Below are 56739 nucleotides of genomic sequence, written 5' to 3' on the forward strand. Positions count from 1 at the left end.
CACGGGTGCCACCGGGGGAAGCACCGTCGTGGGCGCCGGCACGCACCTTGATCGTTGGCGCGGTGCCAGCCGAACACAGGATCGACAACGCCCCGCCGGTACCGGTGCCGCCGAGCAGCTGGGCGTCGGCATTGGTAAACAGGCTGTTGGTGGTGCCGAAGTTCAAGCTACCGAAATTCAACCCGGTGGCCGCCCCGGAGCCGTTGACCTGGCAACTGGCGATCAAGGTCAGGCTGGAACTGATCTGCCCGGTCACCGTGGTCGCCGCGTTCAGGCTGGACGCCAGCCCCAGGCCCAGGGCACAGAGGCCGATTCGCGATACAAGTACATGCATGATATCCATCCTCATGGTTTACCAATCCAGAGTCACCGTCAGGGTGTCTGTGTAGAGGCCGGCCGGTAGGGCCCTGGTATTCGCCACCACGGAACCGAATACCGGGATCGGTACCTGGGTGCCCTGGGTCACGACGAAATTGCGTTGCTGGCCGATCCTGTAGGCACTGCGCCCCTGGGGGTCAGCCGACAGTCGATAGGGAATGGTCTGGCGGCCATTGCTCAGGCGCCGCGTGGTCCCGTCGCCGTTAGCCCCCCCATCGATGGTCACCGTGAAACTGCTGACCACCGAAGGATTGCAGGACACCGACAGCGGCGCCTTGTCGCCATCGGAGATCGCCGCGTCCAAGGTCTCGTTCCACGTCGGCCCCTGGCTGCCAAAGTCCAACAGCGCGGTGCCGCCTTCGGGTGTGACCGGCGCGGTTTCCACGCCCTTGCTCACTTCGCAACTGGCGGTGATTACCAACCGCGCATGGACCTGGCCGTTGACCACCGCCGCCTGCGCGTCATCCGCCAGCAACAGCAGGCCACCCAGGGCCGTCACGGCCAGGTAGCGGCTTACCATGTGACCGTGACCTTGAGCAGGTCGGAATAACGGCCGACGGCGGGGATGTCCTCGAGCGGTTCGATGCGCCCATACAGCGGCAGGTCGACAGAGCCAGTGTCCGGCACGCGGCCACTGATCGGCACGTCCACCGGCAAGGGGATCAGCCGCGCGGCGTCAGCATAGATTCGATAGGGAATGGGCCGGCTGGAGGGCGCCGGATTGGCGAGATAACGCACTTCGCCGGCGCCGCCATGCAGGCCGCCGTCAACGCGCATTTGGTAAGGCGTGTCGGGGTTACATTCCAGGCGCGGCTGGCGCTGGCTGATCAGGGCCGCACTCAGGGGGCCGGCCGGGTCATCCAGACGCGGGCCGCTGCCGAAATCCAATACGCCAAGTTGCTCGATGCCCGCATTGCGGGTGGTGCCCACCAACTGGCAACCCCGCTGCACGTCGATGCGCACCTGCACCTGGAGTTGCGCAGCAAACACCGTGTTGCAGAGCATCGTGCCCATGACAGCCAATACCGCCGGTCCCTTCACAGCCCCAATTCCTTATACAGGGGTGACAACTGTGTATGAGGTTAGCCAGTTAACGCGAAAGTGCCAGTTTGCAAGGCTTGGGGCCCTTCACCATTGGTCAAATGGCATCGGGCGTCCTACAGTGAGCGACCACCGTAATACAGAGTATTTATTCTTGGCCGTGCTTGCCCTGCTCCAGCGCCTGCTGGGTAAAAAAACCGACGCCTCGGACGCCTCGCCTATCCCGGCGTATTTTCAAAAAAAGGCCGAACAACAGGGCTATACCCTCAGTGATGGGCAAATCCGGGCGATTACCGCCCTGAATCGCGAAGCTCAACACCTGCTCAACGGCCAGGCCACGCGCAGCCTGTACCTGCATGGCCCGGTGGGGCGTGGCAAAAGCTGGCTGCTGGATGGATTTTTCCAGGCACTGCCCATCGCCGAGAAGCAACGTGTGCATTTCCACACTTTCTTCGCCCGGCTGCACCAAGGCATGTTCCTGCACCGCGGACATGATGATGCTCTGGGCGTCACGCTGGACGAGCTGCTGGCCGGCTGCCGAGTGCTGTGTTTCGACGAATTCCATGTGCACGATATCGGCGATGCGATGCTCATCAGCCGTTTGTTCAAGGCCCTGTTCCAGCGCGGTGTGCTGGTGTTGGTGACCTCCAACTACCCACCCGAAGGCTTGCTGCCCAATCCGCTGTATCACGAGCGTTTCAAACCGGTGATCGAGCTGATCGCCGCGCGCATGGAGGTGCTGGAAGTCAGTGCGCCTCAGGACTTTCGCAGCCTGGCCCAGGCCCACGCGCAACAGCGCTTCACGGGCGGCCAGTACGTCTGGCCAGGTACCGCTGGACAGCGTGAAAGCCTGGGCCTGCCTGCCACAGATTGCCCGGCGCAAACCATGAAGGTCGGCACTCGGCAGTTAACGTGCCGAGGCCATCAGGCACGAACCATCGCGTTCACCTTCAATGACCTGTGCGAACAACTCACGGCGGTCATGGATTACCTGTTGTTGTGCCAGGACTTCGACCACTGGATCATCGACGGCCTGCCGCAGTTGGCCGAATGCCCCATCGCCGTGCAACAGCGCTTTATCAATCTGGTAGACGTGCTCTACGACCAGGACAAGCAACTGACGCTGATCGGCCATCAGCCCTTGGATAAATGCCTGGAAGGCCAAGCCATCGACCTCGCCCGCACCGCCAGTCGCCTGCGCCAATTGCAGACGCTGTGCCCGCAAACCGCGTCCGAGCCGCTATCATGAGCGCCTTTTACGCCCTCTTCCGAGCACCGCGCCCTGCATGAATACCCTCGCCCAACTCAAGGCTGGCCAATTGGCTGGCGTTACGCGCCTGGACCTGGCCTGCGGGCTGACCGAGTTTCCCCGGGAAATCTTCGAACTGGCCGACTCGCTGGAAATCCTCAACCTCACCGGCAACGCCCTGAGCAGCCTGCCCGACGACCTGCACCGCCTGACGCACCTGCGTGTGCTGTTCTGTTCGGACAACGCCTTTACCGAACTGCCGCAATGCCTGGGCCAGTGCGCCAAGCTGAGCATGATCGGCTTCAAGGCCAACCAAATCAGCCAGGTAGCCGCCGCTGCCCTGCCGCCACAATTGCGCTGGCTGATCCTCACCGACAACTGCATCCGCCAATTGCCCGATGAACTGGGTCAGCGCCCGTTACTGCAAAAGTTGATGTTGGCCGGTAACCAGTTGACCGACCTGCCGCCAAGCCTGGCCCAGTGCCAAAACCTGGAGTTGATCCGTATCGCCTCCAACCGCCTCACCCAACTACCGCAGTGGCTGCTGACCCTGCCGAGCCTGACTTGGCTGGCCTACGCCGGCAACCCGGTGGAAATGGCCGTGCAGGTGAGCAGTGATGAGGCGACGCCGAACATCGCCTGGCAGGAACTGGACATGGGCGAAGTCCTTGGCGAAGGCGCTTCGGGGATTATTCGCAAGGCGCTGTGGAAACCCCGGGCGTTGCCGGTCGCGGTCAAACTGTACAAGGGCACCATCACCAGCGACGGTTCACCGCTGCATGAAATGCAAGCCTGCATCGCTGCCGGTCTGCATCCCAACCTGATCAAGGTTGAAGGGCGCGTCGTCGGCCATCCCGATAACCAGGCCGCCCTGGTGATGGAGCTGATCGACCCCAGTTACCGCAACCTCGCAGCCCTGCCGAGCCTGGCGTCGTGCACGCGGGATGTCTACGCACCCACCACCCGTTTCAGCCTGGACGTGGCACTGCGCATGGCGCGGGGCATTGCTTCGGTGGCGGCGCACCTGCATCGGCACGGCATTACCCATGGTGACCTGTATGGTCACAATATTTTGTGGAACGCAGAAGGTGATTGCTTGCTGGGAGACTTTGGCGCGGCCTCCTTCCATGCCACGGCGGACACGTTGGAAACCCGTGCGCTGCAGCGTATTGAAGTGCGCGCGTTCGGAGTGTTGCTGGGGGAATTGTTGGAGCGGGTTGAGGCCAGTGACGAAGGCTTGCAGGCACTGCAACAACGCTGCTGCCAGCCGGATGTGCTGGCGCGGCCGGGCTTTGAAGAAATTGAGGTCTTGCTCGAATCTATGCAACACCACTAAACCAATGTGGGAGCGGGCTTGCTCGCGAATGCGGTGGAACAGCCAATACATCTGTTGACTGTCACACCGCATTCGCGAGCAAGCCCGCTTGTATGCTAGGACTTGAAGGGAGGAGAAGGGACAAAGCCCGATTCTGACTGTTGACGCAGTACAGACCGTGGGAGATTTCGCCCCTCCTCCTTTCACCCAAGCGCCGATAAAGAATGCATCTGGCTATGACCGACGATAGGAACAAGCCTGCGCCTCTGGGTGAGCCCTTCAAGTGCTCAAAACCTTAGCCCGGAGGAAGCCCCATGGCAATGCCAGTTTCTGTCTCAAAGCCAATCGTAGGCGTCGATGTCGCTAAGAATGAACTGGTGATTTATCACGCTGAAGTCGATTTGTTAGAAACAATCCCAAACACCAAAGCCGCTATCAAAAAATGGCTGAAGGCCTTGTCCTGCAAAGTGGCCATCGCAATTGAAGCCACCAATATCTACCACTTGGAGTTTGCTGATCTAGCTCATGAAGCAGGTTGCGTGGTTTACATGGTTGGAGGTTATGAGCTCAAGCATTACCGCGAAAGCGTGAAGATCCGGGCCAAGACCGATGCTTTGGATGCCAAGTTGCTCGTCCGCTATTTGAGAAAGGAGGCAGACGAACTGCGTCCCTGGACACCTCCATCACCGCTGTATCGCCATCTTCTAAGCCTGTTTCGTCGGCGCGCAGCCTTGGTTCAGGCGCGCGTCAGCCTGACGCAAAGCTGGGCGAACGAGCCGCTTCTTAAGGCCTCGTTTGCCGAGCAGGTGAAGTCGATGCAGAGACTGGAAGGGTTAATCGAAAAAATGATCAGTGACTGCCTGAAAGAAGCAGGTTTACTGGGTCAGTTGAAGCGTTGCTTGAAAGTCGAAGGCATCGGTTTTTTGACTGGCGCGCGTTTGATTGCCACCTTCCAACGGGGAGAGTTCAGGAATTCGGACGCGTTTATCGCCTTTCTTGGTATGGATTTGCGCGTCAACAAGTCAGGACAGAAGGATGGTCGTCGTAGTTTAAGTAAGCGCGGCGACTCAGAAGCTCGGCGCCTGCTGCATAACGCAGCGATGGCGGCTAGCCGAACAGAGACATGGAAAGCGTTTTATCAAGCACAGAGGGCGCGAGGCTATAGCACCACACAGGCGCTGGTAATACTGGCCCGCAAGCTTGCTAGGGTGGTGTTCGCTCTGCTGAAAGGGCAAAGCGAATATCAGCCAAAAGTTGGTTGAGGGTTGCCCCTCAACCATAGAATCTCCCACAGTTGGATTGTGGGGTGTCAGGCAGAGAAGTGTCGGCTGATAGGTCGTCATCGCAGGCAAGCCAGCTCCCACAGTTGGATCGGGGGTGTCAGGTAGAGAGGTGTCGGCTGGTAGGTCGTCATCGCAGGCAAGCCAGCTCCCACAGTTGGATCGGGGGGTGTCAGGTAGAGAGGTGTCGGCTGGTAGGCCGTCATCGCAGGCAAGCCAGCTCCCACAGTTGGATCGGGGGTGTCAGGTAGAGAGGTGTCGGCTGGTAGGCCGTCATCGCAGGCAAGCCAGCTCCCACAGTTGGATCGGGGGGTGTCAGGTAGAGAGGTGTCGCCACCGTCGCCCCCATGCCAACCAGCTTGGCCGCCTGGGCAAACGACAGGTTCGACGGATCACGCTGCTCCAACTGCACCAACCTGTCCGGCAACGGCGCAAGAATCGCACGCAGTTCATGCACCTCATCCCCCACCCGCACCGCACTTTGCTGGTAATGATCAACGCGCTTGACCAGTTCCAGAATGCGCCGGTCACGCACCGCATCGCGCTCGGCCTGTTGCAAGGCCAACTCCCGCTGCTGGCGCACATAGCGCAGCACAAACGCCAAGGTCCCGGCCCACAACAGGGCCAGGACAATCACCGCTGCCTCAAGGAACAATCAGATGCTCTCCAGTTCCGACCACTCTTCTTCGCTCATCATCTTGTCCAGCTCAACCAGAATCAGCAGTTCGCCGTTCTTGTTGCACACGCCCTGGATGAACTTGGCCGACTCTTCGTTACCGACGTTCGGTGCGGTTTCCACTTCCGATTGGCGCAGGTAAACCACCTCGGCCACGCTGTCGACCAGGATGCCGACCACTTGCTTGTCGGCCTCGATGATCACGATACGGGTGTTGTCGCTGACTTCAACCGTGTCCAGGCCGAACCGCTGGCGGGTGTCGATCACCGTCACCACGTTGCCACGCAGGTTGATGATGCCCAGCACGTAACTTGGCGCGCCTGGAACCGGGGCGATCTCGGTGTAGCGCAGCACTTCCTGCACGCGCATCACGTTAATGCCGTAGGTTTCGTTGTCCAGCTTGAAGGTCACCCATTGCAGGATCGGATCATCCAAACCTTGTGCGGACGCTGACTTGTTCATTCATCTGACCCCTTCAAATGCCGCTATCGACGGCGTGTGTGCACGTAGGCCGCGCAACCGCACGGCCCTTATTGTTCAATCAACTGCGTTTGTTCTGTGGCATTGCCTTCACCGCACCGCTGGCGATCAACTCGGCCAGTTCGGCGACATCCAGCAACGCGCACATGTGTTCAATCACCGTGCCCGCCAGCCACGGCCGCTGGCCGCGGTGGCTGCGCCATTTGATTTCATTGGGGTCCAGGCGCAACGAGCGGCTGACTTGATGCACCGCCAGCCCCCACTCGTAGCCCTGCACCGAGATCACGTATTGCAGGCCCTGGCGAAAATCATCGCGGTAGCGGTCGGGCATCACCCAGCGCGCCGTATCCAGCACCTTGAGGTTGCCGGCCTGGCTGGGCAGGATGCCGAGGAACCACTCCGGCTGCCCGAACAGCGGCGTCAGCTCCTGGCCTTCCAGGGAATAGATCGAGCCCAGGCACACCAGCGGCACCGCCAGGGTCAACCCGGCGACGTCGAACAGCAGGCACTCGAACGGCTCGGCAGCCCATGAGGGGCGACCGTCGCCCGTCACCGGTGGCGGCGTGATGCTGGGCGGCAGGTGCACGTCCACCAGCGGTTCGACCACCGGGGGCGCCACCACCGCGGGGGCGCTTGGCACCACCACGGGCACCTCCACCCCCTGCGCATCCCGTGCCTGCTCTTCCATCACCGCCTGCTGGAATTCATCCAGCGGGCTTTCGGGTTCGACAGCAGGCTCAAGTACCAGAATCGGTTCTGGCAGTTCCTCGGCCGTCGCATCCTGCAGCAAGGCATCCAGGTAGGATTCCAGTGCCAGTTGCGGGCGGGTCTTGAATTCGACAGGACGGTTCATCACGCCACCTGCGCCACAAGTTGTTGCGACAGCAGGTGCTTGAGCAACGCACGGTAGGCCAGCACGCCACGGCTCTTGCCGTCGAACTGCGACGGTGTGAGCCCGGCACGGCTGGCGTCACGCAGGCGCGTGTCCACCGGGATGTAACCGTTCCAGATAGTGTCCGGGTAGGCATCGCGCAATACGCGCAAGGTGCCGAGGGACGCCTGGGTGCGACGGTCGAACAAGGTCGGCACGATGCTGAACGGCAGCGCCTGCTTGCGCGAACGGTTGATCATCGCCAGGGTGCTGACCATACGCTCCAGGCCCTTGACCGCCAGGTGCTCGGTCTGCACCGGGATCACCAATTGCTGGCTGGCCGCCAACGCGTTGACCATCAGCACGCCGAGCAACGGCGGGCTGTCAATGATCGCGTAATCGAAGTCCTGCCACAGCTGCGCCAGGGTCTTGGCGATCACCAGGCCCAGGCCGCTCTGGCCTGGCGACTGGCGCTCCAGCGTGGCCAGGGCGGTGCTCGACGGCAGCAGGGAAATGCTTTCGTTGCTGGTGGGCAACAGCAGTTGCCCAGGCAGATCCGCCGGCACGCTGCCCTTGTGCAAAAACAGGTCATAGCAGCTATGTTCCAGCGCATCCGGGTCGTAGCCGAAATAGCTGGTCATGGAACCGTGGGGGTCCAGGTCGACCACGACCACACGCTTGCCCGCTTCGGCCAGCAAACCGGCCAAGGCGATGGAAGTGGTGGTCTTGCCGACTCCACCCTTTTGATTGGCAACTGCCCAGACTCTCATTCGGTTGGTTCCTCCCGGCGGGCACAGGCGCGACCGAGACATTGCATACGGTTATTGAGCCAGCGACGGAGAATTGACGTTACTCGGTCGGACCGGCGGTTTGACAACGGGCGGTGCAGTTTGTGTGCCAGCACGCTTCAACGCCGCATCCGGGGTGGCATTGGCGGTGCCGGTTCCGGTCAGGCTGCGACGCACATCCAGGTTGCGCGAGACCACCAGCACCACCCGGCGGTTACGGGCGCGGCCTTCGACCGTGGCGTTATTGGCCACCGGCTGGAATTCACCATAGCCCACCGACGCCAGGCGCTGGGGGTTCACACCCTGCATCGCCAACATGCGCACGATGCTCGACGCGCGAGCCGAGGACAGTTCCCAGTTGGTCGGGTACTGCGCAGTGCTGATGGGGAAATTGTCGGTGAAGCCTTCCACGTGGATCGGGTTTTCAAACGGTTTGAGGATCGCCGCGACCTTGTCGATGATGGTGAACGCCTGGTCACTGGGCAATGCATCGGCACTGGCGAACAACAGGCTGGAGTTCAGCTCGATCTCCACCCACAACTCATTGCCGCGCACGGTCATCTGGTTGGAGCTGATCAGGTCGCCAAAGGCGGCACTGATATCGTCGGCGATGCTCTTGAGCGGGTCGCTGGTGCCTTGGATGCCAGCAGCGGTTTCATCACTGTCATTGACCAGGGGCTTGGCCGGGGTCACGGTCTTGGGCCGCTCTTCGCCGATAGGGATCGGCTTGAGCGACCGCTCGGCATCGTTGAACACGCCCACCAGCGCCTGGGAAATGATCTTGTACTTGCCTTCGTTGATCGACGAGATCGAGTACATCACCACAAAAAACGCGAACAGCAAGGTGATGAAGTCCGCGTAGGACACCAACCAGCGTTCGTGGTTGACGTGTTCCTCGGGCTCGCGACGGCGACGGCTCACAGGCAGTTCCTCCCCATCAATCCATGAAGCCCTGAAGCTTCAATTCGATGGAGCGCGGGTTCTCGCCCTCGGCAATCGACAGGATGCCTTCGAGCAACATTTCGCGATAACGCGACTGGCGCATGGCAATCGACTTGAGCTTGCTGGCCACCGGCAGCAACACCAGGTTGGCACTGGCCACGCCGTAGATGGTCGCGACAAACGCCACGGCAATGCCGCTGCCCAGTTGCGAAGGGTCGGCCAGGTTGCCCATCACGTGGATCAGGCCCATCACCGCGCCGATGATGCCAATGGTCGGCGCGTAGCCGCCCATGCTTTCAAAGACTTTGGCCGCGTTGATGTCACGGCTTTCCTGAGTGTAGAAGTCCACTTCGAGGATGCTGCGGATCGCTTCCGGTTCGGCGCCATCGACCAACAGTTGCAGGCCTTTGCGCGCGTAGCTGTCAGGCTCGGCATCGGCCACGCCTTCCAGGCCCAGCAGGCCTTCCTTGCGGGCGGTGAGGCTCCAATTGACCACGCGGTCGATGCCGCCTGCCAGGTCGACCCGTGGCGGAAAAATGATCCACACCAGAATCTGCATGGCACGCTTGAATGAGCTCAGGGGCGACTGCAACAACGCCGCGCCCACGGTGCCACCGATCACGATCAGCGCTGCCGGGCCGTTGGCCAAGGCGCCGAGGTGGCCGCCTTCCAGGTAGTTGCCACCAATGATGGCGACAAACGCCATGGTGATGCCGATCAGGCTCAACACATCCATCAGAGGCAGGCCTCCACCAGGTGCTTGCCGATGTCGTCCAGGCTGTAGACCGCATCGGCCAGGTCAGCCTTGACGATGGCCATGGGCATGCCATAGATCACGCAACTGGCTTCATCCTGGGCCCAGATGGCGCTGCCGCCCTGCTTGAGCAGGCGCGCACCTTCACGGCCATCGGCGCCCATGCCGGTGAGCACCACCGCCAGAACTTTGTCGCCATAGGACTTGGCCGCCGAACCGAAGGTGATGTCCACACACGGCTTGTAGTTCAGGCGCTCATCGCCCGGCAGGATTTTGATCGCGCCACGCCCGTCCACCATCATCTGCTTGCCGCCCGGCGCCAGCAGTGCCAGGCCAGGACGCAGAATGTCGCCATCCTCGGCTTCCTTCACGGTGATACGGCACAGCTTGTCCAAGCGCTCGGCGAACGCCTTGGTGAATGCCGCCGGCATGTGCTGCACCAGCACAATCGGCGCAGGGAAGTTGGCCGGCAGTTGGGTCAATACCCGCTGCAAGGCCACCGGGCCGCCGGTGGAGGTGCCGATGGCGACCAGCTTGTAAGCCTTGCGCTTGGGTGCCGGCGAATGCGCACTCGGCGCTGCGGCGGCACGCACCGGCGCGACCGCAGGCCGGGCCACGGGCGCCGGGGCCGGGCGCGCAAACGACGAACTGGGCGCCGCTGCGGCGGGCGCAGGCGTAGGGGCTGGCGCAGGTGTGCTGAACAGGCTGCGACGGTTACTGCGGGAAATGCTGTGCACCTTCTCGCACAGCATCTGCTTGACCTTGTCGGGGTTGCGCGAGATGTCTTCGAAATTCTTCGGCAAAAAGTCCACCGCGCCGGCATCCAAAGCGTCGAGGGTCACCCGCGCGCCTTCGTGAGTCAGCGAGGAAAACATCAATACCGGTGTAGGGCAGCGTTGCATGATGTGGCGCACGGCCGTGATGCCATCCATCATCGGCATCTCGTAGTCCATGGTGATCACGTCCGGCTTCAAGGCAATGGCTTGATCGATCGCCTCTTTGCCGTTGGTGGCCGTGCCGACCACCTGGATCGTTGGATCAGCGGAAAGAATTTCCGAGACGCGGCGGCGGAAGAAACCCGAATCGTCCACCACCAGGACCTTGACTGCCATAAACACTCCGTTAGGCGGGGCGGGCATGACCGCCCTGCCCCACCAGAATCAAATACGCCGTGCGGCGTAACGCTTGAGCATGCTCGGAACATCGAGAATCAGTGCGATGCGACCGTCACCGGTAATGGTTGCGCCCGACATGCCTGGGGTTCCCTGCAGCATCTTGCCCAAAGGCTTGATCACCACTTCTTCCTGGCCCACCAGTTGGTCGACCACAAAGCCGATGCGCTGGGTACCCACGGACAGAATCACCACATGACCTTCGCGTTGTTCTTCATGGGCGGCCGAGGCCACCAGCCAACGCTTGAGGTAGAACAGCGGCAACGCCTTGTCACGCACGATCACCACTTCCTGGCCGTCCACCACGTTAGTGCGCGACAGGTCGAGGTGGAAGATCTCGTTGACGTTGACCAGCGGGAAGGCGAACGCCTGGTTGCCCAGCATCACCATCAGGGTCGGCATGATCGCCAGGGTCAACGGCACCTTGATGACGATCTTGGAGCCCTGGCCCTTGGTCGAGTAGATATTGATCGAGCCGTTGAGCTGGCTGATCTTGGTCTTCACCACGTCCATGCCCACGCCACGCCCGGACACGTCGGAGATCTCGGTTTTGGTCGAAAAGCCCGGGGCAAAGATCAGGTTGTAGCACTCGGTGTCGGTCAGGCGGTCGGCGGCGTCCTTGTCCATCACGCCGCGCTTGACCGCGATATTGCGCAAGATGGTCGGGTCCATGCCTTTGCCGTCATCGGTGATCGACAGCAGGATGTGGTCGCCCTCTTGCTCCGCCGCCAAAATCACTTTGCCGTTGCGGGACTTGCCCGCGGCTTCGCGTTCTTCCGGAGTTTCTACGCCGTGGTCGACCGCGTTGCGCACCAAGTGGACCAGCGGGTCAGCCAGAGCCTCGACGAGGTTTTTGTCGAGGTCGGTTTCTTCGCCCACCAGTTCCAGGTTGATTTCTTTCTTGAGCTGGCGCGCCAGGTCACGAACCAGGCGCGGGAAACGGCCGAAGACTTTCTTGATCGGCTGCATCCGCGTTTTCATCACCGCGGTTTGCAGGTCGGCGGTGACCACGTCGAGGTTCGACACGGCCTTCTGCATGGCTTCGTCGCCGCTGTTCAGGCCCAGGCGCACCAGGCGGTTACGCACCAGCACCAGTTCGCCCACCATGTTCATGATGTCGTCCAAGCGCGCGGTATCCACACGCACGGTGGTTTCGGCTTCGCTGGCAGGTTTTTCCGCTGCCGCTGGGGCCGCTGCACGCGCAGGGGCCGGGGCGGCGGCAGGTGCTGGCTTGGCTGCCGGCGCAGGTTTGGCAGCAACCGGTGCCGCAGTGGCTGGTGCTGCAACCTGCGCGGCCGCGGCCGGGGCCACTTCGCTGAACTTGCCTTTGCCGTGCAGCTCGTCGAGCAGGGCTTCGAATTCGTGATCGGAGATCAACCCGTCACCGGCCGGTGCGGTACTGGCCGCTGGCGCAGCGGCGGCGGCAGTCGCTGCAACCTCGGGCAGGGCTTCGGCCACAAAAGTGCCTTTGCCATGCAGTTGGTCGAGCAGTGCCTCGAACTCGTCGTCGGTGATGTCGGTGCTGGCGTTGGCAGCGGGTGCTTCTGGCGCAGCGGCAGGCGGGGCCACGGCATCTGCTGCGAACTGGCCTTTGCCGTGCAACTGGTCGAGCAACGACTCGAATTCGGCGTCGGTAATGTCTTCACTGCTCGGCGTCGCGGCAGGCTGCACCGGCGCTTCAGCCTCGGCCTTGACCGCGCTGAGGGAGTTGAGCAGTTGTTCGAACTCGCTGTCGGTCACGTCCGGCTCGGCTTGCGCCACCGGCTCCGGTGCGGTCTCGACCACCGGCGCAGCCGCGGTATCGGCAGGTTCGGCCAGGCGCGCCAGGGCGGCCAGCAGTTCCGGCGTGGCGGCAGTGATCGGTGCACGTTCACGCACTTGGCTGAACATGCCGTTGACCGCATCCAGTGCTTCGAGAATCACGTCCATCAGTTCCGAGTCGACGTGACGCTCACCCTTGCGCAGGATGTCGAAAACGTTCTCGGCGATGTGACAGCACTCCACCAGCTCATGGAGCTGGAGGAAGCCGGCGCCCCCTTTTACAGTGTGAAAACCGCGAAAAATTGCATTGAGCAGGTTCGCATCATCCGGTCGGCTTTCCAGCTCGACCAGTTGTTCGGACAGTTGCTCTAGAATTTCGCCGGCCTCTACAAGGAAATCCTGAAGGATTTCTTCATCGGCGCCGAAGCTCATGTGGGTGCTCCTTAGAAGCCTAAACTGGATAACAGGTCATCTACGTCATCCTGACCTGACACAACGTCTTCACGTTTATCGGCATGAATCTGCGGACCTTCACCCTTGGCGAGATGTTTTTGTGGATCTTTTTCCGAGAGGATCGCTTCACGGTCATGTTCGATGCCGGCAAAACGATCGACCTGGCCGGCCATCAGCACCAATTTGAGCAAGTTGCTTTCCACTTCGGTAACCAACTGGGTCACGCGCTTGATTACCTGGCCGGTGAGGTCCTGGTAATCCTGGGCCAGCAGGATGTCGTTGAGGTTGCTGGCCACCGTGCGGTTTTCCTGTTCGCTGCGCGACAGGAACCCGTCGACGCGACGCGCCAGTTCACGAAACTCTTCAGCGCCCACTTCGCGGCGCATGAAGCGGCCCCAGTCCTGGCTCAAGGCCTGGGCTTCGGTGGCCATGCCGTTGACCAGGGGCGTGGCGTTTTCCACCAGGTCCATGGTGCGGTTGGCCGCCGCCTCAGTCAGCCTGACCACATAGGACAGGCGCTCGGTGGCGTCGGTAATCTGAGAAATTTCTTCGGCCTGGGGCATGCGCGGGTCAATCTGGAAATTGACGATTGCGCTGTGCAGCTCGCGTGTGAGCTTGCCCACTTCCTGGTACAGGCCGCGGTCACGGGTCTGGTTAAGCTCATGGATCAACTGCACCGCATCGGCGAACTGGCCTTTTTCCAGGCTGTCGACCAACTGGTGAGCATGTTTTTTCAGGGTCGACTCAAAGTCGCCCTGTGACGTTTCGTTATGCTCCATAGCTCCCCCGCGATGGCATTAGCCGTGGATGCGTTCGAAGATTTTCTCGATCTTCTCTTTCAAGGCCAGTGCCGTGAATGGTTTGACCACATAACCGTTGACCCCGGCTTGGGCGGCTTCGATGATCTGTTCGCGCTTGGCTTCGGCGGTCACCATCAGCACAGGCAAGCTGCGCAGTTTTTCATCGGCGCGCACATGGCGCAGCAGGTCGATACCGGTCATGCCCGGCATGTTCCAGTCGGTTACCAGAAAGTCGATGCTCCCGCTGTTGAGGATCGGAATGGCCGTCAGGCCATCATCCGCCTCGACCGTGTTGGTGAACCCAAGGTCACGCAACAGGTTTTTAATGATCCGCCGCATCGTTGAGAAGTCATCAACGATGAGGATTTTCATGTTCTTGTCCAATTCGACCTCCAAGCAGTCTTAAACGCGCCCAGCACCTGGACGCGCCATTTCAATCAACAGGCGTTACACAAAAAGGACTGCCCAGGGCACCACGGCACGTAGCCGCGAAACCTTGCGATCTCACGGCAGCGTCTGCAGTGCCCCCACACTGCCTGTCAGCGCGCGCGCCACTCGGCCAATCGCCCCCGCAAGCGGGCTGCGCACTGGCTATGCAACTGGCTGACACGCGATTCGCTGACCCCCAGGACCTCACCGATTTCCTTGAGGTTCAGCTCTTCGTCGTAGTACAGCGCCAGCACCAGCCGCTCACGCTCCGGCAAGTTGGCGATTGCATCGGCCAACGCGCCCTGGAAACGTTCATCTTCCAGGTCGCGTGACGGCTCCGTATGCGCGCTCGCGCCGTCCTCGTGCAGCCCTTCGTGTTCGCCGTCCTGTAAAAGGTCGTCAAAACTGAACAGGCGGCTGCCCAAGGTATCGTTCAAAATCCCGTAATAATCGTCGAGACTCAATTGGAGTTCGGCCGCAACTTCATGATCTTTAGCGTCACGACCGGTTTTTGCTTCAATTGCTCGAATTGCATCACTGACCATGCGCGTATTGCGGTGTACCGAACGCGGCGCCCAATCGCCTTTACGCACCTCGTCGAGCATCGCGCCACGGATACGGATACCCGCATACGTTTCGAAACTGGCACCCTTGCTGGCGTCGTATTTGGTCGAGACTTCAAGCAGGCCGATCATGCCGGCCTGGATCAAGTCTTCAACCTGCACACTCGCGGGCAGGCGCGCCAACAGGTGATAGGCAATGCGCTTGACCAACGGCGCATAGCGCTCGATCAATTCGCCCTGGCTGTCACGTGCCGACTTTTTGTAAAGGTTGTAGCCGCTGGATGTCATAGCACCGGTCCTGCGCTCGTCTGATGCACCAAACGCTCGACGAAAAACTCCAGATGCCCCCGCGGGTTGGCGGGCAACGGCCAGGTATCGACCTTCTGGGCAATGGCCTTGAACGCCAGTGCGCATTTCGAACGAGGGAACGCTTCGTAGACCGCACGCTGCTTTTGCACGGCCTTGCGCACACACTCGTCATAGGGAACTGCGCCGACGTATTGTAAAGCCACATCGAGGAAGCGGTCCGTGACCTTGGTCAACTTGGCGAACAGGTTGCGCCCTTCCTGCGGGCTCTGGGCCATGTTGGCCAGCACGCGGAAGCGATTCATGCCGTAGTCACGGTTAAGCAGTTTGATCAGCGCGTAGGCATCGGTGATCGAGGTGGGCTCGTCGCACACCACCAACAGCACTTCCTGCGCTGCGCGCACAAAGCTGACCACCGACTCGCCGATCCCGGCGGCGGTGTCGATCACCAGCACGTCGAGGTTGTCGCCGATGTCGCTGAACGCCTGGATCAGCCCGGCATGCTGCGCGGGGCTCAGGTGCACCATGCTCTGGGTGCCCGAGGCCGCCGGCACGATGCGAATGCCACCAGGGCCCTGGAGCAGCACATCGCGCAGCTCGCAGCGGCCCTCGATCACATCGGCCAGGGTATGTTTGGGTGTCAGCCCCAGGAGAACGTCCACGTTCGCCAAGCCCAGGTCAGCATCCAGCAGCATGACGCGACGGCCAAGCTCTGCCAGGGCCAGGGACAAATTCACTGACACGTTAGTTTTCCCGACGCCACCTTTGCCGCCGGTCACCGCGATCACCTGTACGGGATGCATGCTGCCCATTTTATTTCTTTACCTTGTCTTGCTTAGACGCAGGCTACATGGCTTGGCCGCGTGAATCGCTTGCAGACCATCGATGTAGGTACATTTCACGGTGTTCATCCTGCCTCAACCCACCCGTTTAGCCGGGTGGTGGTAAAGGTCGGCGAACATATCGGCCATCGCTTCCTCGCTAGGCTCGTCTTGCATTTGCACACTCACGGCACGGCTGACCAACTGATGACGGCGCGGCAGATGCAGATCATCCGGGATCCGCGGCCCGTCGGTGAGGTAGGCAACCGGTAATTCATGGCTGATGGCCAGGCTCAATACCTCGCCCAGGCTCGCGGTTTCGTCGAGTTTGGTGAGGATGCAGCCGGCCAGGCCGCAACGCTTGTAGCTGTGATAGGCAGCGGTAAGAACCTGTTTCTGGCTGGTGGTTGCAAGCACCAGGTAATTTTTCGACTTGATGCCACGCCCGGCCAGGCTTTCGAGCTGCATGCGCAGCGCTGGATCACTGGCTTGCAGGCCGGCGGTATCGATCAGCACCACGCGCTTGCGCAGCAACGGCTCGAGGGCATTGGCCAGGGACTGGCCCGGGTCGACATGGGTCACCGGCACGTTGAGAATGCGGCCCAGGGTCTTGAGCTGCTCCTGGGCGCCGATGCGGTAGCTGTCCATGCTCACCAACGCGATATTCTGTACGCCGTACTTAAGCACATAACGGGCGGCCAGCTTGGCCAGGGTGGTGGTCTTGCCCATGCCGGCGGGGCCGACCATGGCGATCACACCGCCCTCTTCCAGGGGTTCGATTTCCGGCGTGGCGATCATGCGCGCCAGATGCGCCAGCAACATGCGCCAGGCCTGACGAGGTTCTTCGACTTCGGCGGTCAAGGCCAGCAGGTCGCGGGACAACGGGCCGGACAAGCCGATGCGTTGCAAGCGGCGCCACAGGTTGGCTTGCTGGGGCTTGCTGCCTTGCAACTGAGTCCAGGCCAACGAGCCCAGCTGCACTTCGAGCAATTCACGCAGGCCATTGAGTTCAAAGCGCATCGAGTCGATCACACGCTGGTCAACTGCGGCGGCCGGGGCAGGCGCTGCAGGACGCGGCGGTTCGACAAAGGTGGGCTCAACCAGCGGCTCGGCGGCGGTCAGCGGCAGGCCGGCGAATAATTGGCGATTGGTGCTGGCATCGCTGTCACCGCGCATGCTCAGTTCCGCCTGGGCCGACACAATGCGCGAGGCGGTCTTGCGCAGCTCGTCTTCGAGTTCCATGTTCGGCACGCGCGGGGCCAGCGCCTGGGGCGTGTAATCCAGGGCAGCCGTCAGCTCGACACCGCCGGCAATCCGACGGTTACCGATAATCGCGGCATCGGCGCCCAGCTCATCGCGGACCAACTTCATGGCCTGACGCATATCGGCGGCGAAAAAACGCTTAACTTGCATAACCCACTACCTCAGCCATTGGGCCCAACTGTCGCGACGATAGTCACTTGCTTATTGTCAGGAATTTCCTGGTAAGCCAACACGTGCAAATTCGGTACAGCCAGGCGTCCAAACCGCGACAACATCGCGCGAACCGGGCCGGCCACCAGCAGGATCACCGGGTTGCCCTGCATTTCCTGGCGCTGTGCGGCGTCGATCAACGAACGCTGCAGCTTTTCAGCCATGCTTGGCTCCAGTAAAACGCCCTCTTCCTGGCCTTGCCCTGCCTTCTGAATACTATTGAGCAATATTTGTTCCAACCTGGGTTCCAAGGTGATCACAGGCAGCTCGGACTCAGTCCCTACAATGCTTTGCACGATTGCGCGGGACACGCCGACACGCACCGCCGCCACCAGAGCGGCAGTATCTTGACTCTTGGCGGCATTGTTGGCGATGGCCTCGGCAATGCTGCGAATGTCGCGCACAGGCACCTGTTCGGCCAACAGCGCTTGCAACACCTTGAGCAACTGCGACAACGACAGCACGCCAGGCACCAGCTCTTCGGCCAGTTTTGGCGACGATTTGGCCAGCAAGCCCATCAATTGCTGGACTTCCTCGTGGCCGATCAGCTCGTGGGAGTGCTTGTAGAGAATCTGGTTGAGGTGCGTGGCGACCACGGTGCTGGCATCCACCACGGTGTAACCGAGGGACTGCGCCTGGCTGCGCTGGCTGACTTCGATCCACACCGCTTCCAGGCCGAAAGCCGGATCTTTGGCGGTGATGCCGTTGAGCGTACCGAACACTTGGCCTGGGTTGATCGCCAGTTCGCGGTCCGGGTAGATCTCGGCTTCGGCCAGGATCACCCCCATCAGGGTCAGGCGATAGGCGCTGGGGGCCAGGTCGAGGTTGTCACGGATATGCACAGTGGGCATCAGGAAGCCCAAGTCCTGCGACAGCTTCTTGCGCACGCCCTTGATTCGCGCCAGCAGTTGCCCACCCTGGTTGCGGTCGACCAGCGGGATCAGGCGGTAGCCGACTTCCAGGCCGATCATGTCGATGGGCGTGACGTCGTCCCAGCCCAGTTCCTTGGTTTCCTGGGCACGGGCCGGGGATGGCAGCAGATCCTGTTGACGGGCAATCTCCTGCTCGGCCTGGACCTTGACCTGGTTCTGCTTCTTCCAGAACAGGTACGCCGCGCCACCCGCCAGGGCCGCCATGCTCAGGAACGAGAAGTGCGGCATGCCCGGCACGATACCCATGATCGCCATAATGCCCGCCGCCACGGCCAGGGCCTTGGGCGAAGCGAACATCTGCCGGCTGATCTGCTTGCCCATGTCTTCGGAGCCCGAAGCACGGGTAACCATGATGGCCGCCGCTGTGGATAACAACAGTGATGGCAATTGCGCCACTAAACCGTCACCAATGGTCAGCAAGGCGTACACCTTGCCGGCATCGCCGAAGGTCATGCCGTGCTGGAAGATACCGACCGCCATGCCGCCGATCAGGTTGATAAACAGAATCAACAGGCCAGCGATGGCGTCACCGCGCACAAATTTGCTGGCGCCGTCCATGGAGCCGTAGAACTCGGCTTCCTGAGCAACTTCGGCCCGGCGCGACTTGGCTTGGTTCTGGTCGATCAAGCCGGCGTTGAGGTCGGCGTCGATGGCCATCTGCTTGCCGGGCATGGCGTCGAGGGTAAACCGCGCGCTCACCTCGGAAATCCGCCCGGCGCCCTTGGTCACCACCACAAAGTTGATGATCATCAGGATCGCGAACACCACGATACCGACCACGTAGTTACCGCCGATCACCACCTCACCGAAGGCCTGGATCACCTTACCGGCAGCGGCATGGCCGTCCTGGCCGTGGAGCATCACCACCCGCGTGGAGGCGACGTTCAATGCCAGACGTAGCAGGGTCGCCACCAGCAGAATCGTCGGGAACACCGCGAAATCCAGCGGCCGCAAGGCGTACACGCACACCAGCAAGACCACGACAGACAGGGCAATGTTGAAGGTAAAGAACACGTCGAGCAGGAACGGCGGCATCGGCAACATCATCATTGCCAGCATCACCAGCAACAACAACGGCACACCCAGATTGCCCCGCGACAGGTCAGTCAGGGTGCCACGGGCCGTGTTGAGCATTTGAGAGCGATCTACCACCGGTATTCCTCGGGTCCTTGAAGCAAAGTTTTGACGCTGGAGGGCGACTTGGAGGCGGGGTTGCAAGAAGCCTTCCAACTTTGGTTTTGGGATGATTCTCGAGTGGTAGCCGATTCAAGTGTGGGAGCTGGCTTGCCTGCGATTGCGGTGTGTCAGCCACTGAGATATTGGCTGTGAGTCAGCTATCGCAGGCAAGCCAGCTCCCACATTTGGATTTGTGTGCACCTTGGATATCGAGGAAATTTCCGATAAGGATTTGGGGTTGCCCCTAGGAAACTCGCTCTCTAGTCTCCGTACACCGCTGCAAACGCAGCGGACGGGCGTCGCGGCCCGGATTACCTAGGAGCAAAAGCACCCTCTCCCTTTCTAAAAGGAGCTTCACAGTGATCAAACACGCCTCAAATTCCCCCACCCGGCTGTTTACCGTAGCCGACGGCATCAGCAGCGAAGACCTGCTGGTCAACCTCAGTGAAACACTTGCTTCGGCCAATGCGCTGAGCTGCGACTTGGCCTTTGACCTGGAAGGTTCGAAACGAGAGGAATTGCTCGGCGTTGCGCAGTTGATCGAACTGGGGCAGTTACTGGCTGATCGCCTGCACCTTGGCGCCACAATGGCGGGCAAAGCAAGCAGCGGATAATACGGGCAAGGGTGGGAGCTGGCTTGCCTGCGATTGCGGTGTGTCAGCCACTGGGATATTGGCTGTGAGTCAGCCATCGCAGGCAAGCCAGCTCCCACCTGTGATTCAGTTTTTAAACTGGCCGTATATTGTCATCCTGCGGGCCTTTCGGACCTTGTGTGATGTCAAACTCTACTTTTTGATTCTCCTCCAGGCTTTTGTACCCAGCCGTCGCAATTGCCGAGTAATGGGCAAACACATCGGGCCCTTCATCATTTTGGGTAATAAAACCAAACCCCTTCTCCGCGTTAAACCACTTCACCGTGCCAGTTGCCATTGCCATTCTCCCTACACTTCACTTGAGACCCGGTTCACCTGGGTTGCACCGTTTGATAGGCAACGCATAAACACCCTCGGGTCGATGGACCATTTGGAACTCCATGCGCTTGCCAAACCACAACGCGGTGCAACGCCAGTCTCTGCCATTGATAAACACATCCTCGCCCCCGCCATCGGGCTTGATCAACCAATCGCCCCTGAGCCAGACGTAGTACCTGACCGTACCCGTAGCCACCTTCACAACCGCTCTCCCTGCATCTCGTTACTACATACGCGCAGTGCATGGTGGGTAATAAAACAGCGGGCAGCGCCCGTTGGCTACTGTCAGAGTTGACAGGTAGACGCGGGCTTTCAATGGGTGATAGGCATGGCAACGTTGCGGGTCATGCATCCGCTGATTTTTTGCGTTTGCGCGGTTTGCGCTGCTTGGCAGGCGCTTGCGGGATTTCAGCACATGTGACATTCGTCGATTGGACGGCAACCTCGTTGCCATCGCGATCCCGCACAATAAAGCCGATGCCTTTGACCGCATCGAACCACCTGACCGTACCCCTATCCATCACCGCCTCCCGAGCCGCGCATGGCTGCGCGCCTCATCGCTGTATCAAACAGTGAAGGCGGCGTAATGGCTACTGTCAAAGTTGACAGGTAAGACCGGGTTTGAATCCTGATGAAGTCATCATGATAGGTACTTCGACGCCTGCGAAAACGCTATCGGGCCTAGGGATAAAGATTTTGTGGAACCGGTACGACATTTTTTGTCACTCAACTCGCTGAGCGATCAGCTCTTTAAAATCACCCTTCCCTAGGGTGGATAAGCGATTAAAAATAGCGGCGAAACCATGGACTTAAATTTAAACGCATTAAACACCTTTTTTCGCTTTGCCTCCTCAGAGGCTGAAACGGTTGAATCAGGGCCCCCTAAAGCTGAGTACGTTTGGGCGCCAGCCCCGTCGACGGGCGAAACTAAACTGGTACCAGATCTGAAAAAAACGCTATTCGAGATTTTAGGCAATGAAGTGGATTCACCCGCAGCGTTCGATAAGTTGATCGAAAAACTCAAGGTGATGCCGCAAAAAGATCTGAAAGCCTATCTACAGCGTTTTGAATCAGCCCTGTCACCTGAACGATTCAAACGCCTGCAGGACGATCTTAATTTGGTAAGAGGAGGCTGGACATCTGACCCGCGCGGGATTCCAGGTGATGGTGGCAGCAATTCCCAAAACGTCGACATGAGCCTTTACCCCGCGGGCGAGGTCATCAGTGACAAGCCCCTGATGAAGGCGGACAGCTTCTATCACTATCATCCTGGTGGGTCTGAACCCGGAAAAAAGCCAGAAAATATCTATAGTGGTTTCAGCCAAGGTTATGAAGATAACTGTGTAATTACTTCCTGGATCAAGGCAGGGATGGCGCTGTTTGGTCAAAAGGATGTCTTTGAAGCGGTAAAGGAAGTCGCTCAGGGTTATTTCGTGACCATGCGCGACGGTTTCAAACTGTACCTGTCAAAAGGCGAGTTACAGTTGGCAGCCCGCAATTCAGGGTATAAAGGCGATGATCCGGTGATGCTCACCGACGCTAACTTTATGTTCGCAGTGGCTGCCAAGCGAGCACAACTGGTAAATAGCTATGATCGTGTTGGACAGAGCTACGCTAATGGCGTGAAAAGCCTTAACGATGGAGCTTCTCCCTGGGAAGGGTATGAACTCCTTGGGTTAAAGGATCACATTAAACCCGGCCGCGATAGTAACGCGAAGTTGAAGGAGCTGGAAACTCCGGGTGAAATCGGGGTTGCCAGCGCTCCAGGCCACAATTTTTTGGTAGTGGATGGCCGGCAAGAGCTCTTTGGAACCCGTGGCGGTAAACCAGACCCTACACTTGTAGAGCAGGTGTACGTGCTGCAATTATCGAAAGTCGAAGCACCCCAAAGCGATACTCCCGAGCGACTTAAATAACTACGGTTTACCACAGCCGCGGCGCATTGAGCCTCAGGAATCCCGACGCAAATCCGGCGGAATCGGCAAATCCTTGAGCGGATCAGGCCGCTTGCCCTTGCCGGCGCGGTATTGGCGGATTTGGTAAACGTAGGCCAGTACCTGTGCAACGGCCAGGTACAAGCCGGCCGGGATTTCCTGGTCGAGGTCGGTGGAATAGAAAATCGAGCGCGCCAACGCCGGCGATTCCAGCAACAGAATGTCGTTGGCCACGGCGATTTCGCGGATTTTCAACGCGGTGAAGTCGCTGCCCTTGGCCAGCAGCATCGGTGCGCCACCCTTCTCCGGGTCGTATTTGAGCGCCACGGCGTAGTGGGTCGGGTTGGTGATGATCACATCGGCGTCGGGCACCGAGGCCATCATCTTGCGCTGGGACATTTCCCGCTGCAGTTGGCGGATGCGTTGCTTGACCTCGGGGCGGCCTTCCTGGTCCTTGTGCTCGTCGCGCACTTCCTGCTTGGTCATCAGCAGTTTCTTGTGGCTTTCCCACAGTTGGATCGGCGCATCCACGGCGGCGATCAGGATCAGCCCGAGGGCCATCCACAGTGCGCTCCAGCCCACCACCTGCACGCTGTGGATGATCGCCGATTCCAGCGGTTCATGGGCAATGCGCAGCAAGTCGTCGATGTCGGATGACAACACCGCCAACGCCACGAACAGAATCAGGAAAAACTTGGCCAGGGCCTTGAGCAATTCAATCAGGGCCTTGGCAGAGAACATGCGCTTGAGCCCCGCCCCCGGGTTCATGCGGCTGAACTTGGGCGCCATGCTGCCCGCGGCAAACAACCAGCCGCCGAGGGCCACCGGGCCGATCAGCGCGGCCAGCAGCAAAGTGATCAAGATCGGCTGCACCGCCAACAGGGCGATTTTGCCTGAGTGCAGCAGGTACTGGGCCATGGCGTCGGGGTTGAGCAGCACTTCGCGGGGCAAGCTGAAGTTGTGCTTCATCATCTCCAGCAGGTCCAGCGCCAGGCCACCGCCGTAGATCAGCAAGGCGCCTGCACCGGCGATCATGGTGGCGAAGGTGTTGAGCTCTTTGGAGCGCGCGATCTCGCCCTTTTCCCGGGAGTCCTTTTTACGTTTCTCCGTGGGGTCTTCTGTTTTGTCCTGACCACTCTCGCTCTCGGCCATGGCTCAGCGCGCCCGTGCCAGGTCACGTAAGAACTGCAAGGCGTCGGTGGCCAGCGGTTGATACTGATTGAGAATGTCAGCCAGGCCGACCCAGAAAATCCCCATGCCCAACACCAGGGTCAGCGGGAAACCAATCGAGAAGATGTTCAGTTGCGGCGCCGCGCGGGTCATCACGCCGAACGCGATATTGACCACCAGCAGCGCCGTGATCGCCGGCAACACCAGCAACAGCGCCGCGCCCAGCACCCAACCGAGGCGCCCCACCAGTTCCCAGAAGTGGTTGACCACCAAGCCTGCGCCCACCGGCAAGGTGGTGAAACTCTCGGTCAGCACCTCGAACGCCACCAGGTGACCGTTCATGGCCAGGAATAGCAAGGTCACCAGCATGGTCAGAAACTGCCCGATCACCGCCGCCGACACGCCGTTGGTGGGGTCCACCATTGAAGCGAAGCCCATACCCATCTGGATCGAGATGATTTGCCCGGCCACCACGAAAGCCTGGAAGAACAGGGTCAGGGAAAACCCCAGCATGGCGCCGATCAGAATCTGTTCGGCAATCAGCAACAAGGCGCTAAGGTCCAGTGCGTTCACCGGCGGCATCGGCGGCAGGCCCGGCACGATCACCACGGTGATCGCCACAGCGAAATACAGGCGCACACGACGCGGTACCAGCGTGGTGCCGAACACCGGCATGGCCATCAACATCGCCGTGACGCGAAACAGCGGCAGGATGAACGAGGCCACCCAGGTACTGATCTGGGTGTCGGTCAAGGCCAGCAAGGATTGCATCGGCTCAGCCAATCAACTGCGGAATACTGCCGTACAACTGCAGGATGTATTCCATGAAGGTTTGCACCAGCCACGGGCCGGCGACGATCAGGGTCACCAGCATCACCAGCAGGCGCGGCAGAAAGCTCAGGGTTTGTTCGTTGATCTGGGTGGCCGCCTGGAACATCGCCACCAGCAGGCCCACCAACAGACTGGGCACCACCAGCACGGCGACCATCAGGGTGGTCAGCCACAGCGCTTCACGGAACAGGTCAACGGCGACTTCTGGCGTCATAGCGCTAAACCCCTCCGAAACTGCCGGCCAGGGTGCCGATAATCAGCGCCCAGCCGTCCACCAGCACAAACAGCATGATCTTGAACGGCAGCGAGATGATCAACGGTGACAGCATCATCATACCCATGGCCATCAACACGCTCGCCACCACCAGGTCGATGATCAGGAACGGGATGAAGATCATGAAGCCAATCTGGAACGCGGTCTTCAGTTCGGAGGTGACGAACGCCGGCACCAGAATAGTCAGCGGCGCCTGGTCCGGGGTAGCGATGTCGGTGCGCTTGGACAGACGCATGAACAGCTCAAGGTCGCTGGAGCGGGTTTGCGACAGCATGAAGTCCTTGATCGGGCCCTGAGCCTTGTCGATGGCATCCTGGGCTGTGAGCTTTTCCGCCAGATAAGGTTGCAGGGCTTGCTGGTTCACCTTGTCGAACACCGGCGCCATGATGAACAGCGTCAAAAACAGCGCCATGCCGGTGAGGATCTGGTTCGATGGCGTCTGCTGCAGGCCCAGGGCCTGGCGCAGGATCGAGAAGACGATGATGATCCGCGTAAAGCTGGTCATCAGCATGACGAACGCCGGGATAAAACTCAGCGCCGTCATGATCAGCAGGATCTGCAGGCTGACCGAATATTCCTGCGCGCCCGCCGCGTTGGTGCCCAGGGTGATCGCCGGGATCGACAACGGGTCGGCGCCCAGGGCCATCGGTGCGGCCAGCAACAGCATGAGCGTCAACAAAACGCGCATTACTTCTTATCCTTCTGATCCTTGCCCAGCAACTCCATCAGGCGCTGGGCGAATTCTGGCGTGGCGGCTTCGGTCTTGACCGCGTCCACCGGGGTCTTGAGTACATGCAGCGGGGTGATGCGGCCGGGGGTGATGCCGAGCAGGATCTGCTCCTCGCCCACCTGCACCAGCACCAGCCGATCACGCGGGCCGAGGGCGCGCGAGCCCACCAGCTCGATCACTTGGCCGTTGCCCGGGCCGATGCGCTGCACGCGGCGCATCAACCAGGCCAGCACGAAGATCAGGCCAATCACCAGCAACAGGCCCAGCACCAGTTGCGTCAACTGCCCACTGACACTGCCGACCGCTGGCGTCGCAGCCACCTGCGCCACCGGCTCCGCCGCCAGGGCGCTCAATGGCAGCGCCAGCAACAGTCCCGCCATCGAGTACTTCATCTCAGCGCAACTTCTTGATGCGTTCGCTCGGGCTGATCACGTCGGTCAGGCGGATGCCGAACTTCTCGTTGACCACCACCACCTCGCCATGGGCAATCAGGGTGCCGTTGACCAGCACGTCCAACGGCTCGCCGGCCAGGCGGTCCAGCTCGATCACCGAGCCCTGGTTGAGCTGCAACAGGTTGCGGATGTTGATTTCGGTGCTGCCCACTTCCATGGAAATCGACACCGGGATGTCGAGGATCACATCCAGGTTCGGGCCGTCGAGGCTCACCGGGTCGTTGTTCTTCGGCACGCTGCCGAATTCTTCCATGGCCAGGCGGTTGCCGGCCGGCGCGGTAGCGGCGTCGGCGGCCAGCAGCGCGTCGATGTCGTCCTGGCCAACATCGCCGGTTTCTTCCAGGGCCGCAGCCCACTCGTCAGCCAGGGCCTGGTCTTCGGCGGAAGTGTTTTCGTGTTCGGTAGCCATTACATGTCCTCGGCGCAGCAAACAATCATGAATTGGGGTTGAATCAGCGGCGGTTGATCGGCTCAACCACTTGCAGCGCCAGGTTGCCCTTGTGGGAACCGAGCTTGACCTTGAATGACGGCACGCCGTTGGCGCGCATGATCAACTCTTCCGGCAAGTCGACGGGGATGATGTCCCCAGGCGCCATGTGCAAAATATCGCGCAGGCGCAACTGACGGCGGGCCACGGTGGCGCTCAACGGCACGTCGACGTCCAGCAGGTCTTCGCGCAGGGCCTTGACCCAGCGTTCGTCCTGGTCGTCGAGGTCGGACTGGAAGCCGGCGTCGAGCATTTCGCGCACCGGCTCGATCATCGAGTACGGCATGGTCACGTGCAGGTCGCCGCCACCGCCATCGAGTTCGATGTGGAAGGTCGACACCACAATGGCCTCGCTCGGCCCGACGATGTTGGCCATGGCCGGGTTCACTTCCGAGTTGATGTACTCGAAGTTGACTTCCATGATCGCCTGCCAGGCTTCCTTCAAGTCGATGAAGGCCTGCTCCAGCACCATGCGTACCACGCGCAGTTCGGTGGGGGTGAATTCACGCCCTTCGATCTTGGCGTGACGGCCGTCGCCGCCGAAGAAGTTGTCCACCAGCTTGAACACCAGCTTGGCGTCGAGGATGAACAGCGCAGTGCCGCGCAACGGCTTGATCTTGACCAGGTTGAGGCTGGTAGGCACGTACAGCGAGTGTACGTATTCACCGAACTTCATCACCTGCACACCGCCCACGGCCACGTCCGCCGAGCGGCGCAGCATGTTGAACATGCTGATGCGGGTGTAGCGGGCAAAGCGTTCGTTGATCATCTCCAGGGTCGGCATGCGTCCCCGCACGATGCGATCCTGGCTGGTCAGGTCATAACTTTTGACGCTGCCGGGTTCGGCAGCCATTTCGGTCTGTACCAGACCATCGTCCACGCCATGCAACAGCGCATCGATTTCATCCTGGGACAGCAGGTCTTGCACGGCCATGTCGTGATCCTACTGCAATACGAAGTTAGTGAAGAGCGCCTGCTCGACCACAACTTTGCCGAGTTCTTTCTGGGCCACTTCCTGCACGCTGGCAGTGACCTTCTGGCGCAGCATTTCCTGGCCGACTGGCGTGGCAAGGCTGTCGAAGCTCTGCCCGGAGAACAGCATCACCAGGTTGTTGCGGATCACCGGCATATGCACCTTGAGGGCATCCAGGTCCGCCTGGTTGCGCGCCAGCAAGGTGATGCTCACCTGCAGGTAGCGTTGACGACCATTCTGGTTGTAGTTGGCGACAAAGGCCGGAAGCATCTGCTCGAAGATTGCCGGTTGCTTGACGTTCGTGGCAGTTTCGGCGGTGGGCGCCGGTTTACTCGCACTGCTGTGCATGATGTACCAGGTGCCGCCCACCGAGGCACCGATCGCCAGGAGCAGGCCCAGCACAATCAACAGGATCAGCTTGAGCTTGCCTTTGCCTGCGGGGGGAGTTGCTGCGTCGTCGCTCTTCGCCATGCCAATAATCCGTCACTATTCGGGGATTCGTAGATCTATGGCAAGGCAAGAGCAAGTGTTATGCCAGAGTTGGCTGGCAGGCGCAGGAAGATGATCGTTCCCACGCTCTGCGTGGGAATGCATCCTGTGACGCTACGCGTCATCGTGCGCAACGGTCGAAAACATCGCCGACTTCGGGACGCGGAGCGTCCGGGGTGGCATTCCCACGCAGAGCGTGGGAACGATCAGCCAGCTCCCACACTGACCGGGTTTGAGCAGGAAGTCAGGCGTAGTAGTCGACCGCGCTGGAGCCGATCACGCTCTGGCTCACGGGCGCTGCCACTTCGGCCACGTCCACAGGGCCACCGGCGTCGCCGCTGTCAGCACGCCTGCCGCTGCCACTGACGCCTCGCGCCTGGCTCTGCTGTTGCTGCTGGTCCTGGCCCCGCGACTGGTCGGACACGTTCACATCCACCTGCCCCATGCCCTGCTGGGCAAACATCTCGCGCAAACGGCCGGACTGGCTTTCCAGGGCTTCACGCACCACCGCATGGCCGCTCATGAAGTTGACTTGGGCTTGCTGGTCCGCCGTCATATTGACCTTGATATCCAGGCGCCCCAGTTCAGCGGGCTGCAACTGGATCTCGGCCGACTTGAGGTTGGCGCTGGACAGGTACATCACGCGGTTGACCACCTCTTCGGTCCAGCCGCTCTGATGCATGGCAAGCGGCGCGTTGGCAACCGGCGGCAAGGCGTTGGCGGTTTTGGGCGTGGCGGCCTGGGTCAGCGCGGCGAGGCGGTTGGCGAAGTCGTCCACGCGGGTGTCGCTGCTGGCGTTCTTGAGGTCCTTGAGGCCGTCATCGATCAGCGCGCCGAAGGCCTTGTCGCCCCCCTGGTCGGTGCTGTCCTTGGTGGCTTGCTGGTCGACCATGCTGGCCAGGCCGGCGGCAAAGCTCTGCGCGGCGGTCGGCTGGTCCTGGGGGGCGGGCGCGGCTTTCTGCGGCGCCTGGCTGCTGGCCGAGACGTGACCGCCCTGCTCCATCGCCAGGCGCACGGCCGGCATCGAATCCAGCGGGTCGGCCTCAGGGTCGAAGGCCGGCTGCTTGGGCTCCTCGGTCACGGCAATGAGCGGCTGGGCCTGGTCATCTTCGGCCGTAACGGCAGGCGCTTGTACGGACACAGGGGCCGCCACGGGCGTCACGGCGGCGACCAGCGCCGGGTCGGCCACCGGTTGCTGCGCCAGGGACGGGTCGGCAGGTGGCTCGCCTTCACTGTCAGCGTGGTCGTCGCTCTTGGCCGGCTTGGCAGGCAAGGGATTGCCGCTATCGGCAACCGCTGGCGCGCTGGCGGCAGGTTTATCGTCGCCGGCGGCCGGTTTGGCGCTGGGATCAGAAGCCTTGTCGCGCACGGGTTTGGCTGGCGCGTCGTCGCTCTTGGCCTGCGGCTTGGCAGCTTGCTTGGCAAACACTTGAGCGAAGCCAGCGCCCTTGTCCCGCGGGGCCGCAGGCGCTACCGCAGGCGTGGCGGCCGGCGCTTGAGGCTTGGCCGCAGTGGCAGCCTGAAGAAGCGAATTGGGGACGACTGGCATAAGTTAGGGTCTCCACTGCATGGGGTCGGGGATGCAGTCTATGGAGGTAGAGCAAGAGTCGGGCCAAGTCAGGCCGATAAAATATCAAACCCCAGAAAACCGCTCCCGCTCATGCTCATAAAGCGGCCGAACCAGCGCAAACTCACGATCAATCTGATCCACCAACGCCCCCAAGTCGGAAGCAGACTTGAAAGACTCGGTCTCCAACCGCTCACACAACGTTGCCAAGCGCAGCGCCCCCAAGTTGCCACTGCTGCCCTTGAAGCTGTGTGCGATGCGCCCCAACGTCTTGGCGTCGTCCCGCGCCTTGCGCAGCGCTTGCACGCGCTCTTCAGAGTCATGCAGAAAGGTGTCCAGCAGCGTGGGGTATTCGCTTTCCATGACTTCCTGCAAACCCGACAACACCTCGGGGTCCATATGAATCTCAGCCACTTGCTCGCTCCTTGATCAAGAATCGGCGGATTATGCCAGAGCCGCCCAACAAAACTCCACGCAGACAGTGCGCCCGCCATCGGACCAGCCTACAGCGCTGCTCAGTTGACGCACCAGGCTCAGGCCCCGACCAGACAGACGGTCGATGTCCACGGGGCGCGCCAGCTCTTGCTCCACATCAAAACCCTGCCCGCTGTCTTCGAGGCGTAAGGTCAGTTTGCCGCCCTTGTCGGTGGGTACCACCTGCACATGCACGCGCACGTAACCGCTGTCCAACTGCGCCAGGCGCTCATGGCGCTGGCGATAATACTGCGCAAACCCCTGGGCATCGCGCTTGAGCCGTGAGTCCAGGCCCAGCACGCCATGCTCCAGCGCGTTGGAATACAACTCGGCCATCACACTGTAAAGCGCCCCGCTCTGCGCACGCAGGCCATGGATCTCCAACAGCAGTTGCAGCAGGTACGGCAACGGGTTGTAGGTCCTGAGCGTCTGGGCGCGGAATTCGAAACTCACCGACCAATCCAGCGGGCACGACCGGCCGCTGTCGGCATACATCGGTTCGGCCGCTCGCAAGGGTTGGCCCGCCTGCAACGTGATCTCGACCATGCTGACGTCATCGCGCGCCTGGCCACGAAAGGCCGCCAGGGCCTGCTCGATGTCCTCGAACAGGCGGTCGGGCTCGCGGTTGGCGGCGAACACCTGCTGCAAGCGCTCGGCGCCGAACAGTTGATCGTTGGCGTCAGCGGTGTCGAGCACGCCGTCGGAAAGCAAAAACACCCGGTCGCCCAACGCCATGGGCCAGACCTCGGTGCTGTCATCGAACGCCTCTGCCGACAACACCCCCAGGGGCAGGTGCCGCGACATCAATGGCGTGCGCCTGCCCGTGGCGACTTCATGCACATAGCCTTCGGGCATGCCGCCGTTCCACACCTCCACCGCCCGCCGCTGGGCGCTCAGGCACAGCAAGGTGGCGCAGCAGAACATGTCCACCGGCAGGATGCGCTTGAGCTTGGCGTTCATTTCCCGCAGGGTCTGCGTGAGGCCGTAGCCCTTGGCGGTCATGCCGTAGAACACTTCGGCCAGGGGCATGGCGCCGATGGCGGCCGGCAAGCCATGGCCGGTGAAATCACCCAGCAACACATGCATGTCACCCGATGGCGTGTAAGCCGCCAGCAACAAGTCGCCATTGAACAACGCATAAGGCGATTGCAGATAGCGGATATTCGGCGCGGCGTTGATGCAACCGGAATGGGCGACCTTGTCGAACACCGCCTTGGCCGCCCGCTGCTCATGCATCAGGTGTTCGTGGTGCCTGGCGATCAGGTCACGCTGTTGCAAAACCGTGGCCTGCAGGCGGCGCAGGCGGTCCATGGCGTTGATCTTCGCTGCCAGGATCAAGGGGTTATAAGGCTTGGGCAGAAAGTCATCGCCGCCCGCGTCCAGGCACTGGGCCAGAGCTTCGCTTTCGCGCAGCGACGTGAGGAAGATGATCGGCACCAGCGCCTCCCCCGCCAGTTGCTTGATCTGCCGTGCGGCTTCGAAGCCGTCCATCACCGGCATCAGCGCGTCCATCAACACCAGTTGCGGGCGCTCACGGGCAAACACCTCAATCGCTTCGGCGCCGTTGCTGACAGTCAGCACCTGGTGGCCTTGACGGCGGATGATGCTCGCCAGCAACAGGCGGTCGGCGGCGCTGTCTTCGGCGATCAGGATGGTCAGCGCCTCCAGGACAGGGGCCAGGGTGCTCAATTGATATCGAACAGTTTGTCGAAGTTGGAGATGGCGAGGATCTTGCGCACGTCGGAGTTGCTGTTCGTCACGCGAACTTCGGCGTCATCACCTCCAGCATGATCCCGTAGCAACAGCAGCATGCCAAGGGCTGAACTGTCCATGTAGGTGGCATCCTTGAGGTCGACGATATAGGTCTCGGGCACCTTGTAGAAACGCTCGTAGGCTTCCCGAAACGCCTGGTGGCTGCCGAAATCGAACCGACCCTTGATTGCGATCGTCAACTTCTTCCCGTCCAGGGATACTTCTGACTCGACTGTCATGTGACTGCTTCCTTGTCGTTGCACTAGACACAAGGTGTAGCAGCTGAACCGCATCTGAGCAACACAGTGAATCAACTGTGGGAGCTGGCTTGCCTGCGATGGCGGCGTGTCAGCCACTGAATCTTTAACTGAACCACCGCGTTCGCAGGCAAGCCAGCTCCCACACTGGATTTGTGGTGCCGGTTAGAACTGTTCTGGGCGGGGAAGGCGTTGGGACAATTCATCGAGCAGCTTTTGCTCGCGCTTGTCTTCGATGGCTCGCGCTTCGTCGATGTAGCGCTGCACCAGTTTGCGCAGCCCCTCGACCCGGGCAAACGCCTGTTGCCAGGCCTCGCGCGCTTTGTCGAGGTTGGCCTCGTGCCAGGCCAGGCTCTGGCGTTGCTGACCAACGGCGGTTTCAAGCTGATTGAGAAAGCCCTGGTACCCCATCAGCCACTGGCCGGATACACCCTGGCTACCGCGCTCGATCCACTGTTGCTGGTACTCGCCCCGAAAGCGCTCCAGGTCGCCGAGCTTGCTTTGGGCCAGGCGCACCTGGCCCTGGAAGTAGCCCAGGCGCTGCACGGCGGCTTTCTCGGCCTTTTCGGCCATGTCCACCACCGGAGCCAGGCGGGCGGCGCGGCTGTTGGCCATGGCTTAGCCGCCCGGCGCCGGGGCGAAGATGGACTGCAAGTGCGACTGGCTCTCGCCCATGGTGATCTTGTCGTTGAGACCCTGGCGCAGGTAGGTCACCAGTTGCGGCTGCAAGGCGATGGCCAGGTCGGTGTCGCGGTCACCACCGGCCACATAGGCGCCGACGCTGATCAGGTCGCGACTTTGCTGGTAACGCGACCACAACTGTTTGAACTGCTGGGCACGGGCCATATGCTCCGGCGTGACCACCGCCGGCATCACCCGGCTGATGGACGCTTCGATGTCGATGGCCGGATAGTGCCCTTCTTCGGCCAGGCGGCGCGACAGCACGATGTGGCCGTCGAGCACACCTCGCGCCGAGTCGGCAATCGGGTCCTGTTGGTCGTCGCCTTCGGACAACACGGTGTAGAACGCGGTGATCGAGCCACCGCCGGCTTCGGCATTACCGGCACGCTCCACCAGCTTGGGCAGCTTGGCGAACACCGATGGCGGGTAACCCTTGGTCGCGGGCGGTTCACCGATGGCCAGGGCGATTTCGCGCTGGGCCTGGGCGAAACGCGTGAGCGAGTCCATCAGCAACAGGACGTTCTTGCCCTTGTCGCGAAAATATTCGGCGATGCGCGTGCAGTACATCGCCGCACGCAGGCGCATCAGCGGTGCATCGTCTGCCGGAGAAGCGACGACAACGGAACGCTTGAGCCCTTCTTCACCGAGGCTGTGCTCGATGAACTCCTTCACTTCGCGGCCCCGCTCGCCGATCAGCCCCACCACGATGATGTCGGCCTCGGTAAAGCGCGTCATCATGCCCAGCAACACCGACTTACCCACGCCAGTACCGGCGAACAGGCCCAGGCGCTGGCCGCGACCGACCGTCAATAAACCGTTGATGCTGCGAATACCCACGTCCAGTGGCACGCTGATGGGGTTGCGCTTGAGCGGATTGATGGTGGGGCCGTCCATCGGCACCCAGTCTTCGGCCTTCATGCCGCCCTTGCCGTCCAGCGCACGGCCGGCCCCGTCGAGTACGCGGCCCAGCATGCTCATGCCCATGGGCAGGCGGCCAGTGTCGGCCAGCGGCACCACGCGGGCGCCGGGGGCAATGCCGGCGAGGCTGCCGACCGGCATCAGAAAAATCTTGCTGCCCGAAAAGCCCATCACCTCGGCTTCGACCTGCACCGGGTGGTAGCTGTCGTCGTTGATCACCAGGCAGCGGCTGCCCATGGCGGCGCGCAGGCCCTCGGCTTCGAGGGTCAGGCCGACCATGCGCAACAGGCGCCCTTCGAGGATCGGCTGGCCGGGCAACTCGGTGGCCTCGGCGTAGCTGCCCAGGCGCTTGGCGAAGCTGGTGCGATCAAGGCGCATCGGTGGCGTCCAGGTCAACGCTCAGGTCCGGCTCGGCGGGGTGCAGGGCTTGTTCATGCAGTTGATCGAACAACTTGGCCATGATCTGGCTGATGCGGGTTTCCACCGTTGCATCGATGCGGCTGTGCTCGGTTTCGACACGGCAACCACCGGGCTGCAACGAAGCGTCTTCGACGATGCGCCAGGTTTCTTCATGGCGCTCGCGCAGGGCTTTGACCTGTTCGAAATCCTGGGGGTTGATGTACAGCCGCACATTGCCGACGCCCAGGGGCAGCAGCTTGAGGGCTTCGCGCATCACGCCTTCGATCTGGCTGGAATCGAGCACCAGTTCGCGCTGGATCACCTGGCGCGCGATGTGCTGCACCAGGCCAACCATGGATTTTTCCAGCTGCGAGTCCTGTTCGGCGATAGGGTCGAACAGGTTGCCCATCAGGCGTTCCAGGCTACCCAACTTGGTGGCCAGCGCCGCTTCGGCCTCCTGGCGAACCTTGAGGGTGGTGCTGCGAAAACCGTCTTTTTCCCCCGCCGCGAAGCCTTCGTTGTAGGCCTCCTGACGAATGGTTTCCAGCTCTTCGAGGGTCAGTGGCTGGACTTCATCCAGTGGCACTTCTTCCATCTCTGCCGGAGGTTCTTCAACCGGTTCAGGCTCGGGCTCCGGCACATGGGGGTCGAAACTGGGCAGCGACCAGATGTCGAAACCACCGACATCCCGCGCGCGAATCAGATCGCTGGGCGCCTCATCTTTATTCGACATGCAAGGCGCCTTAGATCATTTCTTCGCCGCCCTTCCCGCCGAGAACGATTTCTCCGGCTTCGGCCATACGGCGGGCAATGGTGAGGATTTCCTTCTGGGCGGTTTCCACGTCGCTGACGCGCACCGGGCCCTTGGCTTCCAGGTCGTCGCGCAACAGCTCCGAGGCGCGCTTGGACATGTTCTTGAAGATCTTTTCTTTGACGTTTTCGTCCGAGCCCTTGAGCGCCAGCACCAGCACGTCCGAGGAAACTTCGCGCAGCAGCGCCTGGATGCCACGGTCGTCGACATCGGCCAGGTTGTTGAACACGAACATCAGGTCTTCGATCTGGCCGGACAGGGTGTCGTCGATCTCGCGGATCGAGTCCATCAACTGGCCTTCGACCGAGCTGTCGAGGAAGTTCATGATGTCGGCTGCGCGCTTGATGCCACCCAGGGTGGTGCGCGAGGCGTTGGAATTGCCGGAGAACTGCTTCTCCAGAATGGTGTTGAGTTCTTTGAGCGCCGCCGGCTGCACGGTGTTCAACGATGACACACGCAGGATGATGTCCAGGCGCACTTTATGGTCGAAGTGGCCGAGCACTTCGCCGGCCTGGTCCGGGTCCAGATAGGCCACCACGATCGCCTGGATCTGCGGGTGCTCATAGCGGATCACGTCGGCCACTGCCCGCGGTTCCATCCACTTGAGGCTGTCCAGGCCGCTGGTGTTGCCGCCCAGCAGGATGCGGTCGATCAGGCCGTTGGCCTTGTCTTCGCCCAGGGCCGAGGTGAGCATCTTGCGAATGTAGCTGTCGGAGCCGACGCCCAGGCTGGTCTGGTCGCCGACGATCTCGACGAACTCGCTCATCACCTGCTCGACTTGCTCGCGGTGCACATTGCGCATCTGCGCCATGGCCACGCCGACACGCTGGACCTCTTTGGGGCCCATGTGGCGCAGCACTTGGGCAGCGTCGGTTTCACCCAGGGACAGCAGCAACACAGCGGCTTTGTCGACCCGGGACAGCTTGGCCACAGCGGCTCGATCATTCATCAGCGTTAATCCACTCTTTCACGACCTGGGCCACACGGCCCGGGTCTTCTGCCACCAGACTCTTGATTGCGTTCAACTGAGCGTCATAGCCTTCGCTCGGGCTTGGCAACAGGATGCTTTGCGGGCCGCCAAGGCTGACGCGGTCGTTGGCCAGTTCGCCGTCCAGGCCGCCCATGCCACCCAACTCGACGTCGCCACCGGCCAGTGCCAGTTGCTTCTTGCCGCCACCGGTGATGTTGTTGAGCACCGGGCGCAGTACACCAAACACCAGCACCAGGATGAACAACACGCCCAGCACTTGCTTGACGATGTCCCAGAACCACGGCTGGGTGTAGAACGCAGGGTCAGCGATCACTTCACCGCGCTCGGCGGAGAACGGCATGTTGATCACGCTGACGCTGTCGCCACGGCTGGCGTCGAAGCCAACGGCGTCCTGCACCAGGCGGGTGAAACGGGCCAGTTCGTCAGCCGTCCACGGCGCACGGGTCACCGCGCCGTCTGCCGGGTTGACCTTGACCTGGTCATCGACCACCACCGACACCGACAGACGATTGATCTTGCCCTGTTGCTGCTTGGTGTGGCTGATGGAACGGTCCAGTTCGAAGTTCTTGGTGGACTGGTTACGCTTGTCCGCAGGGTACGGCGCAAGCATGGGCTGGCCGGTGGCCGGGTCCATGATCTGCTGGCCGTTGGCGTCCAGCAATGGCTGGCCAGGCTGGATCGCGCCCGCCGTGGCGGCAGCGCCACCGGTGGTCTGCGGTGCCGAGGCCGGCGCGGGTGGCTGGTTGCTCAGGGCGCCCGGCACACCTTGGGGGCCATTGCTGGCGGTGCGTTGTTCGCTGGTGGACTGCTCGCTGCGCAACGCTGGCTGGTCCGGGTTGAACTGCTCGGAGGTGGACTCGACAGCGCTGAAATCCACATCGGCGGAGACTTCAGCCTTGTAGCGGTCGTTACCCAGTACCGGTTGCAGGATGTTGTGCACGCGCTGGGTGAGCATGCTTTCCATGCGGCGGCTGTAGTCGAACTGCTTGCCGGCCTGGGTCAGCGCGGAGTTTTCGGCCATGTCGGACAGCAGGTTGCCCTTCTGGTCCACCACGGTGATTTGCGACTTGCTCAATTCGGGAACACTGGTTGCCACCAGGTTGACGATCGCCAGTACCTGGCCAGGCTCCAGGGAGCGGCCAGCAAACAGCTCGACCAAGACCGAGGCGCTGGGCTTGCGTTCGTCACGCACGAACACCGAGCTTTTCGGAATCGCCAGGTGCACACGGGCGGCCTTGACGTTATTGAGGCTGGAAATGGTGCGCGCCAGTTCGCCTTCCAGGCCACGACGATAGCGGGTGGCTTCCATGAACTGGCTGGTGCCCAGGCCCTGGTCTTTGTCGAGGATCTCGAAACCGATGTTGCTGTCGGACGGCGCCACACCAGCGGCGGCCAATTTCATCCGCGCGCGGGCGACATCGTCAGCCTTGACCAGCAAGGCACCTGAGTTGGGCTCCACGGTGTAGGCGATGTCGGCGGCGGCGAGGGTTTCCATGATCTGCTTGGAATCCATGCCCGACAGGCTGCCGTACAGGGGGCGGTAATCGGGTTGCTGCGACCACAGCACCACGGCAAAACCAATCGCCACGCTGGCTGCCAGGCCCACCATCAGGCCCACCTGACGCAGCATGGTCATTTCCGAGAGGTTTTCCAGGAACGACAGGCCAAACAACGGCGGTTTGCCGTCGGCCTTGGCGGGGAGGTTGTCGGAGACTGCTTCAGCCATGACTTAAATCTCGTCCTTAAACCGGCATCTGCATGATGTCTTGATACGCCTGAACCAGCTTGTTACGCACTTGGGTCAAGGCCTGGAAGGACACACTGGCCTTTTGCGAGGCGACCATCACATCGGTGAGGTCCACGCCGCTTTTACCGATCTCGAAGGCCGTCGCCAACTGGCTGGACGCCTGCTGGGTATCACTGACTTTATTGATTGCCTGACCGAGCATGTCGGCAAAATTGCTTTGGCCCAATTCCGGCGCTGGCGCGACGGATTTCGGTTGAGCCATGGCGTCCATTTGCATGGCGCGCATATCCAACATCAACCGATTGAACTCAATACCCTGGCTCATGACCTTCTCTCTCCGACGACCCGCAATTTTTTGACACTACGCAGCGGTTACTAGGGGTGGTAGCAACAAGGGTGCCAGCTCTGTGACAACTCGTAAGAAAAGGCGACAAAGCTTGTCGAACTTGTTACCGGTCATGTGGCGAAAAGATACGCTTCCACATCCATACCGGCGTCGCGCATCTGCGCCAGCTTGTAGCGCAAGGTGCGCGGGCTGATGCCCAGGCGCTCGGCCGCTTCTTTGCGACGGCCGCGCTCGGCGCGCAGGGTGTCGATGATCATCTGAAATTCACGGCGGCGCAGGTCATCACCCAGGGCGCCTGCCGATTCCGCCTCGGCGACCACTGGAGCCGGAGCCAGGCTCGGCAACGGCGCAGCGCCAGTACCCATGGCCAGGCAGAAATCCTGCGGCTGGATCAAGCCGCCCTGCTGCAAAATCAGCGCACGCTGGATGGCATTATCCAACTCGCGCACGTTGCCCGGCCATGGGTAATTGACCAGGCACGCCTGGGCCTCGGGCGACAACCGCGCCTGGGCATGCTTCATTTTTTTGACGTGGTTGTTCAGCAGGCGCTCGGCCAAGGGGATGATATCCGCCGGGCGCTCACGCAATGGGCGCCAGGCCAGCGGGAACACCGACAACCGGTAGAACAGGTCCTCACGGAAGCGCCCCGCCGCCACTTCGCCCGCCAGGTCGCGGTTGGTGGTGGCAACCACGCGAATATCCAGCTGGATCGGCTTGCGCGCGCCCACGCGCTCCACCTCACGTTCCTGCAATACGCGCAGCAACTTGGCTTGCAGGCCCAGGGGCATTTCCGAAATTTCGTCGAGCAGGATGGTGCCGCCGTCGGCCTGTTCGAACTTGCCGGCCTGGGCCGCGATGGCGCCGGTGAACGAGCCCTTTTCATGACCAAACAAGGTCGCTTCGAGCATGTTGTCGGGGATCGCCGCGCAGTTGATCGCAATGAACGGTTGCTGGGCGCGGCTGGACTGCTGGTGGATGTAGCGCGCCAGCACTTCTTTACCGGTACCGGATTCACCGGAAATCAACACAGTGGAATCACTGCGCGCCACCCGCGCGGCCAGTTCCAGCAATTGCGCGCTGGCCGGCTCAAAGGCAATCGGGCCATCGCCCTCGCCCGCCGACAGCACGCCCAAGGCATGCCGGGCCACCAGCTCGATCAGCGCCTTGGGCTCGAAAGGTTTGACCAGGTAATCCGCCGCGCCCTGACGCATGGCATCCACCGCCCGCTCCACCGCGCCATGGGCGGTCATCAGCAGCACCGGCAGCTGCGGCTGGCGCACGCGCAGCAGGCCGAGCAATTGATGGCCGTCCATGCCGGGCATGTTGACGTCGCTGATCACCAGACTGAAGGCCTCCTGTTCGACCGCCTCCAAGGCTTCCTCGGCAGAGCCGACCGCACGGTAGTCATGGCCCGCCAGCAGCAGCGTGTCAGCCAATGCTTCACGCAGGGCGCGATCGTCTTCCACCAATAAAACCTTGATAGCCATCATCCTCTTACTCCGCGCTTGCCGCGCTGGAAAACAGCGGCAAGGTCATCAATGCACAGGTGCCACGCCCCAGGCGGGAACGCAGCTGCAATTGTCCTTGATGGGCACGGGCCACTGCCTTGACCACAGTCAGGCCCAGGCCAGTGCCGTTGGTCTTGGTGGTAAAAAACGGCTCGCCCAGACGTTGCAGCACCTGCGGGGCGATACCGCTGCCGCTGTCGCTGACGCACAGGCGCAGGGTTTGCCCGCGGGTGTACAGGTGCACTTTCAGGCGCGCCCCGGGGCCACTGGCCTGGGTGGCGTTTTCGATCAGGTTGAGCAGCGCGCCCACCAGGGTGTCGCGGTTGCACAGCAATTCGCCCTGATGGCTGTCGCACTGCCAGCGCAGGTTGGCCTCCTGCACATGGATCGCCGCTGCCGCTTGCAGGGACTGCATCAAGCCGGCAGGTGTAACGCGATCGGTCAGCGGCAGTTCGCCACGGGCAAACACCAGCATGTCGCGCACTTGGTGCTCCAACTCATGCAGGCGCTCCTTGAGGCGCCCGGCAAAGCGTTGGTGGGTGGCCGCCGGTAATTGCTCGTCAGTCAAATGGCTGGCGTAGATCAATGCCGCCGACAACGGCGTACGAATCTGATGGGCCAAGGAAGCGACCATACGCCCCAGGGACGACAGCCGCTCATGGCGCGCCAGTTGATCTTGCAGGTGCCGGGTTTCTGTCAGGTCATTGAGCAGCACAAGCTGGCCCGGCTCGGCGTCCAGGGAACGGGTCGCGATGGACAGCCGACGCCCGTCCTTGAGGGAGACTTCGTGGCCGTCGTCTTCGCGGGGGGCGAAACAGCGGGTGATGACTTCACGCCACAGCTCGCCTTCCAGCGGCAGGCCGAGCAGATCACAGGCTGCCGGGTTGGCTTCGCGCACGCGGCCCTGGTCATCGATGACGATTACGCCACCGGGCAACAGGTCCAGCAGGTTTTGCAGGCGGTTGGCCAGGCGCTCTTTCTCGGCCAGCTCTTGCATGCGCTGGGCGCTGACCACCGCCAGTTCGCCTTTAAGCTCGGAAACCCGGGCCTCAAGCAGGCTGTAGGAGTCGGTCAGCTGGCTCGACATCTGATTGAACTGCGAGAACGCGTGCTCCAGGCCCTGGCGGGTCGGCGGTTCTACAGGCGAAACCAGCCCCTGGATGGCAGGGGCCGAAGATAGTTGGGCGGCGTGGGGCATGATGCTCTCTCGCTTGGCTGACCGTCAGTTAAACGGAACGTTGCGAGGGCTGTAGCAATACCCGTGCCGAAAAAAATCTACCTATAAATCAAATAGTTGAAAAACAGGCGTCAATCATCCGCCTGTTCATCACCTTCTTTGCGGCTCATACCGTACTTGCGCATCTTCTCCACCAGGGTGGTGCGGCGGATACGCAGGCGCTCGGCGGCGCGGGCCACGATGCCATGGGCATCGTCCAGGGCCTGCTGGATCAACCCTTGTTCGAGGTTGCCGAGGTAGTCCTTAAGGTCCAGGCCTTCGGGCGGCAACATCGCGGTGGCGCCGAAGTCTGGAGTATGGCCGTTGATCGCCACGCGCTCTTCCATGTCGCTGCGCAGGCTGTCCATCTGTTCGTCTTCGTCGTCGACGTAGCGGAATTTCTTCGGCAGTTCGACCACGCCGATCACCCCGTACGGGTGCATGATCGCCATGCGCTCCACCAGGTTGGCCAGCTCGCGCACGTTGCCCGGCCAGCCGTGGCGGCACAGGGACATGATTGCCGCAGAGTTGAAGCGAATGGAGCCGCGCTTTTCGTGCTCCATGCGCGAGATCAGTTCGTTCATCAACAGCGGGATGTCTTCCACGCGCTCGCGCAGCGGCGCCATCTCGATAGGGAACACGTTGAGGCGGTAGTACAGGTCTTCGCGGAAGCTGCCGACCTCGATCATGCTTTCGAGGTTCTTGTGGGTGGCGGCAATGATGCGCACGTCCACGCTCTGGGTCTTGTTGCTGCCCACGCGCTCGAAGGTGCGCTCCTGCAATACGCGCAGCAGCTTGACCTGCATCGGCAACGGCATGTCGCCGATTTCGTCGAGGAACAGAGTGCCGCCATTGGCCAGCTCAAAACGCCCGGCACGGCTAGTGATCGCCCCGGTAAAGGCGCCCTTCTCGTGGCCGAACAATTCGCTTTCCAGCAGCTCTGCCGGGATCGCCCCGCAGTTGACCGGCACAAAGGGCCCGTCGCGACGCTTGGAGTGATAGTGCAGATTGCGCGCGACCACTTCCTTGCCGGTGCCCGACTCGCCGAGGATCAGCACGCTGGCGTCGGTGTCGGCCACTTGCTGCATCATCTGGCGCACGTGCTGGATGGCACGGCTGGTGCCGACGAGGCTGCGAAACAGGTTGGGCTCACGGTGACGGCCGCGCTCGCGGGCCTGGTCGTACATCTCGCGATAGACCTGGGCGCGGTGCAGGGAATCGAGCAATTTGCTGTAGCTGGGCGGCATTTCCAGGTTGGACAACACACGGCGGCGCTGGTCTTCCGGCAGGTCCACGGAAGAAATATCGCCCATTAGCAACACCGGAAGGAACTCATCCCAGGTAGACAGTGTCTTTAACAGGCCCAGAACTGCGCCAGGAGCGTTTACCGTCCCGATCAATACGCAAATGACTTCACGGCTCGACGACAACGAGCTGACCGCCTGCTGCCAATCGTGGCTGCCGCAGGGTAAATTTTCTTCACCGAGAAAATTTAAAATCACCGCTAAATCGCGGCGGCGGACGCTATCGTCATCGATCAGCAGAATTTTGGTTTCACGCCACATGCAATAGCAACTTCCCTAGTAAAACTTCCTGCCCCGGAATGAGGGCAATCTAGACGTCTGTAAGATTTCTTACCTTCTAGACGTCTGAAATCTGAAAACAGCACTAGTTAAGTCAAAAATGCTGGCACAGTCAAATATATGACGCGCCGTTCGGATTAACTGCGCCCGTTCAACCGAACAGATGGTAAACCTTTGACGCATTTTTCGCTTGGTTGATCTGCGACATCTCTTCGAAAATCGCCTGGCGTTCGCCGGTCGTCACCTCCAGCAACTGCTGGTACACCACCAACAAACTTTCCAGCTTCTCGCGCAATGCGCCCTCGTCTACCGGTGCCTCACTGAGCACCTCATCAATCACCGCGCGGCAACCCAGGTCCAACTCGCCCACGGCTTCCCAATTGCGCTCAGCCAGCGCGCCGAGAAGGGCTTCGCGGGTTTCGTCGATGCGTTGCAGTGCGTGGCTCATGATGTGTACCTCAAGGCAATCGGCCTTATTGTGGAGCGATGGCATCCCAGCCGGTCTTGACGGTGATCAGCAGGCGGGCGACTTCGTCGATCATCTCGACATCATTGACTCGGTTCGCCTCGACCAGACGATTGCCCATGTAGTTATACAGGGCATCCAGACGCTGGATCGCGGCCGGATCTTCGGCTTTCTCAGGCTCCAGGCCATCGCGCAGGCCCGAAATGATTTCGATCGCCTTGCCCAGCATCAGGCCCTTTTGCGCGATGTCCCCGCGGCTCAACGCCCCCTTGGCCTGGGCCATGCGATCCAGGCCACCTTCCATCAGCATCTGCACCAGGCGGTGCGGGCTGGCTTCAGAGACCTGAGCGTGGGCATTGACCTTCTGGTACTGGCGAAGGGCTCTCATCGGGTTCATGTTGCTACCTCGTTACTGGCGACAATCGAATAGGTTTGCTTAACCAGTTTTTCGACCACGGCGATAAAAACTTTAATCCAGCACCCTGCGCGAGAGCCCCTGGACAGGGCCCTGGCGCGCACCGCTCATCAGTTCGACTTAGGATTGTTCAGCGAGTTGAGGGTGGTCAGGATGCTGGAGCTGCTGGCGTTGATCTGCGCGATCATGGTGTCCATCGCCGTGTACTTGGCGGTCAGGGACTTCTGCAAGGCATCCATGCGCCGCGTCAGGTCGTCGGTCTCTTTGGTCAAGTCAGTCAACTTGTTGTTGAGATCGGTCGCCCGGTTCGCCAGTGTGCCACTGCTACCCACGTAACTGTCGGTAGCCTTTTTCATGCGCGTTATCAAGCCAGTGTCGCCGGTGAACAACTTGGCAATATCGCCAGCGCCCTTGACCACAGCTTTATCCCATGCCTTGTCATCGAGGCTGAGCATGCCGGTTTTCTGATCGGTGGTGATGCCCATCTGAGCCAAGCTGGTCATGGTGCCCGCACCAGAACCGCTGACCAACTCGGAGCGCAGACTGTTGACCAACTGACGCATCGATGCGTCGCCCGTCAGGGCACCTGCGGTGGTGGTGGAGGCATCGCCGGTGGCGGTTACTTTGGTCTGGGTATTGATCGCCGTCATCAGCGTGTTGTAGGCACTGACGAAGGACTGCACCGAGGTTTTCAACGTGTCGGTGTTGCTGGCCACGGTGATGGTGGTCGGCTTGGTGATGTCTACCGTGTCCAACAGATCCAGGGTCACGCCGCTGATCGCGGAGGTGATCTTGTTGCTGTTCGATGACATTTCAATGTCATCAATGGAGTATTTGGCGTTGGTCGGCGCCTTGCCTTTGTCGTACCCGGTAGCCAGCTGCGAATCGCCGCTGAGGGTGATGTCGGTGCCCTCGCCCATGGTGGTCGAAGTCAGTACCAGCCGCGCGCCATTGGAGTCGCTCAGCACGTTAGCACTGATGCCCTGGGACGAGAGCTGGGTGTTGATGGATTCGCGCACCTGCTGCAACGTCGCGCCACCGGGAATGATCACGTCGTAGCTCTTGCCCGACTGGTTGATGGTCAGCGTCTGGTCTTCGTCCGTGCTGTTGGCCTTGCCCGATGCGCCATCGACATTCACCGCCGTGGTGACTTTCGAAGCCGTCGCCAGGTTAGTGACCTTCAATACGTACTTGCCGCTGGATGCGCCGTCACCCAAGGTAACCTTGGCGTTTTTCTCTTCCGAAGAAGTCGCCGCCAGCCCGTTGAAGGCCGAGGCATTGTTCAACTTGGTGATCGCCGCCTGGTAGGCTTCCAACGCCGTCTTGACCGAGCCCACGGCAGACAACTGCACGGTGGCCTTCTTCTGCTCGTTGGTGATCTGAGCCTGCTTGGGCGCCTGCTCGGCACCTACCAGCGCCTTGACGATTGCTTGGGTGTCGTAGCCCGAACCTGGGCCGGAAATCGTTGAACTAGCCATTTGCCATTCTCCTTGTCCTGCAGCGGCCGTTTTTTGGCGCTTATACGCCTAGACCGCAATCAGAAACATGTTTCGTGCCAACTCAAGCCTTGCTATCAAACAGCAGGCTGCCGGCATCGCTCAGGTTCTGCGCCAATTTCAGCGCGGTCTCCGATGGTATCTGTCGAATCACTTCACCACTGTCAGTGGCGATCACCTTGACCACTACCTTGCCGGTAGAGTCATCGATGGAAAAATCCAGGTTGCGCTGTGAAGCCTGCACAAACTCACGCATATCGGTAACAGCCTTTTCCAGCGCAACGCGCTGCGGCTCTTCACTTTTGATCGGCTCATTGCTGGCCACAGGCTTGGCCTGGGTCACCACTGCGCCAAGGTTGGCCGGGGCCGGGGCTGCGGGGTAAGACGAGGTCAGCTTGATGCTCATGTCCATGTCACCACCTCCAAACTGAAAAAACGGAAGGGCACGTTGTTAAACGCACCCTCCCGTTATTTAACCGCTAGCGCTATTACTGAAGCAGCTTCAGAACAGACGATGGCAGTTGGTTGGCCTGGGACAGGATCGCAGTGGAAGCCTGTTGCAAGGTTTGTTGCTTGGTCAGCTCAGCGGCTTCAGAAGCGAAGTCAGCGTCTTCTACGCGGCCTTTGGCAGCGGAGGAGTTCTGCGAAATGCTCTGCAGGTTGGCCACGGTGCTGGCGAAGCGGTTTTGTACGGCGCCCAGCTGCGAACGCTGGCTGTCGATCTGCTGCATTGCGCCGTCCAGAGCTTGGATGGCCCGCTGGGAATCAGCAGCAGAAAGGATGCTGAGGTTGGAAACGGTAGTTTCCAAAGTCACCGAAGCGGTAGTGTTAGCAGTCAACCCCAGAGCGGTCAGACCAGTACCCGCACTGCCGTCAGAGATAACGATGTCTTTTTTGGAGAACAATCCCAAAGTGCCATCGGAATTTTTGTTAGCGGTAACGCCAGTGCTCGCACTGTTGATCGAAGAAACGATAGCGTCGGTCGTATCGCCTTTCTTGAACTTGACCTCAACACCGTTCAAAGTAATCGAAGTATCGGCACCCAACTTAGCTTGCGATGTGCCAGACGAAAGCCCCAGGGATGAGAGTGCGCCGCTGGTAACATTCTTCAGTACAACATCGCTGCCGTCTTTAGAAGTGACTTGGATTCGGCCATCTTTACCAATAGTTGCATCACCTACGCCGTCAACCAGTTTGAGACTAGTCAAGACGTCGTCAATTTTAGCGCCAGCAGCCCATTTCACATCTTTGCCGTTGACGTTTATGGTGCCGTCCTGACCCAGAACAGTGTTTTTGTCGCTGATGCTTGAAGCGACCTTGCCAGATGCCGCCACTGCTGTAAGACCTACAGCGGTAAGATCAGCAACTGCACCAGTAACCTCTAAACTAGAAGTTGAATTGATAGTCAGCTTAGTAGCTGCGTCATCCCAAGTGGCGGTGACGCCAGATATCTTCGCATCATTAATTTTTTTGGCAACAGCGTCGCCCAAATCACCAGCGGCGAAGTCAACCTTAGTACCATTCACGGTGACCGAAGCCGCAGCGGCCAAGCCTGCACCAGGAGTTGGCGTGGCGTTAGCCGCATCGGTCTTCAGAGCAGCTACCGCTGCACCAGTACCACTCGCGCCGCCCAGAACCGAACCAGTAGCAGTAGCAGTAACGCCTGCGAGAGCCTTACCATTAACGCTAGCTTCGCTGTATTCGCCCTTAAGGGCGGTGGAGCTAATATCGGTCATACCGAACGAGATAGTCTCGTTGGCGTTTGCGCCGATCTGGAACGCTACGTTGTTGAATGAACCGTCCAGCAGGTTACGACCGCCAAAGGTGGTCGTGTTAGCAATACGAGTCAGCTCGCCCACTTTAGCGGTGAATTCCTGCTGCAGGGAAACACGGTCAGCGTCGCTTTTATCACCGTTGGCCGCTTGCAGGGCGAGTTCACGCAGACGCTGCAGGGTGTTGGTGGATTCTTGCATCGCGCCTTCAGCAGTCTGGGCAATCGACACGCCGTTGTTGGCGTTGGCGATGGCAACGTTCAGGCCTTTGACCTGGTTGTTCAGACGGTTAGCGATCTGCATGCCGGCAGCGTCGTCTTTGGCGCTGTTGATTTTCAGGCCGGAGGACAGACGGTTCATCGACTGGCTCAGAGCGTCGGAAGCTTTGTTCAGGTTCTTCTGGACACCCAGGGAGGTGATGTTGGTGTTTACTGATAATGCCATGACGAAATCCTCGTGGTTTGGATACTGCGGCTTCCGGCCCTGGCGACCGCCGGGTGTGGCCTAGAGAACCTACGTAATAGTTATCGTCGTGGTAGCCGGTTGCTTGAGGATTTTTTTGATTTTTTTTAGTAGCCCTGTGCCAGCCCTTGTATTTCAAGGCCTTATAGAGGCGTGAAACGCCCGTAATCACGGGTTACTGGCGCCAAAACTTCGCCTTCAAGACATCCCCCCTTGTAGGAGCGAGCTTGCTCGCGAAGAACCTGAGAACGCAGCGTGCATTCTGAATGCCCGCGTTATCGTTAACGTTCTTCGCGAGCAAGCTCGCTCCTACAGGGGGGGGGGCGCAAAAAAAACGCCGATGATCGTGGGATCATCGGCGTTTTTTGTGCAGCGGCTAATGCATCACGGACGATAGAGAATCGCCGAGCCCCACGACAGGCCCACGCCAAAGCCGCTGATTGCCACGCGCTTCCAGGTGGCGTCCATCACGTGCTTTTCCAGCAGCAGCGGGATGCTCGACGACACGGTGTTGCCGGTCTCGACCATGTCCTTGATGAACTTGTCCACCGGCGCTTCTTCAAAACGGCGCGCCACGGCGTCGACGATGGCCGCGCTGCCCTGGTGGATGCAGAACGCATCGATGTCATCGGCCTTGAGGTCCGACTCTTTGAGCAGCTCGTGCAAGTGCGCAGGCACCTTGAGCAAGGCGAAGTTGAACACCTGGCGGCCGTTCATGAAGAACACGCCGTCGCTGACCTTCAGGTGCGGTGCGCCGGAACCGTCGGTACCGAACTTGGATTTGCCGAGCAGCCACGGCGCGTCTTCGCCCATCCAGGTGGCGGTGGCGGCATCGCCGAACAGCATGGTGGTGTTGCGGTCTTCCGGGTCGACGATCTTGGAGTACGGGTCTGCGGTAATCAGCAGGCCGTTTTTAAGGCCCGCGGCTTCCATGAAGCCCTTCATCGCGTAGATGCCGTAGACGTAGCCGGAGCAGCCCAGCGAGATGTCGAACGCGGCAACGTGGGTTGGCAGGCCCAGTTTGTCCTGCACGATGGCGGCGGTGTGAGGCAGGCCCTCTTCATCGCCGTTCTGGGTGACGACGATCAGCGCGTCGATGGACTCGCGCTTCAATTGCGGGTTGTTGGCAAACAAGGCGTTGACCGCCTCGACACACAGATCCGAGGTTTCCTGTGCCGCTTCCTTGCGCGGCAGGAACGCCGAACCGATCTTGCCGATGATGAACTCTTCATCCTTGGCGAACTTGGCACCCTGGGCGTAGTTATCGATCCCGTCCGCCGGCACGTAACTGGCGATGCTTTTTATGCCAATCATTGTGGCTTCCCAATACTAAATAGCTGGAGAACACCCCTCGGGCTATGCCGGAAGTGCTGACAATAAAGGGGATAACCCCATAAAAATCCCGCTGAAAGCCGCCCGATGAAGGCCCTGTGACGACTTATCCTTTTCACACGATACAGTGAAGATGCGCTTTATGACTCACAGGTCACTCAATTTTGCGTGGTTTATGCAAAACGTTTCAACAATTAAGCCCCCGAAACGACAACGGCCCGCCCTGTTTCCAGAGCGGGCCGCTTGACTGAACGCCGTTTACATCTTGTTGAACAGGCTCAACTGCGAGATTTTCACGAAGGCCAACTGCGAGGCCTGCAACATGGTTTGTTGCAAGCTCAGGTTGATGGCGGCTTCGGCGAAGTCGACATTGCCCAGGGCATTCATGGTGGTGGTATTGGCCAGGTCCAGGCTGACGTTTTCCTTGGACTGAATGTCCAGGCCATTGAGGCGCGCGCCCAGGGAGCCACGCGCCTGGTCGATCTGGCCGTAGGCATTGGTCAGGTTGCCAATGGACTTGGCCACCACGTCCTTGAGCTCCTTCTGCGCCGCCGGGTTGCCGTCTGACGGCGTTTCCAGAATTTTGCGCAGATGGCTCAGGGTGTCGAGGACGTTCTCGTTCTTGTTGCTGGTGGCACTGATCGCAAACTGGTCGCCGGCTGCCGGTGCCGGTGCGGTGGTGACATCAAAGGTCACCCCTGCCGCCGTGATGGTGGTGGCGCCGGCCGCCAGGGTGCCACTGGCGATGGATTTGCTGTCTGCGCTATACGGCTGGGCATACAGGTCATAGGCGCCGGCGGCACCGAACTTCACGATCACGCCCGAGTTGGGAAAGGTGCTGGCGTACGCCGCCGGATCGCTCACCGTGCCGCCGCTCAGTTGCGCGGTGGACGGATTGCTCGGGGTGCGCGAAACGCTGAAGGTGTCCGGCTTGACCGACAGGCTGAACTCGCGATCCTTGACGATGGCGTCCGACGGCGCGCCTGGCAGTATGTCTTTGCCCAGTGCGTCTTTGCCCAGGTTCAAGCCAATGTCGAACTTGACCCCGCGCAGGTTGATAGTCGAGCCGCCTTCCTTGGTGGCATCGAAAGTGCCGTTGCCTGGAATCTCCGAAGTGATGTCCTTGCCAGCATTGTCCGTGACCACGTATTGGGTGCTGCTGGTGAAGGTCAGCTTATACGGCTGACCATCGGAAAAGCTGCTGTTATAGCTGCTGTTGGCCGCGATCAGCCCGGCAGATACGGTGACCTTGCCATCGTCGACCGCTGGCGGCACGAGGATCGGCGCGGTTTGCGTACGGCCCGTATTCGCCGAGCTTTCAAGCATGCTCTTGGCGGTATTGCCCATGGCAACCGACAGGTTCTCTGCGATCTGCAGGCTCAACGGCGTGTCATCGCCCTGGTAACTGTAGGTGCCGTCATTGTTGCGGGCGTAGGGCGGCGTATCGGTCTTGCTGCCGGAGAACAAGTAATTGCCGCTGGCGTCCTTGGTATTGAGCAGGCCCAGGATCTGGTCTTCAATGGCGCCAATCTCGGCGGCCGTCGACTTGCGGTCAGCGTCGCTGATGCCGACGTTACCCGCCTTGAGCGCCAACTCGCTGGCCCGTTGAATCGCGATATTGATATTTTCCAGCACGCCGTCCTGGGTGGTCAGCGAGTTTTTCAGGGTGTCGATGTTGCCATTGAACTGCGCCAGCATGTCTTTCTGCTGCTGCAGCATCAACAACCGCGCCGCCGCCACCGGATCATCTGCGGCGGTTTGCACGCGCACGCCGGAGCTGGCCTGGTCCTGGGCCTTGACCACGCTGGAATAGTTGCTCTGGTACTTGGCAGAGCTGGTCTCGAAATACTGCTGTGTAGAAATACGCATCGTCCCAGCCTCCCTTAAAGAGCATTCATCAGTGTGGTGAAGGTTTCCTGCGCAGCCTTGATGATCTGCGACGACGCGGTGTAGTACTGCTGGAACTTGATCATGTCGCCCGCTTCATCATCCAGGTTGACCCCGGATACCGAGTTGCGTGCTTCCTTGTTGGCGCTGAGCAACGCACCGGTGGCGGCGGTGTCGACCCCGGCCTGGCTGGCCTTGGCACCCACGGTCGAGACCAGCTTGCTGTTGGCACCCACCAGGCTGGTGCCCGCGTTGCCCTCGCCCATACCGACGGTGGCCTTGGTTTGCAGGTTCAGCAGTTCCTGGGCGTTGCGACCGTCGGATTTGCCGCCACTGTTGAAGGCGAAGGTGGTGCTGTCGCCGTCTGCCGGGGAGCCGTTGACAGTGGTGTCGAACTTGAAGCTCTTGCCGGGAATGGCGGCACCGCTGGCGTCGCGCATTGGCACGTCCACGGTGATCTTGTTGCCCTGCCCCGGGATGATCGAGCCGGTGCTAATCGGGTTGCCCTTGGAATCGCTGATGGTATAGGACTGCGTACCGTCGGCGGCAGGCTTGCCGAACACCATCTTCACCGGCATCGAGTTTTCAATACCGGCGCGCAACTGGGCAGTGTCAGTGCCGCCATGGATATCCAAAGGCACTGTCAAGGCCGGCTGGGTAAAGGTGCCCGTGCCACTGTTGGTCTTGCTGCTGGTACCTGCCAACGGGCCGGCAAACGCCAGTTTGTTCGCATCGGTGAGCGCCACGCCAATACCGCTGGCGCCCGTGGCGGTGGGGCTGACCTTGAAGCTGTCACCAAACGCCATGGTGCCCTTGCCGTCCAGCGCCAGGGTGAAACCATCCAGGGTCGGCGGCGGTGTAGCGCTCATGTCAAAGGTGCCCATGGCCTTGCCGTCCGAGCGCAACACCGTGATTTTGTTAGGATCGGTCTTGTCGCTGAAGGTCACGGTGTAGTCAAACGTGGACAACTGACTGCTGTCCTTGATCGTCACGTTCAGGTTGCCCGCGCCGGCGCTGTTGCCCGAGGCACCCTGGCTGCGCGAGGCAATGGCGGCCGCGCTGTTGATGTCTTTGAACAGCGAAACGCCAAAGTCACCATTGAGGTCCAGGCCCTGGCCCAGCTGGCTGTTGAGCGTGTCCGCGGTGGCAATGGCGATACGCCCCAGCTCATTGATGGCCGGCATCAAGGCATCGCTGCGATAGCGCAACAGGCCACCGATGCTGCCGCCGCTGATCACCGAACCCAGGTCCAGGCTGGTGCCGTTCATGTCCAACTGGATGGTGTACTGGCTGTTATCGGTTTTGCTTGGTGCCGCGGAAATCTTGTTGGAGATCCCGCCCTCTACCAGGGACTGGCCGCTGCCGGTGGTCACGCTGAACTGGCCGTTTTTCTCGGTGGCCGTGACACCGATCAACTCATTGAGCGAGCGTACTGCCTCGTTACGCGAGTCCAGCAGGTTGGCTGGGGCGCTATTGGAGCTGCCCTGGGCCTGGGAGATCTGCTGGTTAAGCGAGGCAATCGAGGCGGTCAATTGGTTGACCTGATCACTCATGCTGCTCAGTTGGTTGTTGATGGTCTCTTTCTGCTGGGTCAACTGCGTGGAGATCGAGTTGAAACGGCTGCTCAGGGTCTGGGCGTTGGTCACCAGCAATTGGCGGGCCGACAGGTCGCTGGGGTTGGACGCGGCGGTTTGCAGGGTGGCGAAGAACGAACTGAGCACTGAGGACAGACCGGTGGTTTTGTCCGACAGCACTTTGTCGACGGCCCCCACCTGGTCCAGGTACGCCTTGGCGTCGTTATTGAGCGCCGTGCTGTTCTGGTAAGCGGTGTCCAGGTACTCGTTGTACACCCGGCGCACATCGGCCAGGGTGGTGCCGCTGCCGATGTACACGCCGCCGAACGGGTTTGATGCGTTGGTATTTTGCGTGGTCTGCTGACGCGAGTACCCTGGGGTATTCACGTTGGCGATGTTATTACTCAAGACCGACAACGATCCTTGAGCGGCATTGAGCCCTGACATCCCGATACTGAGCAAACTCATGGTTCAGACCTTATAAATGTGTGGTTGCGCCAGCGGCAGCGTAGTTCTGGTAACTGTTCATGTTTTTTGCGATCTGCGAAATCTTGCTGGCGTAATCCGGGTCGGTTGCATAACCGGCTTTTTGCAACTCGCGTACAAACTGTTCCGGGTTGTCGGCTGATTTCACAACTTCTTTATAGCGATCATGGCTTTGCAGCAAAGTCACGAGGTCGTGGAAGCTGTCCTGATACGAGCTGTAGGAACGGAACTGCGCCGTTTCCTTGACCATCGCACCATCGCGAAACTCGCTGGTGATCGCCCGGGCCTGACCGCCCTGCCAGCTCTGGCCAGCCTTGATGCCGAACAGGTTGTGGCTGCTGCTGCCGTCCTCGGCGCGCATCACCGATTTGCCCCAGCCGGTTTCCAGCGCGGCCTGGGCCACGAGATATTTGGGGTCGATACCGATACGTGCGGCGGCGGCCTTGGCCATCGGCAGCATAGTGGCGACGAATTCATCCTGGGAGCTGAAGGCTTTCTTGGCCGGCGCCAGCGGTGGCTGCGCAATGGCGCGGCCATACACCTGCATGCGCCCGCTCGGCACGGCAAAGCTACGCGCGCTGCTGTTGATGACTGTGTCGTCGGCAGCGCTGTTACGCAGGGGCGCGGCTTTGGCTTCGACCGGAGCGTTCGGCACGATGCCCGCCAGCAGGCGGTCGGCCAGCTTGCTGGGCAAGGCGATGCGACGCTGGTTCATCAGTTCCATGTCGTTGGCATGGGTGCTGGCGCCCTCAGGCACGGCCACGCGATACGCCCACAAAGGCCGCTGGCCATTGGAGCGGCCCAACGGGCCTTCGGCCTGGGTACCGGCGGCAATCTCGGTCGGCACATCGACTTTCTTCACCGGCGCATCCGCCGCCGGGCCTTGCAAGGTGGCGGCCTGGGCCTCCACCGGCTTGTTCTTCTGCATCTGGCGCATCAGCACATCGGCCAGGCCGATACCACCACCTTCGCGGGACATCGACACCGCCAATTGCTGGTCGTACATTTCCTGGTATTGCTTGGCGGCCGGGGTGTTCAGCGGGTTGTCCTTGCCCAGGGCCTCGGTGGCCGAACGCATGGACTTGAGCATCTCGTTCAAAAACAGCGACTCGAATTCCTGCGCCACTTTGCGCAGGTTGCCTTCACTGTTTTTGTCGTCGCCGACCTTGAGCTGGTTAAGCCGGTTCAGGTCGGAGTAAGACCCCGAGTCCGCCGTGCTGCTGATACCGCTCTTGCGCATATCCATGGCCATGGCCTCAGATCACGATCAGGTCGGCTTGCAACGCGCCGGCCTGCTTCAAAGCTTCGAGGATCGCCATCAAGTCGCCGGGCGCAGCGCCCACCTGGTTCACCGCACGGACAATCTCGTCCAGGGTGGTGCCGGGGCCGAACTTGAACATCGGCTTGGCTTCTTGCTGGGCATTGACGCGCGAGCGCGGGACCACGGCCGTCTGGCCACCGGACAACGGCCCAGGCTGGCTGACGATCGGGTCTTCGGTGATGGTCACCGTCAGGCTGCCGTGGGTCACCGCCGCTGGCGAAACCTTGACGTTCTGGCCGATCACGATGGTGCCGGTGCGCGAGTTGATGATGACTTTAGCCACGGCCTGGCCTGGGTCCACCTCAAGGTTTTCCAGGATCGACAGGTAGTCCACACGCTGGCTTGGGTCCAGAGGCGCAGTGACGCGAACCGAGCCGCCGTCGATGGCCTGGGCCACGCCAGGGCCGAGCATGTCATTGATCTTGTCGACCACGCGCTTGGCGGTGGTGAAGTCGGAGCGGTTGAGGTTCAGGGTCAGGCTGTTGCCCTGGTTGAAACCACTCGGCACGGTGCGTTCAACCGTAGCGCCACCGGGGATACGCCCGGCCGACGGCACGTTGACGGTGATCTTCGAGCCGTCGCGGCCTTCGGCGTCAAAACCGCCGACCACCAGGTTGCCCTGGGCAATGGCGTAGACGTTGCCGTCGATACCTTTGAGCGGCGTCATCAGCAAGGTGCCACCGCGCAGGCTCTTGGAGTTACCCATGGACGACACGGTGATGTCCACCACCTGCCCCGGCTTGGCAAACGCGGGCAGATCGGCGCTGATCGACACCGCTGCGACGTTCTTCAACTGCACGTTGCCCGAGCCTGGCGGCACTTTGATGCCGAACTGCGAGAGCATGTTGTTGAAGGTTTGCAGGGTGAACGGCGTCTGGGTGGTCTGGTCACCCGTGCCGTTAAGCCCCACGACCAGGCCATAGCCGATCAACTGGTTGGAGCGCACGCCGGAAATACTGGCGATGTCCTTCAGGCGCTCGGCATGGGCCACAGCGCTCAAGGCCAGCAAAAGCGTCATCGCCATCAGCTGTTTGAACTTCAAAATGGCCACCTAGAAAGGGAACAGCGGGCTGAGGAAGAAGCGGTCGAACCAGCCCGGCTGGCTCGCATCGGCAAACGAACCGGTGCCCGAGTAGGTAATGCGTGCATCGGCAATGCGCGTCGACGGCACGGTGTTGTCGGTGGAGATGTCATCGGCGCGGACCATGCCGGCGATGCGCACCAACTCGTCGCCGGTGTTGAGGGTCATCCACTTCTCACCACGCACGGCAATGATTCCGTTGGGCAATACGTCGGCGACGGTCACGGTGATCGAACCGGTCAGGCTGTTGCCCTGCCCTGCCGCGCTCTTGCCGTTGGTGGCGCGGTCGCCGCTGTAGCCGGCGTCCAGGCTCAGGTCACCACTGCCCAGCGGGTTGTTGGTGTTCAGGCCGCCGCCGAACAGCGAGGTCAGGCCGATGCTGGTCTTGCTGTTCTTGCCGATCTGCGAGTTGGCGTTCTTGCTGGCCTGGGTCTTCTCATTCAGGGTAATGGTGATGATGTCACCGACCCGGAACGCCTTGCGGTCGCTGTACAGGTTCTGCTCGAAACCAGCCTGGTAGATCGAGCCATTGTTGGCCGCCGCCGGCAGCGGTGTGCGTGGCAACACCGGCGCGTAGTACGGGTCATTGGGCTTTGGCGTGGGGGCGACACAGCCCGCAAGCACGGCGATCCCACTCAATGCCAACACACAAACATAGCGATTCATGACCCTAACCTCACGGTGTTGCAGGCACCCTCAAGGGCGCCCCATAGACTGATTACAGATTTTGCGTAACGAACGAAAGCATCTGGTCGGCGGTGGAAATCACCTTGGAGTTCATCTCGTAGGCGCGCTGGGTGGTGATCATGTTGACCATCTCCTCAACGGTGCTGACGTTGGAGGTTTCCAGGGTGCTTTGCAGCGTGGTGCCGAAGCCGTTCAAGCCAGGGGTGCCGATTTGCGGCGCGCCACTGGAGGCGGTTTCCAGGAACAGGTTGTTGCCCATCGCCTGCAGGCCGGCCTGGTTGATGAAGTCGGCGGTTTGCAGGTTGCCGATCACCTGGGACGCTGGGTTGCCAGCGACGGTGATGGACACGGTGCCGTCGTTGCCGACGGTGAAGGTCTTGGCGTCGGGCGGCACCACGACAGCAGGCTCCAGGGCGAAACCGTTGGCGGTCACGATCTGGCCGTTAGAGTCCAGGTGGAAGGTGCCGTCACGGGTGTAAGAGGTGGTGCCATCCGGTTGCAGTACCTGGAAAAAGCCGCGGCCATTGATCGCCATGTCCAGGGGCTGGCCGGTTTGCTGCAGGTTACCGGCGCTGAAGTTTTTCTGGGTGCCGACGATCTGCACACCGGTACCCAGTTGCAGGCCCGACGGCAGTTCGCTGTCCTGGGTCGACTGGGCGCCCGGTTGCTTCTTGATCTGATAGAGCAAGTCCTGGAACTCGGCGCGGTCACGTTTGAAGCCCGTGGTCGACACGTTTGCCAGGTTGTTGGAAATGGTCGTCAGGTTGGTGTCCTGGGCGGACAGGCCTGTCTTGGCAACCCATAGAGCCGGAAGCATGCTGTTCTCCTTCGTGCGCCGGATGGTTGGCGCTGCGTTGCAAATTAGTTAATGGGCTTGGATCAGCTCATCTGCATGACGCGCGTCATGGCCTGGTCGTCTTCTTTAGCGCTGTTCATCATCTTGATATGCAGCTCGAACTGCTTGGCCAGCGCCAGCACCGCGGTCATTTCTTCCACGGCATTGACGTTGCTCGCCTGCAGGAAACCCGAGGTCAGCCGCACATTCGCGTCGGCCTGGGCCGGTTGGCCATCCTTGGTGTGGATGGTGCCGTCCAGGCCCTTGGTCATGTTCTTGAGGTCAGGCTGGACCATCTTGATACGGTCCACTTCCGCCATCACCCGCGGGCCTTCGCCCATGGCACGGATGCTGATGGTGCCGTCCGAACCCACTTCGATTTTCTGCTGGGGCGGCACGGCAATCGGGCCACCGTTGCCCATGATCGGCATACCGTTGCCGGCCCGCAGCACGCCCAAGGCATCCACGTTCATGCTGGCGCTGCGCACGTAGGCTTCGCCGCCATCCGGGGTTTGCACCGCCATCCAGCCGTCGCCGCTGACGGCCACGTCGAGGTCGCGGCCGGTTTCGATCATCGCGCCCGGTGAAAAGTCGGTAGCCGGACGTTCGGTCATGGCAAACGCCCGCGCCGGAAAGCTGTCACCGAACACCGGCATCGAACGCGCCTGTTCCAGGTCGCGCTGGAAACCGTTGGTGGAAATGTT

At 60.9% G+C, this 56739-nt stretch carries 58 protein-coding genes (2 of these 58 cut by a window edge); 5 read left to right on the forward strand and 53 right to left on the reverse strand.

What is annotated here, in order from left to right; genetic code table 11:
- The 3 genes in view from BOP96_RS16985 to BOP96_RS16995 are tightly spaced (at most 18 nt apart) and all read right to left on the reverse strand, a layout consistent with a single transcriptional unit that may run on beyond the window.
- Positions 1-334: the 5' portion of a Csu type fimbrial protein gene (locus BOP96_RS16985; protein ID WP_003192220.1), read on the reverse strand. 209 nt of this gene lie to the left of the window's left edge; only the first 334 of its 543 coding nucleotides appear in the window; it begins with the start codon at positions 332-334; its stop codon lies off the left edge, out of view.
- Positions 335-352: 18 nt separating this feature from the next.
- Positions 353-898 (reverse strand): spore coat protein U domain-containing protein, encoded by a 546-nt coding sequence (locus BOP96_RS16990; protein ID WP_014718969.1) that lies wholly within the window; start codon positions 896-898, stop codon positions 353-355.
- A complete protein-coding gene (locus BOP96_RS16995) occupies positions 892-1392 on the reverse strand; it encodes a Csu type fimbrial protein (protein WP_441344386.1) in 501 nt (166 codons plus the stop codon). The genes BOP96_RS16990 and BOP96_RS16995 overlap by 7 nt, the downstream gene beginning before the upstream one ends.
- A gap of 181 nt (positions 1393-1573) precedes the next feature.
- On the opposite strand from BOP96_RS16995, the gene zapE reads away from it, so the two are divergent.
- The 3 genes from zapE (at position 1574) to BOP96_RS17010 (ending at position 5245) form a co-directional block, all read left to right on the forward strand.
- Positions 1574-2668 carry a cell division protein ZapE gene (gene zapE / locus BOP96_RS17000; protein ID WP_073453430.1) on the forward strand — a complete coding sequence of 365 codons (1095 nt, stop codon included), beginning with the start codon at positions 1574-1576 and terminating at the stop codon, positions 2666-2668.
- A gap of 37 nt (positions 2669-2705) precedes the next feature.
- The gene (locus tag BOP96_RS17005) at positions 2706-4004 is read left to right on the forward strand and encodes a protein kinase (RefSeq protein WP_073453432.1); all 1299 of its coding nucleotides are present in this window, start codon (positions 2706-2708) and stop codon (positions 4002-4004) included.
- A 293-nt stretch (positions 4005-4297) separates the two neighbouring features.
- Positions 4298-5245 carry an IS110 family transposase gene (locus BOP96_RS17010; RefSeq protein ID WP_019821501.1) on the forward strand — a complete coding sequence of 316 codons (948 nt, stop codon included), beginning with the start codon at positions 4298-4300 and terminating at the stop codon, positions 5243-5245.
- 220 nt (positions 5246-5465) lie between these two features.
- Here BOP96_RS17010 and BOP96_RS17015 read toward each other — a convergent pair whose 3' ends face one another.
- From BOP96_RS17015 to flhA, 14 genes are all read right to left on the reverse strand, one after another.
- Positions 5466-5918 carry a DUF2802 domain-containing protein gene (locus BOP96_RS17015; protein ID WP_373420028.1) on the reverse strand — a complete coding sequence of 151 codons (453 nt, stop codon included), beginning with the start codon at positions 5916-5918 and terminating at the stop codon, positions 5466-5468.
- Entirely contained in the window at positions 5919-6401 is a 483-nt protein-coding gene (locus BOP96_RS17020; RefSeq protein ID WP_003192896.1) for a chemotaxis protein CheW, read from the reverse strand.
- A gap of 79 nt (positions 6402-6480) precedes the next feature.
- Positions 6481-7272, reverse strand: a complete 792-nt coding sequence (locus BOP96_RS17025; protein WP_014719331.1) for a CheW domain-containing protein — start codon at positions 7270-7272, stop codon at positions 6481-6483.
- The gene (locus BOP96_RS17030) at positions 7272-8060 is read right to left on the reverse strand and encodes a ParA family protein (protein ID WP_014719332.1); all 789 of its coding nucleotides are present in this window, start codon (positions 8058-8060) and stop codon (positions 7272-7274) included. Before BOP96_RS17030 ends, BOP96_RS17025 begins: the two co-directional genes overlap by 1 nt.
- Before the next feature lie 51 nt (positions 8061-8111).
- The gene (gene motD / locus BOP96_RS17035; RefSeq protein ID WP_014719333.1) at positions 8112-8999 is read right to left on the reverse strand and encodes a flagellar motor protein MotD; all 888 of its coding nucleotides are present in this window, start codon (positions 8997-8999) and stop codon (positions 8112-8114) included.
- Between the two features lie 16 nt (positions 9000-9015).
- On the reverse strand, positions 9016-9756 hold the full coding sequence (locus BOP96_RS17040; RefSeq protein WP_003192902.1) for a flagellar motor protein: 741 nt from the start codon (positions 9754-9756) through the stop codon (positions 9016-9018).
- A complete protein-coding gene (locus BOP96_RS17045) occupies positions 9756-10886 on the reverse strand; it encodes a protein-glutamate methylesterase/protein-glutamine glutaminase (RefSeq protein ID WP_003192904.1) in 1131 nt (376 codons plus the stop codon). The genes BOP96_RS17040 and BOP96_RS17045 overlap by 1 nt, the downstream gene beginning before the upstream one ends.
- A 48-nt stretch (positions 10887-10934) precedes the next feature.
- A complete protein-coding gene (locus BOP96_RS17050) occupies positions 10935-13139 on the reverse strand; it encodes a chemotaxis protein CheA (RefSeq protein WP_073453434.1) in 2205 nt (734 codons plus the stop codon).
- Between the two features lie 11 nt (positions 13140-13150).
- Complete coding sequence (locus tag BOP96_RS17055) at positions 13151-13939, reverse strand: protein phosphatase CheZ (protein WP_003192906.1); 789 nt, start codon at positions 13937-13939, stop codon at positions 13151-13153.
- A gap of 18 nt (positions 13940-13957) precedes the next feature.
- A complete protein-coding gene (locus BOP96_RS17060) occupies positions 13958-14332 on the reverse strand; it encodes a chemotaxis response regulator CheY (protein ID WP_003192908.1) in 375 nt (124 codons plus the stop codon).
- Positions 14333-14499: 167 nt separating this feature from the next.
- Positions 14500-15240, reverse strand: a complete 741-nt coding sequence (gene fliA, locus BOP96_RS17065) for an RNA polymerase sigma factor FliA (protein ID WP_003192909.1) — start codon at positions 15238-15240, stop codon at positions 14500-14502.
- Positions 15237-16070 (reverse strand): flagellar synthesis regulator FleN, encoded by an 834-nt coding sequence (fleN, locus tag BOP96_RS17070; protein WP_003192912.1) that lies wholly within the window; start codon positions 16068-16070, stop codon positions 15237-15239. Before fleN ends, fliA begins: the two co-directional genes overlap by 4 nt.
- A gap of 105 nt (positions 16071-16175) precedes the next feature.
- Positions 16176-17492, reverse strand: a complete 1317-nt coding sequence (flhF, locus tag BOP96_RS17075) for a flagellar biosynthesis protein FlhF (protein WP_073453436.1) — start codon at positions 17490-17492, stop codon at positions 16176-16178.
- Between the two features lie 11 nt (positions 17493-17503).
- Complete coding sequence (gene flhA, locus BOP96_RS17080; RefSeq protein WP_019818353.1) at positions 17504-19618, reverse strand: flagellar biosynthesis protein FlhA; 2115 nt, start codon at positions 19616-19618, stop codon at positions 17504-17506.
- 401 nt (positions 19619-20019) lie between these two features.
- Here flhA and BOP96_RS17085 point away from each other — a divergent pair, with 401 nt between their 5' ends.
- Positions 20020-20274, forward strand: a complete 255-nt coding sequence (locus BOP96_RS17085) for a DUF6124 family protein (protein ID WP_014719337.1) — start codon at positions 20020-20022, stop codon at positions 20272-20274.
- A gap of 112 nt (positions 20275-20386) precedes the next feature.
- Here BOP96_RS17085 and BOP96_RS17090 read toward each other — a convergent pair whose 3' ends face one another.
- Positions 20387-20590 (reverse strand): cold-shock protein, encoded by a 204-nt coding sequence (locus BOP96_RS17090; RefSeq protein ID WP_014719338.1) that lies wholly within the window; start codon positions 20588-20590, stop codon positions 20387-20389.
- Between the two features lie 385 nt (positions 20591-20975).
- Complete coding sequence (locus tag BOP96_RS29705; protein ID WP_014719340.1) at positions 20976-21152, reverse strand: cold-shock protein; 177 nt, start codon at positions 21150-21152, stop codon at positions 20976-20978.
- A 282-nt stretch (positions 21153-21434) separates the two neighbouring features.
- Between BOP96_RS29705 and BOP96_RS17100 the strand changes: the two genes are divergently transcribed.
- A complete protein-coding gene (locus BOP96_RS17100; protein ID WP_032902455.1) occupies positions 21435-22547 on the forward strand; it encodes a hypothetical protein in 1113 nt (370 codons plus the stop codon).
- Positions 22548-22580: 33 nt separating this feature from the next.
- Here the strand turns inward: BOP96_RS17100 and flhB are convergent, their stop codons facing one another.
- The 34 genes from flhB to BOP96_RS17270 all read right to left on the reverse strand — a co-directional run.
- Positions 22581-23717 (reverse strand): flagellar biosynthesis protein FlhB, encoded by a 1137-nt coding sequence (flhB, locus tag BOP96_RS17105; RefSeq protein WP_019818363.1) that lies wholly within the window; start codon positions 23715-23717, stop codon positions 22581-22583.
- 3 nt (positions 23718-23720) lie between these two features.
- Positions 23721-24506 carry a flagellar biosynthetic protein FliR gene (gene fliR, locus BOP96_RS17110; protein ID WP_005790062.1) on the reverse strand — a complete coding sequence of 262 codons (786 nt, stop codon included), beginning with the start codon at positions 24504-24506 and terminating at the stop codon, positions 23721-23723.
- A 4-nt stretch (positions 24507-24510) separates the two neighbouring features.
- The gene (gene fliQ, locus BOP96_RS17115) at positions 24511-24780 is read right to left on the reverse strand and encodes a flagellar biosynthesis protein FliQ (RefSeq protein WP_003192936.1); all 270 of its coding nucleotides are present in this window, start codon (positions 24778-24780) and stop codon (positions 24511-24513) included.
- A gap of 4 nt (positions 24781-24784) precedes the next feature.
- Positions 24785-25528, reverse strand: coding sequence for a flagellar type III secretion system pore protein FliP (gene fliP / locus BOP96_RS17120; RefSeq protein WP_003192937.1), 744 nt, complete (start codon positions 25526-25528; stop codon positions 24785-24787).
- Entirely contained in the window at positions 25528-25962 is a 435-nt protein-coding gene (fliO, locus tag BOP96_RS17125; protein WP_014719343.1) for a flagellar biosynthetic protein FliO, read from the reverse strand. Before fliO ends, fliP begins: the two co-directional genes overlap by 1 nt.
- Position 25963: 1 nt before the next feature.
- On the reverse strand, positions 25964-26431 hold the full coding sequence (fliN, locus tag BOP96_RS17130; RefSeq protein ID WP_003192941.1) for a flagellar motor switch protein FliN: 468 nt from the start codon (positions 26429-26431) through the stop codon (positions 25964-25966).
- 43 nt (positions 26432-26474) lie between these two features.
- On the reverse strand, positions 26475-27443 hold the full coding sequence (gene fliM / locus BOP96_RS17135; RefSeq protein ID WP_014719344.1) for a flagellar motor switch protein FliM: 969 nt from the start codon (positions 27441-27443) through the stop codon (positions 26475-26477).
- A gap of 9 nt (positions 27444-27452) precedes the next feature.
- The gene (fliL, locus tag BOP96_RS17140; RefSeq protein ID WP_019818373.1) at positions 27453-27953 is read right to left on the reverse strand and encodes a flagellar basal body-associated protein FliL; all 501 of its coding nucleotides are present in this window, start codon (positions 27951-27953) and stop codon (positions 27453-27455) included.
- Between the two features lie 262 nt (positions 27954-28215).
- Positions 28216-29520 (reverse strand): flagellar hook-length control protein FliK, encoded by a 1305-nt coding sequence (locus BOP96_RS17145; protein ID WP_014719346.1) that lies wholly within the window; start codon positions 29518-29520, stop codon positions 28216-28218.
- A gap of 84 nt (positions 29521-29604) precedes the next feature.
- Entirely contained in the window at positions 29605-29952 is a 348-nt protein-coding gene (locus tag BOP96_RS17150; protein ID WP_014719347.1) for an Hpt domain-containing protein, read from the reverse strand.
- A 30-nt stretch (positions 29953-29982) separates the two neighbouring features.
- Positions 29983-31701: a fused response regulator/phosphatase gene (locus tag BOP96_RS17155; RefSeq protein WP_073453438.1), complete on the reverse strand. Its 1719-nt coding sequence runs from the start codon at positions 31699-31701 to the stop codon at positions 29983-29985.
- On the reverse strand, positions 31698-32003 hold the full coding sequence (locus BOP96_RS17160; protein ID WP_014719349.1) for an STAS domain-containing protein: 306 nt from the start codon (positions 32001-32003) through the stop codon (positions 31698-31700). Before BOP96_RS17160 ends, BOP96_RS17155 begins: the two co-directional genes overlap by 4 nt.
- A gap of 183 nt (positions 32004-32186) precedes the next feature.
- Entirely contained in the window at positions 32187-32636 is a 450-nt protein-coding gene (gene fliJ / locus BOP96_RS17165) for a flagellar export protein FliJ (protein ID WP_003192954.1), read from the reverse strand.
- A gap of 3 nt (positions 32637-32639) precedes the next feature.
- Positions 32640-33998 (reverse strand): flagellar protein export ATPase FliI, encoded by a 1359-nt coding sequence (gene fliI, locus BOP96_RS17170; protein WP_003192955.1) that lies wholly within the window; start codon positions 33996-33998, stop codon positions 32640-32642.
- Entirely contained in the window at positions 33988-34752 is a 765-nt protein-coding gene (fliH, locus tag BOP96_RS17175) for a flagellar assembly protein FliH (RefSeq protein ID WP_014719350.1), read from the reverse strand. Before fliH ends, fliI begins: the two co-directional genes overlap by 11 nt.
- A gap of 10 nt (positions 34753-34762) precedes the next feature.
- Entirely contained in the window at positions 34763-35779 is a 1017-nt protein-coding gene (gene fliG / locus BOP96_RS17180; RefSeq protein ID WP_003192957.1) for a flagellar motor switch protein FliG, read from the reverse strand.
- Positions 35772-37547, reverse strand: coding sequence for a flagellar basal-body MS-ring/collar protein FliF (gene fliF, locus BOP96_RS17185; protein ID WP_014719351.1), 1776 nt, complete (start codon positions 37545-37547; stop codon positions 35772-35774). The genes fliG and fliF overlap by 8 nt, the downstream gene beginning before the upstream one ends.
- 16 nt (positions 37548-37563) lie before the next feature.
- A complete protein-coding gene (gene fliE / locus BOP96_RS17190; RefSeq protein ID WP_003192959.1) occupies positions 37564-37893 on the reverse strand; it encodes a flagellar hook-basal body complex protein FliE in 330 nt (109 codons plus the stop codon).
- A 131-nt stretch (positions 37894-38024) separates the two neighbouring features.
- On the reverse strand, positions 38025-39401 hold the full coding sequence (fleR, locus tag BOP96_RS17195; protein ID WP_044483624.1) for a sigma-54-dependent response regulator transcription factor FleR: 1377 nt from the start codon (positions 39399-39401) through the stop codon (positions 38025-38027).
- Positions 39402-39408: 7 nt separating this feature from the next.
- Complete coding sequence (locus BOP96_RS17200; protein WP_019818388.1) at positions 39409-40620, reverse strand: sensor histidine kinase; 1212 nt, start codon at positions 40618-40620, stop codon at positions 39409-39411.
- A 110-nt stretch (positions 40621-40730) separates the two neighbouring features.
- A complete protein-coding gene (locus BOP96_RS17205) occupies positions 40731-42203 on the reverse strand; it encodes a sigma-54 dependent transcriptional regulator (protein ID WP_003192966.1) in 1473 nt (490 codons plus the stop codon).
- A 169-nt stretch (positions 42204-42372) separates the two neighbouring features.
- The gene (locus BOP96_RS17210) at positions 42373-42669 is read right to left on the reverse strand and encodes a hypothetical protein (RefSeq protein ID WP_014719354.1); all 297 of its coding nucleotides are present in this window, start codon (positions 42667-42669) and stop codon (positions 42373-42375) included.
- A gap of 25 nt (positions 42670-42694) precedes the next feature.
- Positions 42695-43084, reverse strand: coding sequence for a flagellar export chaperone FliS (gene fliS, locus BOP96_RS17215; protein WP_014719355.1), 390 nt, complete (start codon positions 43082-43084; stop codon positions 42695-42697).
- A gap of 128 nt (positions 43085-43212) precedes the next feature.
- Positions 43213-44580, reverse strand: a complete 1368-nt coding sequence (gene fliD / locus BOP96_RS17220; RefSeq protein WP_073453440.1) for a flagellar filament capping protein FliD — start codon at positions 44578-44580, stop codon at positions 43213-43215.
- Between the two features lie 82 nt (positions 44581-44662).
- Entirely contained in the window at positions 44663-45010 is a 348-nt protein-coding gene (locus tag BOP96_RS17225) for a flagellar protein FlaG (protein ID WP_032895940.1), read from the reverse strand.
- A gap of 76 nt (positions 45011-45086) precedes the next feature.
- A complete protein-coding gene (locus BOP96_RS17230; RefSeq protein ID WP_073453442.1) occupies positions 45087-46814 on the reverse strand; it encodes a flagellin N-terminal helical domain-containing protein in 1728 nt (575 codons plus the stop codon).
- Between the two features lie 402 nt (positions 46815-47216).
- Entirely contained in the window at positions 47217-48146 is a 930-nt protein-coding gene (locus BOP96_RS17235; RefSeq protein ID WP_014719359.1) for a ketoacyl-ACP synthase III, read from the reverse strand.
- A 276-nt stretch (positions 48147-48422) separates the two neighbouring features.
- Entirely contained in the window at positions 48423-50033 is a 1611-nt protein-coding gene (locus BOP96_RS17240) for a flagellar hook-associated protein 3 (RefSeq protein ID WP_014719360.1), read from the reverse strand.
- Between the two features lie 14 nt (positions 50034-50047).
- The gene (gene flgK / locus BOP96_RS17245) at positions 50048-52093 is read right to left on the reverse strand and encodes a flagellar hook-associated protein FlgK (protein WP_060767637.1); all 2046 of its coding nucleotides are present in this window, start codon (positions 52091-52093) and stop codon (positions 50048-50050) included.
- Between the two features lie 10 nt (positions 52094-52103).
- A complete protein-coding gene (gene flgJ / locus BOP96_RS17250; protein ID WP_038451059.1) occupies positions 52104-53363 on the reverse strand; it encodes a flagellar assembly peptidoglycan hydrolase FlgJ in 1260 nt (419 codons plus the stop codon).
- A 4-nt stretch (positions 53364-53367) separates the two neighbouring features.
- A complete protein-coding gene (locus BOP96_RS17255) occupies positions 53368-54477 on the reverse strand; it encodes a flagellar basal body P-ring protein FlgI (RefSeq protein ID WP_161981170.1) in 1110 nt (369 codons plus the stop codon).
- 6 nt (positions 54478-54483) lie between these two features.
- The gene (flgH, locus tag BOP96_RS17260; protein WP_014719364.1) at positions 54484-55179 is read right to left on the reverse strand and encodes a flagellar basal body L-ring protein FlgH; all 696 of its coding nucleotides are present in this window, start codon (positions 55177-55179) and stop codon (positions 54484-54486) included.
- Positions 55180-55231: 52 nt separating this feature from the next.
- On the reverse strand, positions 55232-56017 hold the full coding sequence (flgG, locus tag BOP96_RS17265; protein ID WP_073453444.1) for a flagellar basal-body rod protein FlgG: 786 nt from the start codon (positions 56015-56017) through the stop codon (positions 55232-55234).
- 62 nt (positions 56018-56079) lie between these two features.
- A protein-coding gene (locus BOP96_RS17270; RefSeq protein ID WP_003192988.1) for a flagellar basal body rod protein FlgF crosses the window boundary here: on the reverse strand, positions 56080-56739 show its 3' portion. The gene runs 81 nt beyond the window's last position; only the last 660 of its 741 coding nucleotides appear in the window; the start codon falls outside the window, past its right edge — the gene reads right to left on this strand; the stop codon is at positions 56080-56082.

Source organism: Pseudomonas sp. FSL W5-0203, assembly GCF_001896155.1.
Classification (GTDB): Bacteria; Pseudomonadota; Gammaproteobacteria; order Pseudomonadales; family Pseudomonadaceae; genus Aquipseudomonas; species Aquipseudomonas paracarnis.

Coding starts and splice junctions, on each gene's coding strand:
- BOP96_RS16990 (WP_014718969.1), bottom strand. CDS start 898: ATGGTAAGCCGCTACCTGGCCGTGACGGCCCTGGGTGGCCTGCTGTTG.
- BOP96_RS16995 (WP_441344386.1), bottom strand. CDS start 1,392: ATGGGCACGATGCTCTGCAACACGGTGTTTGCTGCGCAACTCCAGGTG.
- BOP96_RS17005 (WP_073453432.1), top strand. CDS start 2,706: ATGAATACCCTCGCCCAACTCAAGGCTGGCCAATTGGCTGGCGTTACG.
- BOP96_RS17010 (WP_019821501.1), top strand. CDS start 4,298: ATGGCAATGCCAGTTTCTGTCTCAAAGCCAATCGTAGGCGTCGATGTC.
- BOP96_RS17020 (WP_003192896.1), bottom strand. CDS start 6,401: ATGAACAAGTCAGCGTCCGCACAAGGTTTGGATGATCCGATCCTGCAA.
- BOP96_RS17025 (WP_014719331.1), bottom strand. CDS start 7,272: ATGAACCGTCCTGTCGAATTCAAGACCCGCCCGCAACTGGCACTGGAA.
- BOP96_RS17030 (WP_014719332.1), bottom strand. CDS start 8,060: ATGAGAGTCTGGGCAGTTGCCAATCAAAAGGGTGGAGTCGGCAAGACC.
- BOP96_RS17040 (WP_003192902.1), bottom strand. CDS start 9,756: ATGGATGTGTTGAGCCTGATCGGCATCACCATGGCGTTTGTCGCCATC.
- BOP96_RS17045 (WP_003192904.1), bottom strand. CDS start 10,886: ATGGCAGTCAAGGTCCTGGTGGTGGACGATTCGGGTTTCTTCCGCCGC.
- BOP96_RS17050 (WP_073453434.1), bottom strand. CDS start 13,139: ATGAGCTTCGGCGCCGATGAAGAAATCCTTCAGGATTTCCTTGTAGAG.
- BOP96_RS17055 (WP_003192906.1), bottom strand. CDS start 13,939: ATGGAGCATAACGAAACGTCACAGGGCGACTTTGAGTCGACCCTGAAA.
- BOP96_RS17060 (WP_003192908.1), bottom strand. CDS start 14,332: ATGAAAATCCTCATCGTTGATGACTTCTCAACGATGCGGCGGATCATT.
- fliA (WP_003192909.1), bottom strand. CDS start 15,240: ATGACATCCAGCGGCTACAACCTTTACAAAAAGTCGGCACGTGACAGC.
- fleN (WP_003192912.1), bottom strand. CDS start 16,070: ATGGGCAGCATGCATCCCGTACAGGTGATCGCGGTGACCGGCGGCAAA.
- flhF (WP_073453436.1), bottom strand. CDS start 17,492: ATGCAAGTTAAGCGTTTTTTCGCCGCCGATATGCGTCAGGCCATGAAG.
- flhA (WP_019818353.1), bottom strand. CDS start 19,618: ATGCTCAACACGGCCCGTGGCACCCTGACTGACCTGTCGCGGGGCAAT.
- BOP96_RS17090 (WP_014719338.1), bottom strand. CDS start 20,590: ATGGCAACTGGCACGGTGAAGTGGTTTAACGCGGAGAAGGGGTTTGGT.
- BOP96_RS29705 (WP_014719340.1), bottom strand. CDS start 21,152: ATGGATAGGGGTACGGTCAGGTGGTTCGATGCGGTCAAAGGCATCGGC.
- BOP96_RS17100 (WP_032902455.1), top strand. CDS start 21,435: ATGGACTTAAATTTAAACGCATTAAACACCTTTTTTCGCTTTGCCTCC.
- flhB (WP_019818363.1), bottom strand. CDS start 23,717: ATGGCCGAGAGCGAGAGTGGTCAGGACAAAACAGAAGACCCCACGGAG.
- fliR (WP_005790062.1), bottom strand. CDS start 24,506: ATGCAATCCTTGCTGGCCTTGACCGACACCCAGATCAGTACCTGGGTG.
- fliQ (WP_003192936.1), bottom strand. CDS start 24,780: ATGACGCCAGAAGTCGCCGTTGACCTGTTCCGTGAAGCGCTGTGGCTG.
- fliP (WP_003192937.1), bottom strand. CDS start 25,528: ATGCGCGTTTTGTTGACGCTCATGCTGTTGCTGGCCGCACCGATGGCC.
- fliO (WP_014719343.1), bottom strand. CDS start 25,962: ATGAAGTACTCGATGGCGGGACTGTTGCTGGCGCTGCCATTGAGCGCC.
- fliN (WP_003192941.1), bottom strand. CDS start 26,431: ATGGCTACCGAACACGAAAACACTTCCGCCGAAGACCAGGCCCTGGCT.
- fliM (WP_014719344.1), bottom strand. CDS start 27,443: ATGGCCGTGCAAGACCTGCTGTCCCAGGATGAAATCGATGCGCTGTTG.
- fliL (WP_019818373.1), bottom strand. CDS start 27,953: ATGGCGAAGAGCGACGACGCAGCAACTCCCCCCGCAGGCAAAGGCAAG.
- BOP96_RS17145 (WP_014719346.1), bottom strand. CDS start 29,520: ATGCCAGTCGTCCCCAATTCGCTTCTTCAGGCTGCCACTGCGGCCAAG.
- BOP96_RS17160 (WP_014719349.1), bottom strand. CDS start 32,003: ATGACAGTCGAGTCAGAAGTATCCCTGGACGGGAAGAAGTTGACGATC.
- fliJ (WP_003192954.1), bottom strand. CDS start 32,636: ATGGCCAACAGCCGCGCCGCCCGCCTGGCTCCGGTGGTGGACATGGCC.
- fliI (WP_003192955.1), bottom strand. CDS start 33,998: ATGCGCCTTGATCGCACCAGCTTCGCCAAGCGCCTGGGCAGCTACGCC.
- fliH (WP_014719350.1), bottom strand. CDS start 34,752: ATGTCGAATAAAGATGAGGCGCCCAGCGATCTGATTCGCGCGCGGGAT.
- fliG (WP_003192957.1), bottom strand. CDS start 35,779: ATGAATGATCGAGCCGCTGTGGCCAAGCTGTCCCGGGTCGACAAAGCC.
- fliF (WP_014719351.1), bottom strand. CDS start 37,547: ATGGCTGAAGCAGTCTCCGACAACCTCCCCGCCAAGGCCGACGGCAAA.
- fliE (WP_003192959.1), bottom strand. CDS start 37,893: ATGAGCCAGGGTATTGAGTTCAATCGGTTGATGTTGGATATGCGCGCC.
- fleR (WP_044483624.1), bottom strand. CDS start 39,401: ATGGCTATCAAGGTTTTATTGGTGGAAGACGATCGCGCCCTGCGTGAA.
- BOP96_RS17200 (WP_019818388.1), bottom strand. CDS start 40,620: ATGCCCCACGCCGCCCAACTATCTTCGGCCCCTGCCATCCAGGGGCTG.
- BOP96_RS17205 (WP_003192966.1), bottom strand. CDS start 42,203: ATGTGGCGTGAAACCAAAATTCTGCTGATCGATGACGATAGCGTCCGC.
- BOP96_RS17210 (WP_014719354.1), bottom strand. CDS start 42,669: ATGAGCCACGCACTGCAACGCATCGACGAAACCCGCGAAGCCCTTCTC.
- fliS (WP_014719355.1), bottom strand. CDS start 43,084: ATGAACCCGATGAGAGCCCTTCGCCAGTACCAGAAGGTCAATGCCCAC.
- fliD (WP_073453440.1), bottom strand. CDS start 44,580: ATGGCTAGTTCAACGATTTCCGGCCCAGGTTCGGGCTACGACACCCAA.
- BOP96_RS17225 (WP_032895940.1), bottom strand. CDS start 45,010: ATGGACATGAGCATCAAGCTGACCTCGTCTTACCCCGCAGCCCCGGCC.
- BOP96_RS17230 (WP_073453442.1), bottom strand. CDS start 46,814: ATGGCATTATCAGTAAACACCAACATCACCTCCCTGGGTGTCCAGAAG.
- BOP96_RS17235 (WP_014719359.1), bottom strand. CDS start 48,146: ATGATTGGCATAAAAAGCATCGCCAGTTACGTGCCGGCGGACGGGATC.
- BOP96_RS17240 (WP_014719360.1), bottom strand. CDS start 50,033: ATGCGTATTTCTACACAGCAGTATTTCGAGACCAGCTCTGCCAAGTAC.
- flgK (WP_060767637.1), bottom strand. CDS start 52,093: ATGAGTTTGCTCAGTATCGGGATGTCAGGGCTCAATGCCGCTCAAGGA.
- flgJ (WP_038451059.1), bottom strand. CDS start 53,363: ATGGCCATGGATATGCGCAAGAGCGGTATCAGCAGCACGGCGGACTCG.
- flgH (WP_014719364.1), bottom strand. CDS start 55,179: ATGAATCGCTATGTTTGTGTGTTGGCATTGAGTGGGATCGCCGTGCTT.
- flgG (WP_073453444.1), bottom strand. CDS start 56,017: ATGCTTCCGGCTCTATGGGTTGCCAAGACAGGCCTGTCCGCCCAGGAC.